At 40.8% G+C, this 57,671-nt stretch carries 53 protein-coding genes and 1 pseudogene; 38 read left to right on the top strand and 16 right to left on the bottom strand.

What is annotated here, in order from left to right; translation table 11 throughout:
- Positions 1-132 precede the first annotated feature (132 nt).
- Positions 133-978, bottom strand: a complete 846-nt coding sequence (locus CWC30_RS06030) for an AAA family ATPase (protein WP_036981577.1) — start codon at positions 976-978, stop codon at positions 133-135.
- 54 nt (positions 979-1,032) lie between these two features.
- Positions 1,033-1,257, bottom strand: coding sequence for a DUF1653 domain-containing protein (locus CWC30_RS06035; protein WP_069440035.1), 225 nt, complete (start codon positions 1,255-1,257; stop codon positions 1,033-1,035).
- A gap of 61 nt (positions 1,258-1,318) precedes the next feature.
- Here CWC30_RS06035 and CWC30_RS06040 point away from each other — a divergent pair, with 61 nt between their 5' ends.
- The 11 genes from CWC30_RS06040 (at position 1,319) to rpoS (ending at position 8,960) form a co-directional block, all read left to right on the top strand.
- On the top strand, positions 1,319-1,798 hold the full coding sequence (locus CWC30_RS06040; protein ID WP_138626656.1) for a DUF2947 domain-containing protein: 480 nt from the start codon (positions 1,319-1,321) through the stop codon (positions 1,796-1,798).
- A gap of 75 nt (positions 1,799-1,873) precedes the next feature.
- Positions 1,874-2,506, top strand: coding sequence for a hypothetical protein (locus CWC30_RS06045; protein WP_008464230.1), 633 nt, complete (start codon positions 1,874-1,876; stop codon positions 2,504-2,506).
- A gap of 34 nt (positions 2,507-2,540) precedes the next feature.
- On the top strand, positions 2,541-2,828 hold the full coding sequence (gene ftsB, locus CWC30_RS06050; RefSeq protein WP_008110330.1) for a cell division protein FtsB: 288 nt from the start codon (positions 2,541-2,543) through the stop codon (positions 2,826-2,828).
- A complete protein-coding gene (gene ispD, locus CWC30_RS06055) occupies positions 2,818-3,519 on the top strand; it encodes a 2-C-methyl-D-erythritol 4-phosphate cytidylyltransferase (protein WP_138626657.1) in 702 nt (233 codons plus the stop codon). The genes ftsB and ispD overlap by 11 nt, the downstream gene beginning before the upstream one ends.
- Complete coding sequence (gene ispF, locus CWC30_RS06060) at positions 3,516-3,998, top strand: 2-C-methyl-D-erythritol 2,4-cyclodiphosphate synthase (RefSeq protein WP_138626658.1); 483 nt, start codon at positions 3,516-3,518, stop codon at positions 3,996-3,998. Before ispD ends, ispF begins: the two co-directional genes overlap by 4 nt.
- Positions 3,995-5,044, top strand: coding sequence for a tRNA pseudouridine(13) synthase TruD (gene truD / locus CWC30_RS06065; RefSeq protein WP_138626659.1), 1,050 nt, complete (start codon positions 3,995-3,997; stop codon positions 5,042-5,044). The genes ispF and truD overlap by 4 nt, the downstream gene beginning before the upstream one ends.
- On the top strand, positions 5,025-5,789 hold the full coding sequence (surE, locus tag CWC30_RS06070) for a 5'/3'-nucleotidase SurE (protein ID WP_138626660.1): 765 nt from the start codon (positions 5,025-5,027) through the stop codon (positions 5,787-5,789). Before truD ends, surE begins: the two co-directional genes overlap by 20 nt.
- A complete protein-coding gene (locus tag CWC30_RS06075; protein ID WP_138626661.1) occupies positions 5,779-6,417 on the top strand; it encodes a protein-L-isoaspartate(D-aspartate) O-methyltransferase in 639 nt (212 codons plus the stop codon). Before surE ends, CWC30_RS06075 begins: the two co-directional genes overlap by 11 nt.
- Positions 6,418-6,426: 9 nt before the next feature.
- Positions 6,427-7,005: a YqaA family protein gene (locus CWC30_RS06080; RefSeq protein WP_138626662.1), complete on the top strand. Its 579-nt coding sequence runs from the start codon at positions 6,427-6,429 to the stop codon at positions 7,003-7,005.
- Between the two features lie 41 nt (positions 7,006-7,046).
- Positions 7,047-7,871, top strand: coding sequence for a peptidoglycan DD-metalloendopeptidase family protein (locus tag CWC30_RS06085; RefSeq protein ID WP_138626663.1), 825 nt, complete (start codon positions 7,047-7,049; stop codon positions 7,869-7,871).
- A gap of 117 nt (positions 7,872-7,988) precedes the next feature.
- Positions 7,989-8,960 (top strand): RNA polymerase sigma factor RpoS, encoded by a 972-nt coding sequence (rpoS, locus tag CWC30_RS06090; RefSeq protein ID WP_138626675.1) that lies wholly within the window; start codon positions 7,989-7,991, stop codon positions 8,958-8,960.
- 57 nt (positions 8,961-9,017) lie between these two features.
- Here rpoS and mutS read toward each other — a convergent pair whose 3' ends face one another.
- A complete protein-coding gene (mutS, locus tag CWC30_RS06095; RefSeq protein ID WP_138626664.1) occupies positions 9,018-11,603 on the bottom strand; it encodes a DNA mismatch repair protein MutS in 2,586 nt (861 codons plus the stop codon).
- Between the two features lie 21 nt (positions 11,604-11,624).
- On the opposite strand from mutS, the gene CWC30_RS06100 reads away from it, so the two are divergent.
- Both CWC30_RS06100 and recA read left to right on the top strand, forming a co-directional pair.
- Positions 11,625-12,113, top strand: coding sequence for a CinA family protein (locus CWC30_RS06100; RefSeq protein WP_008110341.1), 489 nt, complete (start codon positions 11,625-11,627; stop codon positions 12,111-12,113).
- A 68-nt stretch (positions 12,114-12,181) separates the two neighbouring features.
- On the top strand, positions 12,182-13,225 hold the full coding sequence (gene recA, locus CWC30_RS06105; protein ID WP_008110343.1) for a recombinase RecA: 1,044 nt from the start codon (positions 12,182-12,184) through the stop codon (positions 13,223-13,225).
- Between the two features lie 108 nt (positions 13,226-13,333).
- Here the strand turns inward: recA and CWC30_RS06110 are convergent, their stop codons facing one another.
- Both CWC30_RS06110 and CWC30_RS06115 read right to left on the bottom strand, forming a co-directional pair.
- The gene (locus tag CWC30_RS06110) at positions 13,334-15,466 is read right to left on the bottom strand and encodes a TonB-dependent siderophore receptor (RefSeq protein ID WP_138626665.1); all 2,133 of its coding nucleotides are present in this window, start codon (positions 15,464-15,466) and stop codon (positions 13,334-13,336) included.
- A gap of 189 nt (positions 15,467-15,655) precedes the next feature.
- A complete protein-coding gene (locus tag CWC30_RS06115) occupies positions 15,656-16,849 on the bottom strand; it encodes a DcaP family trimeric outer membrane transporter (protein ID WP_138626666.1) in 1,194 nt (397 codons plus the stop codon).
- A gap of 417 nt (positions 16,850-17,266) precedes the next feature.
- Between CWC30_RS06115 and acs the strand changes: the two genes are divergently transcribed.
- From acs to CWC30_RS06130, 3 genes are all read left to right on the top strand, one after another.
- Positions 17,267-19,207 carry an acetate--CoA ligase gene (gene acs / locus CWC30_RS06120; protein ID WP_036981610.1) on the top strand — a complete coding sequence of 647 codons (1,941 nt, stop codon included), beginning with the start codon at positions 17,267-17,269 and terminating at the stop codon, positions 19,205-19,207.
- A 92-nt stretch (positions 19,208-19,299) separates the two neighbouring features.
- Positions 19,300-19,950 (top strand): response regulator transcription factor, encoded by a 651-nt coding sequence (locus CWC30_RS06125; RefSeq protein WP_036981612.1) that lies wholly within the window; start codon positions 19,300-19,302, stop codon positions 19,948-19,950.
- Between the two features lie 158 nt (positions 19,951-20,108).
- Positions 20,109-21,716 carry an AbgT family transporter gene (locus tag CWC30_RS06130; RefSeq protein ID WP_138626667.1) on the top strand — a complete coding sequence of 536 codons (1,608 nt, stop codon included), beginning with the start codon at positions 20,109-20,111 and terminating at the stop codon, positions 21,714-21,716.
- A 536-nt stretch (positions 21,717-22,252) separates the two neighbouring features.
- On the opposite strand, the gene CWC30_RS06135 is transcribed toward CWC30_RS06130, so the two are convergent.
- The gene (locus tag CWC30_RS06135) at positions 22,253-24,139 is read right to left on the bottom strand and encodes a hypothetical protein (protein WP_138626668.1); all 1,887 of its coding nucleotides are present in this window, start codon (positions 24,137-24,139) and stop codon (positions 22,253-22,255) included.
- A 467-nt stretch (positions 24,140-24,606) separates the two neighbouring features.
- Positions 24,607-25,437: a formyltetrahydrofolate deformylase gene (gene purU / locus CWC30_RS06140; RefSeq protein ID WP_069440028.1), complete on the bottom strand. Its 831-nt coding sequence runs from the start codon at positions 25,435-25,437 to the stop codon at positions 24,607-24,609.
- 406 nt (positions 25,438-25,843) lie between these two features.
- Here purU and CWC30_RS06145 point away from each other — a divergent pair, with 406 nt between their 5' ends.
- Together CWC30_RS06145 and CWC30_RS06150 are read left to right on the top strand one after the other, a co-directional pair.
- Positions 25,844-27,511: a methyl-accepting chemotaxis protein gene (locus CWC30_RS06145; protein ID WP_138626669.1), complete on the top strand. Its 1,668-nt coding sequence runs from the start codon at positions 25,844-25,846 to the stop codon at positions 27,509-27,511.
- A gap of 299 nt (positions 27,512-27,810) precedes the next feature.
- Positions 27,811-29,163: a magnesium transporter gene (locus CWC30_RS06150; RefSeq protein ID WP_138626670.1), complete on the top strand. Its 1,353-nt coding sequence runs from the start codon at positions 27,811-27,813 to the stop codon at positions 29,161-29,163.
- Between the two features lie 80 nt (positions 29,164-29,243).
- On the opposite strand, the pseudogene CWC30_RS06155 reads toward CWC30_RS06150, so the two are convergent.
- From CWC30_RS06155 to CWC30_RS06175, 5 genes and pseudogenes are all read right to left on the bottom strand, one after another.
- Positions 29,244-29,681, bottom strand: a pseudogene (locus tag CWC30_RS06155) (GGDEF domain-containing protein); the annotation flags it as partial.
- A 106-nt stretch (positions 29,682-29,787) separates the two neighbouring features.
- The gene (locus CWC30_RS06160; RefSeq protein WP_016899673.1) at positions 29,788-30,621 is read right to left on the bottom strand and encodes a mechanosensitive ion channel family protein; all 834 of its coding nucleotides are present in this window, start codon (positions 30,619-30,621) and stop codon (positions 29,788-29,790) included.
- Positions 30,622-30,658: 37 nt separating this feature from the next.
- Positions 30,659-31,390, bottom strand: coding sequence for an LrgB family protein (locus CWC30_RS06165; RefSeq protein WP_033102807.1), 732 nt, complete (start codon positions 31,388-31,390; stop codon positions 30,659-30,661).
- Positions 31,383-31,736 carry a CidA/LrgA family protein gene (locus CWC30_RS06170; RefSeq protein WP_013465649.1) on the bottom strand — a complete coding sequence of 118 codons (354 nt, stop codon included), beginning with the start codon at positions 31,734-31,736 and terminating at the stop codon, positions 31,383-31,385. Before CWC30_RS06170 ends, CWC30_RS06165 begins: the two co-directional genes overlap by 8 nt.
- A gap of 83 nt (positions 31,737-31,819) precedes the next feature.
- Positions 31,820-32,611 carry a crotonase/enoyl-CoA hydratase family protein gene (locus CWC30_RS06175; protein WP_036981617.1) on the bottom strand — a complete coding sequence of 264 codons (792 nt, stop codon included), beginning with the start codon at positions 32,609-32,611 and terminating at the stop codon, positions 31,820-31,822.
- A gap of 289 nt (positions 32,612-32,900) precedes the next feature.
- Between CWC30_RS06175 and CWC30_RS06180 the strand changes: the two genes are divergently transcribed.
- Genes CWC30_RS06180 through CWC30_RS06190 form a run of 3 tightly spaced genes read left to right on the top strand, consistent with a single transcriptional unit; the run spans position 32,901 to position 34,593 of the window.
- Positions 32,901-33,221 (top strand): HI1450 family dsDNA-mimic protein, encoded by a 321-nt coding sequence (locus CWC30_RS06180; RefSeq protein WP_013465646.1) that lies wholly within the window; start codon positions 32,901-32,903, stop codon positions 33,219-33,221.
- Positions 33,222-33,267: 46 nt separating this feature from the next.
- The gene (locus CWC30_RS06185; RefSeq protein WP_013465645.1) at positions 33,268-34,080 is read left to right on the top strand and encodes a DUF481 domain-containing protein; all 813 of its coding nucleotides are present in this window, start codon (positions 33,268-33,270) and stop codon (positions 34,078-34,080) included.
- Positions 34,081-34,107: 27 nt separating this feature from the next.
- Positions 34,108-34,593 (top strand): hypothetical protein, encoded by a 486-nt coding sequence (locus CWC30_RS06190; RefSeq protein ID WP_013465644.1) that lies wholly within the window; start codon positions 34,108-34,110, stop codon positions 34,591-34,593.
- A gap of 40 nt (positions 34,594-34,633) precedes the next feature.
- Here CWC30_RS06190 and CWC30_RS06195 read toward each other — a convergent pair whose 3' ends face one another.
- Together CWC30_RS06195 and ygfZ are read right to left on the bottom strand one after the other, a co-directional pair.
- Positions 34,634-35,119 (bottom strand): FKBP-type peptidyl-prolyl cis-trans isomerase, encoded by a 486-nt coding sequence (locus CWC30_RS06195; RefSeq protein WP_013465643.1) that lies wholly within the window; start codon positions 35,117-35,119, stop codon positions 34,634-34,636.
- A gap of 11 nt (positions 35,120-35,130) precedes the next feature.
- Positions 35,131-36,042, bottom strand: a complete 912-nt coding sequence (gene ygfZ / locus CWC30_RS06200; RefSeq protein ID WP_036981620.1) for a CAF17-like 4Fe-4S cluster assembly/insertion protein YgfZ — start codon at positions 36,040-36,042, stop codon at positions 35,131-35,133.
- A gap of 152 nt (positions 36,043-36,194) precedes the next feature.
- On the opposite strand from ygfZ, the gene CWC30_RS06205 reads away from it, so the two are divergent.
- Positions 36,195-36,446 (top strand): FAD assembly factor SdhE, encoded by a 252-nt coding sequence (locus tag CWC30_RS06205; RefSeq protein WP_013465640.1) that lies wholly within the window; start codon positions 36,195-36,197, stop codon positions 36,444-36,446.
- Positions 36,447-36,501: 55 nt separating this feature from the next.
- Positions 36,502-36,858 (top strand): hypothetical protein, encoded by a 357-nt coding sequence (locus tag CWC30_RS06210; protein ID WP_036981623.1) that lies wholly within the window; start codon positions 36,502-36,504, stop codon positions 36,856-36,858.
- Here CWC30_RS06210 and nadB read toward each other — a convergent pair.
- A complete protein-coding gene (gene nadB, locus CWC30_RS06215) occupies positions 36,833-38,443 on the bottom strand; it encodes an L-aspartate oxidase (protein WP_069440023.1) in 1,611 nt (536 codons plus the stop codon). The genes CWC30_RS06210 and nadB overlap by 26 nt on opposite strands.
- Positions 38,444-38,687: 244 nt before the next feature.
- On the opposite strand from nadB, the gene rpoE reads away from it, so the two are divergent.
- From rpoE to pdxJ, 10 genes are all read left to right on the top strand, one after another.
- Entirely contained in the window at positions 38,688-39,269 is a 582-nt protein-coding gene (gene rpoE / locus CWC30_RS06220; RefSeq protein WP_010387792.1) for an RNA polymerase sigma factor RpoE, read from the top strand.
- 1 nt (position 39,270) lies between these two features.
- The gene (locus CWC30_RS06225; RefSeq protein ID WP_138626671.1) at positions 39,271-39,885 is read left to right on the top strand and encodes a sigma-E factor negative regulatory protein; all 615 of its coding nucleotides are present in this window, start codon (positions 39,271-39,273) and stop codon (positions 39,883-39,885) included.
- A gap of 4 nt (positions 39,886-39,889) precedes the next feature.
- Positions 39,890-40,843 carry a MucB/RseB C-terminal domain-containing protein gene (locus CWC30_RS06230; protein ID WP_138626672.1) on the top strand — a complete coding sequence of 318 codons (954 nt, stop codon included), beginning with the start codon at positions 39,890-39,892 and terminating at the stop codon, positions 40,841-40,843.
- Between the two features lie 12 nt (positions 40,844-40,855).
- Complete coding sequence (locus CWC30_RS06235) at positions 40,856-41,305, top strand: SoxR reducing system RseC family protein (protein ID WP_013465635.1); 450 nt, start codon at positions 40,856-40,858, stop codon at positions 41,303-41,305.
- A 122-nt stretch (positions 41,306-41,427) separates the two neighbouring features.
- The gene (lepA, locus tag CWC30_RS06240) at positions 41,428-43,215 is read left to right on the top strand and encodes a translation elongation factor 4 (protein WP_036981632.1); all 1,788 of its coding nucleotides are present in this window, start codon (positions 41,428-41,430) and stop codon (positions 43,213-43,215) included.
- A 16-nt stretch (positions 43,216-43,231) separates the two neighbouring features.
- Positions 43,232-44,167, top strand: a complete 936-nt coding sequence (gene lepB, locus CWC30_RS06245; protein ID WP_013465633.1) for a signal peptidase I — start codon at positions 43,232-43,234, stop codon at positions 44,165-44,167.
- A gap of 2 nt (positions 44,168-44,169) precedes the next feature.
- Complete coding sequence (gene rnc / locus CWC30_RS06250; protein ID WP_008466504.1) at positions 44,170-44,847, top strand: ribonuclease III; 678 nt, start codon at positions 44,170-44,172, stop codon at positions 44,845-44,847.
- On the top strand, positions 44,837-45,769 hold the full coding sequence (gene era, locus CWC30_RS06255) for a GTPase Era (RefSeq protein WP_013465632.1): 933 nt from the start codon (positions 44,837-44,839) through the stop codon (positions 45,767-45,769). The genes rnc and era overlap by 11 nt, the downstream gene beginning before the upstream one ends.
- Positions 45,770-45,791: 22 nt before the next feature.
- Positions 45,792-46,484 (top strand): DNA repair protein RecO, encoded by a 693-nt coding sequence (recO, locus tag CWC30_RS06260; RefSeq protein WP_013465631.1) that lies wholly within the window; start codon positions 45,792-45,794, stop codon positions 46,482-46,484.
- 21 nt (positions 46,485-46,505) lie between these two features.
- Complete coding sequence (pdxJ, locus tag CWC30_RS06265) at positions 46,506-47,237, top strand: pyridoxine 5'-phosphate synthase (RefSeq protein ID WP_010387803.1); 732 nt, start codon at positions 46,506-46,508, stop codon at positions 47,235-47,237.
- A 29-nt stretch (positions 47,238-47,266) separates the two neighbouring features.
- Here the strand turns inward: pdxJ and barA are convergent, their stop codons facing one another.
- Positions 47,267-50,041, bottom strand: a complete 2,775-nt coding sequence (barA, locus tag CWC30_RS06270; protein ID WP_138626673.1) for a two-component sensor histidine kinase BarA — start codon at positions 50,039-50,041, stop codon at positions 47,267-47,269.
- A gap of 112 nt (positions 50,042-50,153) precedes the next feature.
- On the opposite strand from barA, the gene rlmD reads away from it, so the two are divergent.
- From rlmD to eno, 5 genes are all read left to right on the top strand, one after another.
- On the top strand, positions 50,154-51,479 hold the full coding sequence (rlmD, locus tag CWC30_RS06275) for a 23S rRNA (uracil(1939)-C(5))-methyltransferase RlmD (RefSeq protein WP_138626674.1): 1,326 nt from the start codon (positions 50,154-50,156) through the stop codon (positions 51,477-51,479).
- A gap of 8 nt (positions 51,480-51,487) precedes the next feature.
- Positions 51,488-53,644, top strand: coding sequence for a GTP diphosphokinase (gene relA, locus CWC30_RS06280; protein ID WP_036981639.1), 2,157 nt, complete (start codon positions 51,488-51,490; stop codon positions 53,642-53,644).
- On the top strand, positions 53,625-54,446 hold the full coding sequence (mazG, locus tag CWC30_RS06285) for a nucleoside triphosphate pyrophosphohydrolase (protein ID WP_036981641.1): 822 nt from the start codon (positions 53,625-53,627) through the stop codon (positions 54,444-54,446). Before relA ends, mazG begins: the two co-directional genes overlap by 20 nt.
- Positions 54,447-54,607: 161 nt before the next feature.
- Positions 54,608-56,242, top strand: a complete 1,635-nt coding sequence (pyrG, locus tag CWC30_RS06290) for a CTP synthase (RefSeq protein WP_036981643.1) — start codon at positions 54,608-54,610, stop codon at positions 56,240-56,242.
- Positions 56,243-56,338: 96 nt separating this feature from the next.
- Positions 56,339-57,637 carry a phosphopyruvate hydratase gene (eno, locus tag CWC30_RS06295; RefSeq protein ID WP_069440017.1) on the top strand — a complete coding sequence of 433 codons (1,299 nt, stop codon included), beginning with the start codon at positions 56,339-56,341 and terminating at the stop codon, positions 57,635-57,637.
- Positions 57,638-57,671: the final 34 nt, after the last annotated feature.

Consider the following 57,671-nt stretch of genomic DNA (forward strand, 5'->3'; position numbering starts at 1 on the left):
GGAAGGTTCGTCCTAGGGACGATTAACTCTTTGTTGCTCGGCTTTTACTTAGCCCACTAGGTTACAAACCTCGCGCCACGATTAAATCGTCCCTAGTTAGAACAAATTTTAATCCTGAAAGGTCAACAGGCCCTAGCGGCTCATAAACGCGAGTTTTTCGATTAGGCTTATGTCTTGCTCGTTTTTAAGCAGCGCGCCAAACATCGGCATTAAACCGCCTTTTTGCGCTTTGTCGTGCAGGGTTTTGGCGTCTATATCTTCAGCCATTAATAGTTTTAACCAATCCAGTAACTCGCTGGTGGAGGGCTTCTTTTTAAGGCCGTTGGCTTCGCGTAAGTTAAAAAATACTTCTAGTGCTTGGCGAACTAAATCTTGTTTAACATGCGGGTAGTGCACATCAATAATTTGCTGCATTTCGTCGCTATTTGGAAAATCAATATAATGGAAAAAACAGCGACGTAAAAACGCATCAGGCAGCTCTTTTTCATTGTTTGATGTGATGATCACAATAGGGCGCTCTTTAGCCACAATGCGCTCACCGGTTTCGTATACATGAAATTCCATTTTATCGAGTTCAAGTAGTAAATCGTTTGGAAACTCAATATCGGCTTTGTCTATTTCGTCAATAAGCAGTACTGGGCGTTTGCCGTTTAATTCAGCGTACATGAAGGCTTGCCACAGCTTACCTTTAACTATGTAGTTGCTAATATTGTGAACGCGCTCATCACCTAGCTGGCTGTCGCGCAAACGCGATACCGCATCGTACTCGTACAAACCTTGCTGCGCTTTAGTGGTTGATTTTATATGCCACTGAATAAGCTCAGTATCTAAACTTTTCGCTAACTCTTCGGCCAGCATGGTTTTACCTGTGCCTGGCTCGCCTTTAATTAAAAGCGGTTTTTGTAGCATAATAGCGGCGTTTACTGCCTGTTTTAATGCTGAGCTTGCGATGTAATTATCAGTAGAATTAAATTGCACGGGTTATCCTTTATCTGGTCTGAGCAGTAATTGTTATGCGTTATAATGCCATAGTTAATCGGCTTCACCAAGGTAGGCAAAACGGGCGATATTTTTACCGTCTTTTTCTATGGTTTCAGTAAACATACTTAGTGGGCGTGCCCATATACCGTATTCACCGTATAAGGCTTGGTAAATAACCAACTGCTCGTTGGTTTCGCTGTGGGTCGCCACATGCATAACTTTATATTGTGGGCCTTTGTAGTGTTGATATAAACCCAGTTTTAGTGCTGTAGTCATAGTCTGTTATCTTGTATAATTTGCCTTCGCTTTTTATTATGCCAAAGAATACAGCAATACTATGAATTATATTTCTCTTGATGATTACAAAAAAGCCTGGGTATTTCGCCACAAAGATATTCCGGTTTCAGATATTGATGCAGCCAATATTAAACCGATGACCAGCGAGCGTGCAGCCGTACTGTGGACAACCATGGTGAGTCGTGAACATGACCATCCAGACTTTTTTGATAAAACCGATTGGTGCGCGCAAGAGCAAAACTTTAGCCAAGAAATTAATTGGGAAGATGCGTGGGAAAGCGAAGAAGCCCAATTTCCAGATGCTATTTTGAACCACTTAGATTGGCAGGCTAATACCACAGTGTATTTTTGCATGGCACGCGACAATATTATCGAAACGACATTTGATGTGTTTAAACGTAACTGGCAAAACTTTATGTTTTTATCTGATGGCAGCTTATTAATAGGTAAAAAGCGCAGTACTATGGTGCAATTTTTAGAATCAGGTATTGCAAAATTAGGTGAAAAGCCAAGCGCTTAAATTACTACAAGTGCTTAAAAACTGTGCATTACTGTGTTATAAAACAGTATTAAAATGTTTTTTTGAGTACAGCGATTGGTTGCTAAAAATAAGCAGTTTAACACAAGCCAGCAAGTTGAAATGTGGCAAACTGATGCACAAAAAGTGCTTTACGCACAATTATGCAATGCTTTTTATCAGCGTGAAGTTCAGCGCTTAGTGGCTGAACCTAATGGTGACCGTTTACGCAGGCAATTAAAAAGCCTGCCTTATTATATTGAACGTGCCGCAACACGTGTAGCTAATGCACCATTGCCTTTTACGCTTGATGCGCAAAATGGAGGCTGGCTTGAAAAACAAAAACCTACACCGCCAGAGGCTAATCCTGCAGCGAATGAACTTTTTTATCAAGCGCATGCCAAAGTAGGGCTAATAATTCCGGTATTATTACAAAGTCACGGTCAAATTCGGGTTAGAATAGATAGCATTGATCAAGTAGCTGATACGCAACTGCATTGTAATGAACTTGGCTGGTTTGATTTTTTAGGCCAAGGACTTGAGCAACAAAGTGCGCAATTGCTTAAACCTAGTAAAACGAGCCTTGCAGCGGCGTGTTGTGGCCACCAGTGGCAGTTTTCAAAGCGTAGCACGCCACGGGTTTTGTCATTACGGGAAATGTTACTAGCTGCCAATATTAATTGGCGCAATGTTAAGCGGCCGCTAGCATAAGTAGATAATTAAAAATTAAAATAAGGAGTGTTTAATGCGATTTTTTCAATTTGGCTTGTTGTGCTTAGCACTTTTTATTCAGTATAGACTTTGGTTTGGCCATAATGGTGTGCAAGACTACACCCGTTTAAAAAATGCGGTGGCATCGCACCAACAAACAAACGAAAAGCTGATCAAGCGTAATAAAGTATTAAAAGCGGATATAGAAGATTTAAAGCTCGGCCACGAAGGCATTGAAGAGCGTGCCCGCAACGAATTAGGAATGATTAAACCGGACGAAACCTTTATTCGTGTTTTACCGGCTCAACACCATGACAAATAAACAAACTATTGCTGCTATTGTTCCTGCCGCAGGTGTTGGCAGTCGAATGCAACACACAACACCAAAGCAATATATTTCCTTAGCAGGAAAAACCATTTTAGAGCATACGCTCGCTAAGTTATCGCAGTTACCGCAGTTAAACTCTATAGTGGTGGCTCTGAGCGAAACCGACCCCTACTTTGACGACCTTACGCTAGCTGATCCTCGCATTGTGCGTGCTATTGGCGGTAAAGAGCGCGCAGATTCAGTGTTAAACAGTTTATTGTTTTTAGCTGCCAACCCACCTGTTTGGGTTTTGGTGCATGACGCTGCAAGACCTTTAGTAGATATTGCTGATATAGAGCGCTTAATCGCACAGTGCATGCAGGCTGATGAAGGCGGCATTTTAGCCAGCAAAGTAAAAGACACTATAAAACGGGGGCAAAGCCATGCGCAGCAAACAGTGCCTCGTGATGATTTATGGCAAGCGCTTACCCCGCAACTGTTTAAATACGACGAGCTTAAAACGGCATTGCAAAGTGCGCTTAACAGCGGCGTTACCATTACTGATGAAGCCAGTGCAATGGAGTGGGCAAATAAGCCGGTAAAGCTGGTAGCAGGGCGTAGTGATAATATTAAAATCACCACCCCAGAAGATTTAGATTTAGCAGGCTTTTTACTGCAAAAACAAAATAATGAGAGTGCAAAATGATACGAATAGGCCATGGTTTTGACGTGCATAAATTTGGAGGCCAAGGGCCTTTAACTATCTGCGGCGAAAAAATTGATTATCCACAAGGCTTTTTAGCACACTCAGATGGTGATGTAGCTATTCATGCCTTATGTGACGCTATTTTAGGATCATTAGCGCTGGGCGATATTGGTAAGCATTTTCCGGATACGGCCAGTGAATATGAAAATATCGATAGCCGTATTTTACTTCGCCATGTAGTGAACCTAGCCAAGCAACAAGGTTACGTATTGGGCAATGCGGATGTCACTATTGTGGCACAAGCACCAAAAATGCTGCCGCACATTCAAGCGATGCGTGGCAACCTTGCCAGTGATTTAAATGCCGAGCTTTCACAGGTAAATGTAAAAGCTACCACTACCGAAAAACTCGGTTTTGAGGGGCGTAAAGAAGGCATTTCAAGCCATGCCGTGGTCATTATGAGTAAACAAAGCGCATGAGCGAATTAAATTATTTATATGGTGCGCCGCTTTCAAAAGCCGACTTTAAAACCACCGCAGAAGACTTTATGGTTGATGAAGATCTCGGTATAGAGTTTACCGGCAGTGGCGAACATGTGTGTTTGCAAGTGGTTAAAAAAGGTGAAAACACCCAATATGTTGCCAAGCTGATTGCACAAAAAGCGGGTGTATCGCCACTTGATGTAAGCTATGCCGGTATGAAAGACCGCCATGGAGTATGTTCGCAGTGGTTTAGCGTAAAAGTACCGATTAAAAAGCATATTGATTTTACTGAGCTGAACAGTGAAAGCGTGTTTGTGGTATCGCAGCAGCGCCATGAGCGAAAATTGCGCACCGGTTGCCATAAAGGAAATAGATTTACTATTACCTTGCGCAATGTAACCGAGCCGCTTGATATTTTATGCCGTATAAACGCAGTACGCGCAGGTGTGCCTAACTACTTTGGTGAGCAGCGTTTTGGCCGTGATGGGCATAACTTAGTCATGGCTGAAAAAATGTTTGCCGGTGAGCGCATACGCGATAAAAAGCTGCGAGGCATTATTATTTCTGCTGCGCGTTCACATGTGTTTAATCAAATTGTTAGTTTACGCGTGGCAGAGCATGGCCTTGCTAAAACCATGCACCGCGAAGTATTTATGCTCAGTGGCAGTAATGCGTTTTTTGAAGATGCGATCAGTGATGAAAATATTGCACGGCTTGCCTCTGGCGACATTATGATGTCGGCGCCCATGGTGGGCAAAAGTGAAAAAGGCTTAACCGAACAAGAAAAAACATGGTTGGCACCGTATCAAGCATGGTGTGATGGCTTAGGGGATTTAGGGCTTAAAAACGAGCGCAGAATGCTGCGTTTAATCCCTCAAGATCTAAGTGTAGAAACACTTGATGAACGCACATTAAAACTCAGCTTTGGTTTACCCAAAGGCTGCTTTGCAACGGCTTTACTGCGCGAACTGGTTGATTATACTGACGCCAGTCCTCGCGAGCGAAAAGAAAAGGATAACGCAGATGAAGATTCTATTAAGTAATGATGATGGTGTTAATGCCAAAGGTATTGCTGTTTTATACCAAGCATTAACACAAATTGCTGAGGTAACGCTGGTTGCGCCAGATAGAAATTGCAGTGGCGCAAGTAATTCACTGACGTTAATGAATCCTTTGCGTGCAACGATACTCGACAATGGCTTTATGTCGGTTAATGGCACGCCAACGGATTGTGTGCATTTAGGTGTGAATCAATTAATGGATGAAAAGCCCGATTTAGTGGTAGCCGGTATTAACCACGGCGGCAATTTAGGTGACGATACACTTTACTCTGGTACGGTTGCTGCGGCGACTGAAGGTCGTCATCTGGGCTTACCAGCAATTGCGGTGTCTTTGTGCTCTCACCATGGTGAACACTTTGAAACGGCAGCAGCCGTTACGGTCAATATTATTAAAGGGCTTGCTTCGCATCCGCTGCCTAAAGATCAGATCATCAATATTAATGTGCCAGATATTCCTTTAAGTGAGCTAAAAGGGGTTCAGGTAACTCGCTTAGGCGCGCGACACAAAGCAGAAACCATGACCAAGCAAAGCGATCCTTGGGGACGCGATATTTTTTGGTATGGTTCTTTGGGTACAGAAAGCGATGCCGGTGAAGGCACCGATTTTTATGCTGTAAATAATGGCTATGCATCAGTCACCCCATTGAGCGTTGATATGACTGCTAAAGACAGTATCAAAGCTGTGGGAGAGTGGTTAGCCGAGTTGGAGATTAATCGTGCTGGCTAATTATACCCGCAGTGCACAAGCGCTTTCAGACCTATTACAACGAGAGGGCGTAGAAGATAAGGAGGTTTTAAAGGCGATTGCGCAAATTCCTCGGCATATTTTTATTGATGATGTACTAAAGCACAAAGCGTATCAAAATACGGCGCTACCGATAGGGCAAGGACAAACTATTTCTCAGCCTTACATTGTTGCCCGTATGACCGAATTGATGCGTTTAGCCGGCGTGAAAAGTAAAGTGTTAGAAATTGGTACCGGATCCGGCTATCAAACCGCGGTACTGGCTAAAACCTTTGATAAGGTGTATTCGGTTGAGCGTATAAAAGCTTTGCAATGGCAAGCAAAGCGTCGATTACATCAGCTCGATTTATATAATGTCACTATGAAACACGGTGACGGTTGGCAAGGATGGCAATCGCAAGCGCCATTTAATGGCATTATTGTGACCGCTGCGGCAACGATTATCCCTCCAGAACTACTCGCACAACTTGCAGATGGAGGCGTATTACTCGCCCCCATTGGTGAGGTAGAACAAAAATTAACCATGGTTATTCGCCAAGGCGATAGCTTTACAGAGCATGTAATTGCGCCAGTAAGATTTGTACCTTTGGTCCCTGGCGATATTGAATAGGAATTCATTTTGAAGTTGTTTACCAAGTTATATGATATGGCCTTAGTGTGGGCTAAGCATCGCCATGCAGAACGTTATTTAGCAGGGATGAGCTTTGCCGAATCGGTTTTTTTTCCGGTGCCACCCGATGTAATGTTAGCGCCTATGTCGCTGGCACAACCGAGTAAAGCATGGCGATTTGCAAGCTTTGCTACCGTAGCTTCTGTGCTTGGCGGCGTGCTAGGTTATCTACTAGGGTTTTGGTTATTTGAACCTGTTGTAGAGCCTTTTATTGCACAAATGCAATGGCAAGATAAATTTAATACGGCACTTGCATGGTTTAAAGATTATGGCTTATGGGTGGTATTTTTAGCCGGGTTTTCGCCTATTCCTTATAAGGTATTTACTATTGGTGCAGGGGTATTACAGATGGCGTTTTTACCCTTTATTGTTGCATCGGCGGTTGGACGAGGGGCGCGTTTCTTTTTAGTATCTGCTTTAATGAAATGGGGCGGAGTTAAAATGGAGCAAAAATTACGTCAATATATTGAAGTGCTTGGCTGGGCTGTGGTTGCTTTAATTGTTGTTGCGTACATTTTATTACGTTAAGTACTATATATTAATGTTATTAACGCAGAGGGCAAAACGCATTGAATAAACAAATACGCTGTTATGTTGCTTTATTTATTAGTGTTTTTCTCTGTGCATGCTCGTCTCGCCATGTTCCCGCACCGGTAAGCAGTTTAAATAATAATATTAATGACTATCCCTCACGGATTAATATTAACGGCGGAAAATACACAGTACAAAAAGGCGATACACTTTACTCGATTGCTTTTAGTGCCGGAAAAGATTTCAGGGAGCTTGCAAAAAACAATTCAATTGCATCACCTTACATTATTGTTCCTGGTCAGGTTGTTTCTCTTTTAGGGCCAAGCAAGCCAAGGGGTACAGCAAAAACGAATCAAAAACACCCAGCTAAAAAGCCATCTAATTTACAAAAAAGTAACAAAAAATCAAAGAAAGAGCTTGATAAGCCGAAAAAACGAAGGTATGTTCAAAAACAAGCTAACCAAAAAATTAGCAAGTCTCAAGGTTCTGCAAACAGAAAGTTGAGTTGGTTTTGGCCTGCTAAAGGTAAAATAATCCAACGCTTTTCTAACAAGGAAAATGGTTATAAAGGCCTACAGATTGCTAATAAAAAGGGGTCGGCAGTATTCGCCGCTGCTCAAGGAACGGTAGTCTATGCGGGTAGTGCACTAAGAGGTTACGGTAATTTAATTATATTGAAACATAATGATGATTACCTAAGTGCTTATGCACATAACTCAAAGTTACTTGTTAAAGAAAAGCAAATAGTGAAGGCGGGACAAAAAATAGCAGAAATTGGTAATTCAGAGTCTTCAGTAACGGCACTTCGTTTTGAAATTCGTTATCGAGGAAAAGCTGTTAACCCTGCTAAATACCTACCCTGAACTAAAGGTGTTGATTGATTGTTCTGGAGAAGGCTCATGGCTAATATAGCAAAAGCTAATAAAACGACTACAGACCTTAATCATAAAGTTATTGATAGCTTGCTCAGGAGAAGTCTTATGGCTGATGTAGCAAAAGCTGAGAAAACCCCCACTGATGATAAGTTTGACGATTCAAAAGTTGAAGATCCAACGCAACTACTTGATGACGTGGAAGATGAAGACGTATTTGTTAAAGAAGAAGTCACTAAAAACCTCGACGCCACTCAGTTATACCTAGGCGAAATTGGTTTTTCCCCTCTATTAAGTGCCGAAGAAGAAGTCTTTTTTGCACGAAAATCGCTTAAAGGTTGTGAAGCTTCCCGTAAACGCATGATTGAAAGTAACTTACGCTTGGTTGTGAAAATTGCGCGCAGGTATAACAATCGTGGGCTTGCTCTACTCGATTTAATTGAAGAAGGTAACTTAGGACTCATTAGAGCGGTTGAAAAGTTTGATCCTGAACGTGGTTTTCGATTTTCTACTTATGCTACATGGTGGATACGTCAAACCATTGAGCGGGCGATAATGAATCAAACGCGTACTATTCGTTTGCCTATTCATGTTGTTAAAGAGCTTAACGTTTATTTACGTACAGCACGTGAGCTAACGCAAAAGCTTGATCATGAGCCAACCGCAGAAGAAATAGCAGAAAGCTTAGACAGACCAGTCGAAGATGTAACAAAAATGCTTCGCCTAAATGAAAAAATAGCGTCTGTAGATATGCCTATTGGTGGTGAAAACGACAGTGCATTGTTAGATGTGATTGCCGACGAAAAAAATGTCGGTCCTGAAGGTGAAGTAAAAAACAATGATATGAATACGCATATTATTGACTGGTTAGGTGAACTGAATCCTAAGCAGCGCGAAGTACTGGCACGTCGCTTTGGTTTACTCGGTTATGAGCCTTCAACGCTTGAAGATGTGGGCCGTGAAATTGGGTTAACCCGTGAAAGAGTTCGCCAAATACAGGTTGAGGCGCTACGTCGGTTAAAAGATATTTTGCAACAAGAAGGGTTAAGTACTGAGAGCTTATTTGAACAGTTCGCTTAATCTAAACACACAGTAAAATTAAATACAGCCCGACTTTTTAAGTCGGGCTGTTTGCGTTTAAAGCAGTGCTTTTAATTTATAAAGCAGTTCATGCGCCTGACGCGGTGATAGGTTATCAGGGTCTATTTCGCTCATTTGTTGCTCAAGCTCACTAGGCTGAATTATTTGCGGTTCACTATCAAACGGTAAAACCTGTTGCTCTGTAGTGACTGTGGTGACACTTTGATGGTTTTCAAGCAAGCTTAGCTTTTGTTTAGCTTGGGCAATAACTGCTTTAGGCACCCCGGCCAGTGCCGCTACTTGCAAACCAAAACTTTTACTTGCGGCACCATCTAATACCGTGTGCATAAAGGCAATGGTATCGTTGTGTTCAATGGCATCTAGGTGCACATTAACCAGCCCAGGCGTTTGTTCTGCAAGCTCAGTGAGTTCAAAGTAATGGGTTGCGAACAAAGTTTTAGCCGCGACTTTTGAAGCGAGGTGATCAGCCGTGGCGTACGCCAGTGATAAACCATCGTAAGTACTGGTTCCTCGGCCTATTTCATCCATTAATACCAATGATTGTGCAGTGGCATTATTTAAAATTGCCGCGGTTTCGGTCATTTCAACCATGAAGGTTGAACGCCCAGATGCTAAGTCGTCACTGGCGCCAATACGGGTAAATATTCTATCTATATTACCAATTTTAGCGCTATCGGCAGGAACGTAACAGCCAATATGTGCCATAAGCACAATAAGGGCAGTTTGGCGCATGTAGGTTGATTTACCGCCCATGTTAGGGCCGGTAATAATCAACATTTTACGCTGGTTATTGAGTTCCACAGGGTTGGCAATAAACGGGTCTTTCATTACCTGCTCTACCACAGGGTGGCGACCTTGTTTAATGCTGATATTATCGTTATCGCAAAGCTCAGGTTTGGCATAATTAAGTGTTTGGGCACGCTCTGCTAAATTGTTCAGTACATCTAAATCGGCAATGACCGAGGCCATTATTTGTAGTTGCTCAATATGCGGAGCAATAAACTCAAATAACTGTTCGTATAATTGTTTTTCAAGGGCCAGCGCTTTTGATTGACTGCCGAGAACTTTGTCTTCGTGTTCTTTTAGTTCTGGGATTATATAGCGCTCGTTATTTTTTAATGTTTGACGACGAATGTAATCTGCAGGCACTAAGTGCGAGTTGGCGCGGCTCACTTCAATAAAAAAGCCATGCACTCGGTTATAACCAATCTTAAGTGTACTAATACCTGTACGTTCACGTTCGCGCTGCTCTAGCTGTTCAAGCACATCGGTGGCACCTTGGCTTAAATTACGCCACTCATCAAGTTCGCTGTTATACCCTGGCGCAATAACACCGCCATCACGAATTAACACCGGTGGGTTATCAATCACTGCACGTTCAAGTAATGCTTGAAGCTCAGGAAGCTCTTTAGAGTGGGCTATAATATGAGAAATACGCGCATCTGTGGCATCGTTTAATAAGCTATGCAGCGGTGCTAATGCTTGAAGCGCACTACGAAGCCTTGTTAAATCGCGTGGGCGAGCCGTGTGTAATGCCAAGCGAGCAATTACACGTTCTATATCACCAATCTCTTTGAGCGCGTCATGCAGCTCACTGCATAATTGCACATCTAAAATAGCACTAATGGCATTTAGACGAGAGTTTAACTCGTCTTTATTACGAATAGGGGTATGAATACGACGCTTAAGTAATCGCGAGCCCATCGCTGTGGCTGTTTTATCAAGCACTTGGGCAAGGGTATTTTCAAAGCCACCTGATAGATTAACGGTAAGTTCAAGGTTTTTGCGAGTTGGCGCATCCAAAATTACTGCGTGTTCATTATGTTCAAGGGTAATTGCACGAATGTGCGGTAATGCAATGCGTTGGGTATCTTTTACGTACTGCATTAAACAGCCTGCTGCCACCAAGGCGCTATGTGCTTTGTCGACCCCAAAACCGACTAAATCTTTGGTGCCAAACTGCTCGCACAGTAAGTGTTGCGCGGTGTCTAGGTCAAACTCCCAATCAGGGCGACGACGCGCTCCCTTAATATGTTCAATTAAATGAGTGTTTTCAAAGTGTTCACTATATAGTAACTCAGCAGGCGCTAAGCGTTGTAGCGTTGAGCTAAATGCTTCATCGGTACTAACTTCAACAATGTTGAAGCGCCCAGAGTTGATATCAAGATACGCAACACCGTATTGGCCTTTTTTATTTTGCCAAACACTGGTTAGTAAGTTGTCTTGGCGCTCTTGTAGTAAGGCTTCGTCAGAAATAGTTCCTGGGGTTACAATACGGACTACTTTACGCTCAACAGGGCCTTTGCTGGTGGCAGGGTCACCCACTTGTTCACAAATAGCCACCGACTCGCCCATTTGTACTAAGCGGGCTAAGTAGTTTTCTACCGCATGATAAGGCACGCCCGCCATAGGAATAGGATCGCCCCCTGCTTTGCCACGGTGTGTTTGTGAAATATCAAGCAACTGCGCGGCGCGTTTTGCGTCATCAAAAAAGAGTTCGTAAAAATCCCCCATCCGATAAAACAATAAAATATCGCGATGCTCTGATTTTATTTTTAGATACTGCTGCATCATAGGGGTTTGTTGTTTTATAGTGTGCGGTGCATAAAGATCAAACGACATGTATTTACCCAAAGGCTGAATATGGAATTACATCAAGAGATTAAGACACTTGCTGCGCAATTAGGCGCTATTTTAACGGATAAACGCTTATGGATCACTACCGCTGAATCATGTACTGGTGGTGGAGTGAGTTATTCGCTTACCGATACCCCAGGCAGCTCAGCATATATTGACCGTGCATTTGTCACTTATAGCAATAACGCAAAGCATGAATTACTCAATGTGAAGCATGATACCCTAGAGGAATTTGGCGCGGTGAGCGAACAAACAGTCATTGAGATGGCAGCAGGCGCTTGTAAGGCTGCAAATGCTGATATTGGCATTGCTATTTCAGGGATTGCAGGACCCGGTGGTGCTACTGAGGGCAAACTGGTAGGGCTCGTGTGGTTTGGACTGCAAATTAACGGTAAACACTGGACGTTTGAACAAGTATTTAATGGTAACAGGGCGCAAGTTAGGCTGCAAGCTATTGTATTTTCTTTAAAAATCATAATAGAGAAGATAAAATAATAAAATTAGCTTGATACTGTGATTTCATACAGTATACTTGTCTGCATTAGCTGGATTTGGAGAAGAAAATGAACGATAACAAACAAAAAGCGTTGGACGCAGCTTTATCACAAATTGAACGTCAATTTGGTAAAGGCTCAATCATGAAATTGGGTGACAATAAAGCGTTAAACATTGACGCTGTATCAACAGGCTCGCTAGGTATTGATATTGCCTTAGGCATAGGCGGCTTGCCGATGGGGCGTATTGTTGAAGTATATGGCCCAGAGTCATCAGGTAAAACAACGCTAACATTGCAAGTTATCGCTGAAGCTCAAAAAGAAGGTAAAACCTGTGCCTTTGTTGATGCTGAGCATGCTCTTGATCCAATTTATGCACAAAAACTAGGTGTTAACATTGATGAGTTACTGGTATCTCAACCAGATACAGGTGAGCAAGCACTGGAAATTTGTGACATGTTAGTGCGTTCAAGCGCGGTTGATGTAGTGATTGTCGATTCGGTTGCAGCATTGACACCAAAAGCTGAGATTGAAGGCGACATGGGTGATTCACACATGGGTCTACAAGCACGTTTAATGTCACAAGCATTACGTAAGCTTACAGGTAACATTAAGCGTTCAAACACACTATGTATTTTCATTAACCAAATCCGTATGAAAATTGGTGTAATGTTTGGTAACCCTGAAACAACAACTGGTGGTAATGCCCTGAAATTTTACGCCTCTGTACGTATTGATATTCGCCGTATTGGTTCGGTAAAAGAAGGCGATGAAGTTGTTGGTAATGAAACGCGCGTTAAAATTGTGAAAAACAAAGTTGCACCGCCGTTCAAACAAGCTGAATTTATCATTATGTATGGCGAAGGTATTTCTAAGCAGGGCGAGCTGATTGATTTAGGTGTTAAGCACAAAATTGTTGAAAAAGCGGGTGCTTGGTACAGTTACAATGGCAACAAAGTTGGCCAAGGTAAGTCTAATTCGATTAAGTTCCTTAAAGAAAACCCTGAAATTGCAGATGAAATTGAAGGTAAATTACGAGAGATGCTATTGCTAAAAGCAACGGTTGAGCCAGAAGATGGCGAAGACGTATTAGGTGATGAAGGCGACCTTTAAGCCCATTTGTTTTAAAGCTTGATTTGACCCGAGCTTAAAAAAAGCGCTAACCATTAGGTTAGCGCTTTTTTATTGTTTGCTATAAAGTGACTTAAAGCCTAGTTAGCTTTATAGCTGCCAGTTAACTGACAATGAGTAGTTACGCGGTGCCCCGTAGTAACCTTGCTCCCAATAAAGGCTGTTTATGTACTTTTCATCAGTACTGTTATTAACATTAAAGGTAACACCGACGTTTTGAGTAATTTCGTAGGTGGCCATTAAATCTAATAAGCCATAAGCATCTTGTTTTGTAGTTGCCAATGCGTTGCCTGCTGGATCTTTTACTTGCACACGGCTAATAGAATCTTGCCAGCGGTAATTAGCACCTAAGGTTAAACCATCAATAAATGGCACTTGATAAGTGGCTGCCATTTTTAATTGGTTTTCTGGGGTGTAATCTTTAACGAGTTCATCACCATCAATACTTAAATTACTAAAGCTGATGCTGGCACTTAAATCATCAGTTAAGCGACCGCTTAATTCAATTTCGAAACCATCACTGTTAATACCATCTGCAGCGTAATAACGCGTATCGCTTGGAAGGGAGCCCGGAAGTGCAACAGCAAGTCCATCTTGCTTAGCATCAAAATAGGCCAGTGTTACAAATACTTGCTCATCTAAAAGTTGTGCTTTTAAACCAACTTCAGCACTTTTACCAATAACAGGAGCCAGTTGTTCAGCGTTAATGTCTAATTCTTTTTGCGGCACAAACGTTTCTGTGTAGCTAGCGTAAGCTGATAATGACTCGGTAAAATCGTACACAGTACCAATGTAAGGAATAACCTCTGAGTCATCGCGGGTTTGCACTACACTATAAGCAGTACCTTTAGTTTCCCAGTCGGTATAGCGTACGCCAGCCAAAATGCTTAATGGCTCTGCTAGTTTTATACGAGTTGAAACATAGGCCGATCTTTGTGTATTTTGTACATCACTGCCGTTAGGTTTATCAACCAGTGTTGCTTCTGGTGCTATCCCATCCCAAGTCGCTAAATCAGGCATCGCAGGGAAACCATTTCCTGTGCTGTAGTCATAAAGCGATTGGTCATTAAAGTCCATGTTTGCTTGGCTAATGCCGAATGATAAGTCGTGCTCTAAAGAAAATAGCTCAAACTTACCGCTGGCATATAAATCAAACAAATCTTGGGTGTCTTTGTAATCATAACGACTCGCATAGCCGGTTAAACCTAAACCAGTATCTTTATCTGGGGTACCATATACATAAAATAACTCAGAATTTTGTTCATTTTTTATATGGGCATAACGGGCTTTAGCAACCCAAGTCGCTGATAAGTTTTGCTCAAGTGTTACATAGATACGTTCAGCGCTATTATCCCAATACGACCAATCTGCAGCTGTGCTAGTTGAGTCATCATAGTTAGTTGCTGAGCCATCAGTGTAATAAAGTGGTAGCGCACCCCATAAAGGACTGTCGGCATCTTTTTGTTGATTCACGTAGTTAATACTTAGTAGTGTATCGTCAGTTAGCTTACCCTCATAGGCAAGGTAGGCAATGGTTTTATCGGTTTCGTAGCGGTCTAGGTATGACTCTTTATCTTGCTTAGTAAATACAGCACGAACAGCGTGTTCATCGTTAATCGGTCTGGAAACATCAATATCTACACGCTTGTTATTCCACGAACCATAAGAAGCGGATGCATGAGCTTGCGTTGTGTAGGTTGGTTTTTTTAGCACCATATTTACAGTAGCCGATGGGTTACCTGCACCGGTCATCATGCCGTTGGCACCACGCACTATTTCAACGCGATCGTAGATTGCGGTATCTAATGTTCCCTGAATTGAACCAGAACTTTGTGGAATACCTAAGCCATCAATCAAAAAGTTGGTTATGTCAAACCCACGGGCTTTAAAGTAAGTACGATCGGTTTCTATTTGCTCTACTGTTACGCCTGGGGTGCTTTCTAATACCGCATTAATATCATCAAGTGAAAAATCATCCATCAACGCGCGTGAAACAACAGAAATTGATTGCGGAGTTTCTTTAATTGTTAAACCTAGCTTAGTCGCAGACTGCGCTTCTTCAGTAATATAGTTTTTATGATGTTGCCCATAAACAGCAATTTTTTCTAAAGGTAGGTCGTCTTGCGTGTCGTTTGCAACAGCATATCCAGATAAAACCAGTGAAGTAAGTAGACTCAGTTTAAATACAAAGCCTTTTTGTTTGTGCAGCATTATGTTTCCCATAAGATTAAATGTGGAAGTAATTTAATCTAAATGAGAGTGATTTGCAATTGCGTTTGCTGGATGTTTTACACGTCTTTGATATTTTTTAAGTAAAGCGCATGGGTTTGGTTAACTTGAGCTCTGGTTAAAAACAAAAAAAGCGGCCGAAGCCGCTCAGGAAGTAAATCAGTATTTTAATTGGTTAGGAAATTAAAACGCATACTTTACAGAAAATTGTAAACGATCTAGATCGCCATCTACGCCACTTTCAAGCTCGCGCTCGGCATGCTTAAACTCAGCACCAAAAGTTAAGCGTTTAACTGGTGAGTATAAAATGTTAGCACTGTAGCTTTGGCTTGATTTAGTTGGATCGCCTGTAAGGGCGAGTAAGTCAGTGTTGTTATCAGCACTGAAAAATGAATATAAGAAAGTTGAACGCCATTGGCTATTCCATTTATGCTGATACGCTACAAAGCCAGAGGTTGAATCAATCGCATCTAGGTCATCACCATTGAGAACCGCACCATGAGCTACGTTTAGACCCACATAACGACCTAGTCCTTTACCTTGGGTAAGCATAAATTTTAGATTATCTTGACCAAACTTCACCATACCCGATGCACTAACACCAAATGATGTTTCATCGGCATCAACACCGGCTACTTTGTAGGTCAGTTGACGAGCAAGGGCTGTTACTACAAAGTTACCCCAATCAGCATTATGGGTGTAGCGTGCTGTAAAATCAGGAAGAGATGCATCGTCTGTTACAGTCATTAATGGGCTTTTAATACCTTGGTCGTTTGTAGTAAGCTTAGTAATAGTGCTTTCTGGGTTCTCTAACGAGAATGACCATGCACCCGTAGTGTATTTAATTTGAGATTGACGAACAAACACCGTGCCCTCAGCTGGGCCAACAAAATCAAGCGCTTCTGGTAATGCACCGACGTTTTGAAAGTTTGACCATGTTTGACCAAATAACCAGCCATCATATGAGATAAATGCATGGCGAATACGCGGAGAATATGAATTGGACACACGCTCGTTACCGCCTGGGGCAGAAGCTAAAAAGTCTAGTTCTATTTTAGTTTTAACCGTTTTGCCATTATCTAAAAGTGTAGACGTACCAAAGTTAAAGCGAGATTCACGCGCGTGCATATCAAATACAGCATCTGAGTTATTATCGCTGCCAACGGTTAATGTACTTGGTACATAAAAGTCACGGCCAACACTGGTGCCTGCAGGCGCACCTGCTGAGTAGTCACTCCACATTGCGTCGAGTTTAATGTATCCACCGTAGGTGAATTCGGTATCACCTATTTTTGCAGCTGTTGCGGCATAAGCCGTGCTTGTTAAAGCACATAATAAAACACTGGCTGCCAGTGTTTTAATTGGAGTAAATTTCATTGTTGCGTCCTTTTATAGGCTACTTGTTGTATGTTGTTTGCTTATGATATGTATTAATGTGTGTTACTTATATAGTACTAACAGATTGAATTTAATTATCTTTAATCTAATTTGTTAGTAAATACGAATTATTAATAAACAATCAAAGTTTTTAAATATTTAAACTACTGTTGTATATGTACACAATTTACTCAATCAACCATTAGTCTATTAGACTAAGGTTTAATAATTATTGAGTGTTCATATACTTTTATTTAATAGTATGTTTTTTATGTAAATAGAGTGTAGCTATAAGGGTTGTAGATAAGATAATCGTTGTTTGAACTCAGATACAACTAATGTCTAATATTTAATAGTGCACTGCTGAGTAATCCTTGATGAAAAGCCTAAGGCAAGTAATATAAATTGGAGACTAATATGTCACAAAGTATCTATCCAGTTCCTGCGCATATTAAAAACGCAGCGTTCGTCGATAATGAAAAATATAATACGATGTATAAACAGTCTATTGAGGACCCTGAAGGTTTTTGGGCTGAGCACGGTAAGCGTCTTGACTGGTTTACTCCATATTCAAAAGTAAAAAACACTTCATTTGACAAAGGCCATATCAATATTAAATGGTATGAAGATGGCTACCTTAATGCCTCTTATAACTGTATTGATCGTCACTTAAAAACAAAAGCGGATAAAGTAGCATTAATTTGGGAAGGTGATGATCCTTCACAAAGCGAAAATATCACCTACCAACAGCTACATGATGAAGTGGCAAAGTTTGCCAATGGTTTAAAAAAATTAGGTGTTAAAAAAGGTGACCGTGTAGCCATTTATATGCCAATGAGCCCGCAAGCTATATACGCAATGCAAGCTTGTGCCCGTATAGGCGCAATTCATTCAGTTATTTTTGGTGGTTTTTCACCGTCAGCTATTGCGGATCGTATTAACGACTCGGGCGCTAAAGTGGTGATCACGTCAGATGAAGGCCGACGTGCAGGTAACTGTGTGCCGCTCAAAGCCAATGTAGATGAAGCCGTATTACAAGATTCAGTCACCACTGTTGAACATGTAGTGGTACATAAACTAACATCAGGCGATGTTGATTGGCACGACCATGATATTTGGTGGCATGACTTAGTTGCAGATCAAGCGCCAGAGTGCGAACCTGAACACATGAATGCTGAAGACCCGCTGTTTATTCTGTATACATCGGGTTCTACAGGTCAGCCTAAAGGTGTGGTACATACCACCGGTGGCTATTTAGTCTATTCATCTATGACCCACGAATACATTTTTGATTTAAAAGACGATGATATTTTTTGGTGTAGTGCTGACGTTGGCTGGATCACAGGTCATAGTTATATTGCTTACGGGCCGCTCGTTAATGGGTGTACGCAAGTCGTATTTGAAGGCGTACCGACTTACCCAACAGCAGGTCGTATGGGTGAAGTGGTTGATAAACATAACGTGACAATTTTATACACAGCACCTACTGCCATTCGTGCATTGATGGCCAAAGGCGAAGAGCCGATTGCCAGCTCACATCGCGATAGCTTGCGCATTTTAGGTTCTGTGGGTGAGCCAATCAATCCAGAAGCGTGGACTTGGTACTTTGAGAAAATTGGTAAATCTAACTGCCCAATTGTAGATACGTGGTGGCAAACCGAAACCGGTGGCATCATGATTGCGCCATTACCAGGTGCAACCGATATGAAACCTGGCTCTGCAACTCGCCCATTCTTTGGTATTGCACCGGCATTATTTGATGCTGGAGGTAATACATTAGAGGGCGCTGTTGAAGGAAACCTAGTTATTTTAGATAGCTGGCCTTCACAAGCACGAACTGTGTATGGCGATCACGAGCGCTTTGAACAAACCTACTTTAGCGCTTATCCTGGTGTGTACTTTACTGGTGACGGTTGTCGTCGTGATGAAGACGGTGATTATTGGATCACAGGACGCGTTGATGACGTACTTAATGTATCTGGGCACCGTTTAGGTACTGCGGAAATTGAAAGCGCGTTAGTTGCTCATGAAGCTGTAGCTGAAGCGGCAGTAGTAGGCTACCCGCATGATATTAAAGGCCAAGGTATTTACGTTTACATAACTCCTAACGAGGGTGTAACGGTGAGTGATGAGCTAACAAAAGAGATCCGTAATTGGGTACGTAAAGAACTAAGCCCAATAGCATCACCAGATATGATTCAGTGGTCGCCAGGTTTACCAAAAACACGTTCTGGCAAAATTATGCGTCGTATTTTACGTAAAATCGCGGCAAATGAGCACCAACAGCTTGGTGATACCTCAACACTTGCGGATCCGTCAGTGGTTGATGAGCTAGTAGAAAATCGATTAAATCGTTAATTTCGCGTTAAAAGCTTGATTATAAGTTGATTCTAAACGTAGTATATCGGCTGTTGTCTGTTGGATAGCAGCCGAATTTTTGGGAGTGAACAATGAGTCAGTTTTTAATAGCGGACGATCATCCGTTATTTCGTGAAGCACTAAAGGGCGCTTTGAGTGTAAAGTTTGCAGGTTTAGAAGTATTTGAATCAGCCGATTTTGATAGTACATTGAAGGTGTTAAGCGAACAAGAAGATCTTGATATATTACTACTAGATTTACACATGCCAGGTAACGGTGACTTATACGGCTTGATCCGTATACGTGAAGATTACCCAAGCTTACCTATTGCGGTGGTTTCGGGTAGTGAAGATGTAAATATTGTTTCGAAAGTTATGGGTTATGGGGCAATGGGGTTTATTCCTAAGTCATCATCATCTGACGATATTGCCAACGCAATTAACCAAATACTCGAGGGCGATACTTGGCTGCCAACCGAACTAAAAAGTAAAGTGGCTGAAATAGAAGGCGCAGATAGAGAAATTGCTGCACAAGTGGCATCACTCACTCCACAGCAATACCGCGTATTACAATATTTGCACGAAGGTTTACTGAATAAACAAATTGCGTACGAACTTCACATTTCAGAAGCCACAGTCAAAGCTCACATCACTGCCATATTTAGAAAACTCGGTGTTTATAATCGAACTCAAGCTGTTTTAATTGCTGCAAAACTACAACTAGAACCCATAGAGCAAGCTTAAGCAGGCTAAATAAGAGGCGAGAGCCTCTTTTTTGTAACCCCATCACAACAAACCCATCAGTTAATTACCATGGGATAACAAGTCATTCATCTTTATTACATGACCTGCTCAGAAAATAATGCTAGGTTACGGGCATTTTGTAATTAAGAGAGCATGGTATGTCAGACTCAATAGACTCACCACACACATCCCAAGATGAAAATCAGGCCGCAAAGGGCGGTTGGTTTAATCGATTTTTAGCCACGGTAGAATTTTTAGGGAATATGCTTCCCCATCCAATTACCTTATTCGCGCTGTTTTGTATTGCCATTATTTTATTTAGTGGCGTTGCTGATTGGTTTGGACTTAGTGCTATCGATCCTCGCCCTGAGGGCTCTGCTGGGCGCGATCCAGATGGTGTAATTGAAGTAGTTAGCTTACTCAGTGCCGAGGGCTTACAGCGTATTGTAACGGGATTGGTAACTAACTTTACCAGTTTTGCGCCACTGGGTACGGTGCTAGTAGCGCTATTAGGTGTAAGTGTTGCTGAGCATTCAGGATTATTGTCTGCGGCAATGCGTGGCATGGTTATGGGTGCATCTAAACGCTTAGTTACCTTTATGGTGGTATTCGCTGCTATTTTATCAAACACAGCATCTGAGCTGGGTTATGTAGTATTGATCCCCCTAGCGGCAATGATATTTCATAGTTTAGGTCGTCATCCGCTTGCAGGCCTTGCTGCAGCGTTTGCTGGTGTATCGGGTGGCTATAGTGCTAACTTATTACTGGGTACTATCGATCCGTTATTAGCGGGTATTACGACGCCTGCAGCACAAATGATTGACCCAACTTACCAAGTAGGCGCTGAAGCGAACTGGTATTTTATGATGATTTCAGTATTGCTAATTGCTGTTTTAGGTACGCTTGTTACTGAGAAAATTGTTGAGCCACGTTTAGGTAAATATAACCCAGATGAAGCCAGTGAAGATTTAGCTCAAAATAATATTGCCGGTTTAACTGCCAAAGAAAAGTCAGGTTTGAAATGGGCTGGAGTTTCATTACTTGTTGTTTCGTTGTTGCTCGCTTGGACGATTGTACCCGCAGACGGTATTTTACGTAACCCTGAAACAGGTCTAGTTGCTCACTCGCCGTTTTTAAAAGGGATTGTTGTTTTTATTTTTGTTACCTTTGGTATTCCGGGCTTTGTGTATGGTCGAGTGGTTGGCACCATGAAAAATGATAAAGACGTGATCAATGCCATGAGCAAAAGTATGAGCTCTATGGGCATGTATATTGTATTAGTGTTTTTTGCTGCGCAGTTTGTGGCATTTTTTAAATGGACTAACTTAGGCACAATTTTAGCGATTAACGGTGCCGCGTTACTACAAGCTCTTAGCTTAACTGGGCCGGAAGTATTTGTACTGTTTATTTTGATGTGTGCTTTAGTGAACTTAACGCTAGGCTCATCGTCAGCGCAGTGGGCAGTAACAGCCCCTATTTTTGTTCCTATGCTGATGTTAATTGGTTATGCACCAGAAACAATTCAAGCGGCTTATCGTATTGGTGATTCAGTAACTAACTTAATTACCCCGATGATGAGTTACTTTGGTTTAATCCTTGCGGTTGCCACTAAATACAAAAAAGACATGGGAATAGGTACTTTGGTAGCCACTATGTTGCCATACAGCTTAATCTTCTTTGTTGGCTGGGTGGTACTGTTTTACTTATGGGTATTTGTTTTAGGTATGCCAGTAGGCCCTGGAGCACCAACGTATTACACACCCTAGTTAAGTAAGGTTTATTATTTACTTATAAAAATGCCAGCTTATTAGCTGGCATTTTTAATAGCTATATAAAGCTAATTATGAAAATACGACGGTTTTATTGCCATTAATAAACAGCTAGAGTATTACCAAATTGGTTTAATAACATGCCGCCTAAACAAAGGCTTCTTTTGGAGCTAATAATACAACTTTGGTTTTTTCTTCGCCGTGCAGTGCCTCTTTGACGTTAGCAGGAAACCCTTCGCAAAGTTATGATAAAAATCGCTGCGAGATTAGCCTGTGAGTTCTGCTCTCATAAAAAGCGTTGTGCATCTTTATCAACAAGGCCTAATAATATCTAAATTATGCTGATTACAGAGTTTGGTAATTTTGGCTAAGCCTATATCGTCTGCGTATTAATTGGTTAGTGTATTACTTATTTTCCTCATCCCCTCCCTGTCTTTAATGCGCTTGCAGGGGGAATTACATTTACATCAATGTAGAGAGGGGGATTTAGTGTGGAAAGATGCCACCTAGTAATAAGGTGGCATATAGATAAGCTAGGTTTTTGGCTCAGACGCTAAATCGTCTTCCTGACGTAAAAAACCAGCGGCTTCCTCATCATCTTTGGTTAAAGCTGGCTGCATAGGCATAGCCCGTGTTTGCTGGTTTAACTGGTGCAGTTGAGATGCATTGCCTAAATCGCGTTCGCTAGTGATAGAGGCAATTGATTCTCGGTCTTTCAAAAATGCAATTACATCTTTTTTGATTGCTTGTAATTGACCTTCATCTTTATGCATTTCCATAATATGTCGAGGATGCTCGAGGTTTTTCATGCCTGTAGCTGCAAAGGTTGTAGAAACAATGCGCGAAACAATCACCCAAGGCGTTATGCTGCTACGTACCAAGGTATTTTCCGAGCGTGTGCTATCATGAATACCGGTGCCCGTTGATATTTTTGACTCAGTAAATGTACCCTCGCACTTGAAGTACACGAGTAAAGATTCAAATTGCATTTCAGCAAAAAATAAATGGGCACTATTGCTCAGCAGCTGAGCAAATGCTTTAACTAATATGCCGATAAGCAATAAATGAACACTTGCCATTAACAGCTCGCTAAACTCAATAATATTTTTATTATTAAAGGCTTGTTCAATACTATTTATATTAGCAGCGTCAATATAGTGGTAAATATTAATAAAAGAGTAAGCAAGCAACACAGTAAAGGTAAGCGCTACAATGTAGAGTAAGTTACCACTAATTAACGCAACTAAACGAGAAAGGTTAAAGTGCTTACCTAAATCCATTGTGTGTAGTTTAGGCTGAATTTCTTGAATCATTTCGCCTTTAAACCCGCCTTTTCCTTCAATTTGCTCTTGTAGTTTAGGATCTAGCTCACGATAAACCCTATTAGGTACTTCTTTATAACGGCGATTAGCCATTACTAAGTTATCAAGATTTATAAAAATTTCATCTGGATGAACAGACTCTTGCCAATTTTCACGTAGTTCTGATACTTCAGCGCTTGGTGTCACTTCGTTTAAACGCGCTTTTATCATCACAAAAACAAGTGCACAACTAAGTGTAGCTAAAATAATAATGGCAGTTAAATAGAGGCCCGCGTTAAGATTGGGTAATTGCTCAAGCCAATTGTCTATTTGTTGTTTGCTTATGCGCTGTTCCTGCATTATCCACGACATAGACAGGCCTATAGCAATGGGCAATATAAAGGATAAAGAAATGATTTTAGCAAGAGCACCAGTACCTAAGGCTTCAATATTTTTCTCTGCATTACGTGAAATAGGTTTGCCAGAAGAGCGCCAAGAAAACAGCACATAAAACATTAATATGGCACTATATATTGGAAAAGCTAGTTCGCCAGCTTCACCGGTAAAACCAGACAGTGACACAAAGGCGACCAATGCGTAAGCGATAAGAGCAACCAGTGTGCTTATCCATGAGCCAAATAAACGTTGGGCAACATTACGTATTGGGTAGGGTAAAAATAATAGTTTTGGTACTAAACTATGTAGCAAACGCGATAAAAAGCCATTCGGTTCTTTAAAAGTACTGTTTTTGCGACCAACAAGCATTTCTTCTAATGTTTGCGCAGTGTAGGCTACCTCGTTTTTTTCTTCTTGTGCAGTTGAGGTTTGTGACTTACTAAAATTAAACGCCAACGATGTCGGATGGTTTCTACCTACGAAGTACTTAAGCGTTGCATAAATACCACCTGATAAAGTCCGAATTCCTAGGGCGAGTATTAACATGCCAAATATCATTAAGATCCAACCTGCTGTTGCATCTTCTTTTACAGAGCTAGACGCGATAACAAGCAAGCTGATGCCAACAACAGATTCAATAAGCCCTCTTATTGCTTTTACTTTACCTTCCAGTTTGAAAGGGTTTTTTAGTCCAAGATCGATTGATCCGTAATCAAAAGCCATCAAATGCTCCTTATAAATAGTAACCCTAAAAAGGGAATATCAGCATAGCTAAAATAATGCATATATTATTGCTTAATTTCTGATTATATATCAATAATATTGTTCAGCTTAAGGTTACTTGAATATGATAAGTTAAATCTCTTAAAAGTTGTTATTGCTTAAAAGGGAGTATAGTAAACAACCTGGTATTTCAGCTAATCCATAAAGTGAATGGTTTTGCCAAGAGGAAAATTGCATATTTTGGCCGTGGAAGTTGATAGTAAAGGTCGAGTAAAATAATGATATAAATCTAACAAAAGGCTCTATTTTCGGTTCTATTAGGTTGAATTTACTTGCAATAGAAAACAGCTGATACGTAAATTTACTTTGTTTTAATAAAGTCTCTTAATCAATGTTCAGGTTTAGTTATATTGGATAAACAAATGCCAGCTTGTTAGCTGGCATTTTTAATAGTTATATAAAGCTAATTATGAAAATACGACGGTTTTATTGCCATTAATAAACAGCTTATGCTCTGATGCTAGTTGCAGTGCTTTACAAAACACCGTTTTCTCTACATCTTTACCCATTTTAGCCATCATCTCAGCTGTATTCGCATGAGTCACACTCGATACGTCTTGTAAAATAATCGGGCCTTCGTCTAGCTCATTATTAACAAAGTGAGCCGTGGCACCAATAATTTTCACACCACGTTCAAATGCTTGGTGATACGGTTTTGCACCAATAAAAGCAGGTAAAAATGAGTGATGAATATTAATGATTTTACCCTCAAAACGACCCACAAATTCAGGGCTTAAAATACGCATGTATTTAGCTAGGCCAATAATGTCAGGGTTATAGCTGGCAATTAAGTCACCGACTTTTTCGTCGTGCTCACTGCGCGTAAGTCCTTCATGAGAAACCACATGAAAAGGAATATTAAACCCTTTCACTAGAGGCTCTAGAGTAGGGTAGTTAGCGATAACGGCGAGTATCTCTATGTTTAGAGCTTGTTCAAATTGCTTTAATAACATGCCGCCCAAGCAATGAGCTTCTTTTGTGGCTAATAGTACCACTTTGGTTTTTTCTTCACCGTGCAGTGCCACTTTTGCGCCAGCTGGTAATACGTCACTAAGTTGTGACAAAAACTCAGCATGTGGTTCGCCTGTAAGCTCTGTGCGCATAAAAAAGCGTTGTGCATCTTTATCAACAAATTCGTTGTTACGAATAATATTTAAATTATGCTGATTACACAGTCCGGTAATTTTGGCGATTAAGCCTATATCGTCTGCGCATTGGGTGGTTAGTATATAACTCATTTTCCTCATTCTTACCCAGTGGTTAGTTGCTTCATTATTTGTGTTTTAACTCAGAAAGCAAGACCTTTGTGTGATGGCCAATGTTTAATTTTAATTTACGCTAAGATAGCGTTAGTAAGGTTAATTTAGCTTTGAGTAAGTTTAACAAATTGTGTTCTAGTAGGGATTTAAAACAAGGAACTAAATCAGTTGTTTATTACTATATTTATATTATTGCCTAGTTAAAAAGTTGTTTCTAGTGTGCTTTACTAGCATACGAGTATATTAAATTGCGAATTAACTCTGTTTGTGCTTCATTTGTATACAAGTGTGGCGCTGTTGTCAGTAATATAAACAATGGAAACTTAGCTGCTAAGCGGCTGCAAAATAAAAAGCTTAATGGCTTATAATGTTAATTGGAGAAATAATGGGTAATTTAAGCTTAAAAAACAAATTGCTATTGTTGGCTGTTTTACCATTGATAGTATTACTAATCAGTTTTATGGCGGGCTCTTATTATTTAGAGAAGCAGAATCAACAGCAAAACTTTAATGAGTTCAAAACTAAATTAATTGCTGATAAACAGACTCTATTAAAAACAGAAATAGAAATTGGTTCTCAAATAGTGCAATACCAATTAGCACAAGGTAATGAACAAGACGCAAAAAATGCGTTGCGAGATTTAACTTTTGGCGAAGATGGTTACTACTTTATTTATGATACCGATGGTATTAGTGTTTTTCATGCATTACTGGGTGATGCAATAGAAGGTCAAAATAAAATAGGGATGACCGACCCAAACGGTAAAAAAATAGTGGTTGGCCTACTTGAACAAGCGCGTAAGGGCGGTGGCTCGTTTACTTATCATTTTCAAAAGCCCAATACCACAGGCTTAGTCGAAAAAATTGGCTATGCTGCCATGATCCCAGGTACTAATTGGATGATTGGAACTGGCACTTATATGGATGATATTGAAGCTGAGCTGGTAAAGTATCAAGCAACTATGGAGCGCCATTTAAGCGAAAAAATGACCACTTTGGTTTTAATATCACTTCTGCTTCTTGGTTTAGCAGCAGCCGGTGCGTTGTATGCTTCTAACAATATGCTAAAACCGATCAAACGTATGGTGCAAAGCTTAGATGATATTGCTAAAGGGGAGGGGGATTTAACCCGACGCTTAGAAATAGATACCCATGATGAAATTGGTCAGTTAGGTGAATCTTTCAATGTATTTGTGAGCAAGCTACACAGCATTATTGCCGGTGTGGTTGATGTAACAAGTGACGTTAAAACAGCCTCCTCAGATATTAATACGCAAACATTACTGATAGAAGACAAGTTATTAAAGCATAACCATGAAACCGATTTAGTGGCAACGGCGATTACCGAAATGTCAGCAACCTCACATGAAGTTGCGCAAAATACCACACAAGTTGCGGTATCAACGCAGGCGGCAACAAAAGAAGTGGCTAATGCGCAAGATTGTGTGGATGTTTCATTGAGTGAAGTTTCAAACTTAATGGGCGAAATTAACCAAGCCGCAGAGCAGGTTAACTCGTTAAGTGAACAATCTAAAAAGATTAATAGCGTATTGAGTGTCATTGGGGGTATTGCTGAGCAAACTAACTTACTGGCATTAAATGCGGCAATTGAAGCGGCACGCGCAGGTGAGCAAGGTCGTGGGTTTGCGGTGGTGGCTGATGAAGTTAGAAGTTTAGCGAGCAGAACCCAAGATAGCACATTAGAAATTAATGAAATGCTTAGCGAATTACATAACTTAGTTACTGCGGCTGTAGGAGCCATGCAAGCGAGTCAACAAAGCTGTAACCGCTCTGTAGAGTCTTCACGCGCTATATCTGAAAGTTTAGGTGCGGTTACTACATCGGTAACAACAATTAACGATATGAGTACACAAATTGCCACCGCAGCTACTGAGCAAAGTAGCGTTACAGAAGAGATAAACCGTAACGTTTATGCAATTCAAGAAATTGTGAATGAATTAACGCAATCGAGTAAAACGACCTCTTCGGTAAGTCAGCACTTAGCGGGACGAGGTCAAAACTTAGGTGATTTAGTCGGTCAGTTTAAAATATAAATAACATTTAGCTATTAATTGCTTTTAGAAGCCGTGACTTATTTAGTTACGGCTTTTTTTTGCTTTATTTTTAGCTAAAGCGCAATAGTTTATAGCCTGCTACATCTATAAATATTTAACAGCACAGCGATTTTTTTAATATTTTTATTAGCGACTAATGTACACTATAAGGGTCTGTTGACCTTTTGGATTGAAACGTGTTCAACCTCGAAAGACAAACAGATCCTAGCTAATCTCATTAATAAGTACTTACTTATTACAGTAAATTTATAGTGAAACGACTATTTTAGGGTTTTTAAATGATAGAGTATCCGGTTGATCAGTTACCACAACTCATAAATGACTTATTGCAGTGTGATACCACTGAGCGCAAAAATAAATTACTAATAGATGCTCAGCAAACTTTATCAACTGAGCACTTATCTTTATTGTTTGAGGCGATCCCTAAAGAGCAGCGTCTCGAAATTTGGCATTTATTAGATGAAGACACGCAGCACGAAATTTTTGTTAATTTAAGTGAAGATAGCTGTTTATGGTTACTACAAACACTAGATGACAGTGCCGGATTTAAATTATTAGACGAAGTAAATGTTGAAGAGCTACTTGAGTTAGAAGAAGTTATTCCACAACGTTTTATTGATTACGCTAAAAAACAACTCGATGAAGCACAAACTAAGCAATACGAACTGGCTCAGCAATATACGCCAGAGCAATTAGGTCACTGGATTGGGTTTGATTTTTTAAAGGTGTCAGACAAACTCACTGCGGGTGGCGCTAAAAAGCTGCTACACAAAGGCTTACCGCAATACAGCGAAGTTATTTATTTGGTGAGCCGTAAAGGTAGCTTAATCGGTGAAGTTGCGGTTAATGATCTGATAAAAGCGCATGATAACGAGAGTTTAATGACGCTAGCTAATCATGACTTTACCTCATTGCACGCAGACCATGATTTATATGAAGCCGCTGAAGTGGTTATTCATAGCGAGAAAATGGCCATGCCCGTGGTTAATGCCGATAACAAATTAATAGGGCGTTTAACCATTGCATCAGCTTATGAGTTACGTCAAGAAATAGCCGACGAAGCGGCAGCAAAGGCCGGTGGTTTACGAGAAGACGAAGACTTATTTGCCAGTGTTCGTAAAAGTGCTAAAAACCGTGGTATTTGGTTAGGTATAAACTTAGCAACAGCATTTTTAGCCTCGTGGTTTATCGGTTTGTTTGGCGCAACTATAGAGCAAGTGGTGGCACTTGCGGTATTAATGCCTGTAGTGGCGTCAATGGGCGGTATTGCCGGTAGTCAAACCTTAACGGTTATTGTACGAGGACTGGCTCTGGGTCAGGTTACTGACTCAAACCGAAACGCATTACTTAAAAAAGAGCTGCGAGTAGGGGCGGTAAATGGCTTGGTGTGGGCTTTAGTAATTGGTTTGCTAACCTTTGTATGGTTTAACGATATTATGCTTAGTATAACCATTACCGTGGCAATATTACTTAACTTAGTGGCAGCATCGTTGGCGGGCGTAGTGATCCCGTCTATTTTAGATAAAATGAAAATTGACCCTGCGTTGTCGGGTTCAGTGATTTTAACCACAGTCACTGATATTATCGGCTTTGTAACCTTTTTAGGGTTAGGTAGTTTGTTATTACTCTAATTTTTAAGCTAAACGCCAGTTCCATGGAGTGGCGTTTAGTAATATATAAAATAATAGCATTACAAGCCCGTTAGAATGTTTTAAACAACAGTACTTGTTTTATTTCTACCTTCGGTTTTTGCGCGGTACAAGGCTGTGTCTGCGGCGCACAACAGCGCCTCGTAGGTGCGATATTGACTATTATGCTCACAGGCAATCCCTTGGCTCACACTAACTTTAACCTCTGGTGGTAGGCCTATATCTGTAAATGTCATCGCATTAATTTGTTGTTGTACATGCTTGGCAACAATCGTTGCACTTTTTATATCGCAACGCGGTAAAATAATAGCAAACTCCTCACCGCCATATCTCGCAGCCAAACACTCTCTTGACGGAATACAATGCAAAAGCATTTTTGCAATTTTTTGTAAGCATTTATCACCTTTAATATGCCCATAGGTGTCGTTGAATTTTTTAAAGTGATCTACATCAATCAATATGCTGGTTAGAGGTTGTTTGCTTTGAATACTTTCTTGCCAGTCGCCTAAATAAAAAGGTGATTGATGCATAAGGACTCGTTATTATTTTATTTGTAAGCACGCTTAATTAATTTAATATGATTTAAAATCATATTAAGGTTTTTATTTATTTTAGGTCGCTTTTATTAAGCGTAACAATGCGTTGTGGAAACGGAATTTCAATATTGGCATCGTTAATCGCTTTATACACACCGCCATTTATAGCGAGTTTAGTTTCAATAATTTTAGTGGTGGGCACCCAATAACGATAACTAATGGTGACGCCGCTATCAGCAAAACGTTCTATACCAATTTGTGCATTAGGGTGTTTAGCTACGAGTTCGTGATTGACTAATACGTTTTCAATAAGGCTTATCGCAGTATCACTACAGGCACTGTAGGCTATGTCTATTTCACCTTTTACCAATGAATAATTAAATGAGTTATGCAGAATTTCGCCAACAATATGCTTGTTAGGAATGGTTATTTCTACTTTTTCTTCATTAATTAATATGGTGTGCCCCAGCTCAATTACTTTTACTTGGCCACTAACGCCTTTTACTTCTATGGTATCGCCAACCACAAATGGCCGCGTAGCAATAATAGCAAGCCCCGCGCCATAATTAGAAAGCATACCTTGTAACGCTAAGCCTGCGCCTAATGAGGCGGCACCTATTGCAGCTACAAATGGGGTTACACTAATGCCAATTTTACCAAGCGCAATAATGATCACCATAATGATCAGCAGTACTTTTACAACATTACTGACAAAATTAGTCAGGGTGATATCAATGTTATGGCGGGTCATTAAGTTTGCGACAACTTCGGCGAGCTTTTTAGCGACCCACAGGCCAACGAGTAGAATAAAAATAGCGCCCACTATTTGCATACTGTAGGTAACTAAATACTCGGTAAGTAGGGCGTAGTACTTTTCAAATTGCTGAATTTCGGAACTGATCATGTTGGGCTCTATTTTTAGCGATACTGTTATCCGCTTACTATAACAAAGTATTAACTAAAATTGGATATAATAGTGGTACTATCACTGCGGTTAATAATGCACTGAGTGCCATAGCCACTGATGAAAATGCGCCTATTTTTGGGTGTTCGGCAATAGCTGCCGCCGTACCAATTGCATGGCACGCGGTACCGATTGCAATTCCTTGTGCCTCAAAGTTATAAATCTTAACTAATTTGAGCAATATAAAGCCAAACAAAGCCCCCAATAAACCAATAAAAATAACCATGGCAGCGGCAAGTGAGCTAATTCCTCCCAATGAGTCAGTAACCAGCAGTGTGATAGGGGTTGTTACACTGAGTGCCGCAACAGAGGCGCTCAATTGTGAGGGCACAGCAAATAAAATACTTAATACAAAAGCCACTAGTGTGGCGTTAACAATACCTATACTGCAAGTAGCGACAATTAATAGTAAGTTTTTACGTACGTGCATAAATTGCTGATAAAGCGGCAAGGCTAAAGCAACAATGGCCGGCTCTAATAGCCAACTTAGTAACTGACTATGTGAGGCAAATTGTGAATAAGGTAATTTAAGGTTAACTAACAGTAGGGCAATAATGCCAATGCTTAAAAAAACAGGGTTGGTTAATGACTTTAAAATACTCTGATTTATCTTAAGATTAACCGCTCTTAGTGCAATAAAGAGAATAATAATAAATGGCACGGTTAACCACCATAGGCTGGGGGTTATGCTGGTGGTTAAGTTAGTCATTATTAGCTCTACCTTTAAAATAGCCCACTAGGCTTGCCACTAAAATTAAACTACTGAGTGGGACTAATAAGATGACCGCAGTTAAGAAAGGCCAATGTGATTTAATTAGCCCTAAATGTTCTATAAAACCGACGCCTGCAGGAATAAAGAAAATAGGCATTACATTCAAAATAGGTGATGCACAGGGGGCGAGTTGATGTTCTTTAACTATGCCTAATAACAGTAACGTTAGCAGCAAAACCATGGCGAGTAGAGGAGCAGGGAAACTCGCATCAAGAAGATGCATAATGAATTTGCTTGTTGCTAAGCACAATAAAATAATTGCGCTACTTAGTAGGTATTTCATTAATTTGGCTCACTAGAATAGAAGAGCCTAACTTTAACAAATAATGCTGTTATATGCATTGTGCCTTAGTATTACCATCAATGTTACCAGCGCTTGGCGTTTGTAAACTCAATATCAGCTTTCCCTTTAGCTTTAGCAATGGCTTTTTTAGTATTAGGGTTGATCAGTAAGCGAATTTGGCTCCATGTTTCTTTAGCGAGTATTTTTCGAACAGGGGCTTTATAGCTTTGTTGAGTTACACGCTTTATTGCAGCTAATGTGTCAGGTGAGCGCGCTAGCAGTGTATCAAGCATCTCTTTAGTTGCTTTATCTGTATCGTCGGTTGTTTTGGTTACTAAACCTAGTTCAAAAGCATGTTGTGCGTTTATTGGATTTGCGTGACTTGCTAACCAAAGCGCTTGGTCGCGTTTTACTAAGCCTGAAAGCATAACATTAGCGCCCATATCTGGGCATAACCCCCAGCGCGCTTCCATAATGGCGAGTTTGGCATCGTGGTGAACAATTCGGTAATCGGCACCCAGTGCTATTTGCAATCCACCCCCAAGGCAATTTCCGTTTATTTTGGCAATAACAGGCACACTCAATGATTGCCAACCAAGTACTACTTTTTGCGCTAAATTTTGATTACCAGGAAGCCATTTAAATAGGAGTTTTATAATATTCATTGGCGAGGCCATAACCGCGTTAATATCAAGCCCTGCACAAAAGTGTTCGCCTTTACCGGTTAATACAACCGCACGAATACTTGCATCTTTTTTAATATTTTTAATCACCTTGTTAAGCTCAATAAACATAGTAAAGCTTAAGGCATTTTGTTTTTCTACTCGATTTAATGTGACGGTGGCAATGCCCTGTTTTTTTTCTAGTTTTATCATCTCGCACTCCTCTGACCTGTTACTTGAGCTTATGTTTTTATTCGTGCTAAGTAAAGTGGGTGAAGATAAATAAAAAACAAAGTGAATTTTTTAATGCAATTGCGGTCTTTTATCTTTCAAGGCAGATTTAATCTTGAAAGGCTAGCAGACCCTAATGCTAACCAATCCATTAATATCTATAAGTATTAGGTAAAAGTAAAAAAGTCAGTATTTAACGTGTTTTTTTATCAAAACACTAACAACTTTTGATATTATGGCGCCAACTTAAAAGCTCAGAGGTTAACCACTTATGTCAGGTCCACGTTTATTTACGGTAGAAGAAGCAACCCATCAAGCTTATGATATTTTTTTAGAGCTGGCTCCCAACAACCTGAGTGATAAAGATGTTGAAGAATTTAACCTGCATCGTGAAGAACTTGGCTTTATTGAAGAAGATGAGCCCGATGAACAGTGGCAAGATTTTGTTGCACTAGAAATAGAGCCTGAGCATTTTATTCAAGTATTAGTGGGCCTCGAGTTTGATAACGAAGACGTCTTATTTGCGAAAATTTTAATTAGCCGTGATAAAGACGCGCCTTTTTGCCATATTTTATGGAAAGAAAGTGAATAACTTTTTCGGCCCCTTTTCATTATTACCATTTGCAAGAGAATGTATTTTGCGAAAGTACGTTGTATTACTGCTTTTATTATTTAGCTCCTACAGCTGGGCAGTGGATCCCTTTGAAGATTTTCATCAATATGGGGAGCTCTCTGATGAAGAAATTCATGAGCTACACAAAGGCGAAGTACTTTATGGTGATACCGAGTTTGGTTTTATTTTAAGTAAAGGTAATACCAACTCAACCAGTTTTAAACTCAAAGGTAATCTTTACCAAGATTTTGAAAACTGGCGTAATCAATTCAAAATAGATTCCTTATACAAACGTGACGAAAATGAAGAAACGGGCCAGTCGGATGTTACGGCTAATCGCGTGTTTGTTTCTGCGCAGGGTAACTACAAGGTAGGCGTTAAAAATTCGTCTTTCTTTATTTATGGCGATTATGAAGAGGATGAATTTAGCGGTCTTGATTTTAAAAGTACGGTGGCGACCGGCTATGGTGCACGTATTTATCAAGGGGTTAAAAACAAAGTAGATATAGATATTGGCCCTGGTTTATATCGCTCCGTTGCTGATGATGAGTCGACAATAAGCGAAGACGATAAAGACAAAATGGGTTACTTGTTACGTATTGCCATGCAATGGGAGAGGTTGGTATCTAAGCGTACCCGATTTAATCAAGATATCAGTATAGAACAATCTTTGTCTGGGCTTAACTCTCGGTTAAAGTCAGAAACGGCATTAATTAGCCAAGTGGTTGGCGCGGTATCGTTAAAGTTTGCTTATATGTATCGTTATAATTCTAAGCCTGAAGAAGATAAACTAAAATACGATTCAGAGCTCAGTGCCACCTTAGTGTACAGTTTTTAATTTTTTAACTTTTTAATAGAGAGTGTTATGTATCAGCATAAGCAGTATGCGGTATTTATATTTGTAGTATTGGCATGGATAGGTGGGTTTGTTGCACTTGCATGGAATTTAATGGGTGCCGATGTGCCGTTAATGGTATTTGCAGGTATTTTATTGCTGGTGGGTTTTTTATTTCATGGTTTAACCATTAAAGTTGATGAAGCCCATATTAGCTGGGCATTTGGTCCAGGCGTTGCGGGTCAAAAATTAGCACTAGAGGACATAGTTGACGTAAAAGCAGTACAAAACTCTTACCGTCACGGTATTGGTATCCGCATTACGCATGATGGTTGGATTTATTCAGTATCAGGCTTTAGTGCCGTGCAATTAACGCTTAAAGATGGCAGCCAATACCGCTTAGGCACTAATGACCAAGCAGGATTAGTTGCTGCGCTTGAAGATAAAATAACCCCTGGCGAAGCACCTGCAGCAGAGCCTCAAGTTAAATTACGTACGCATAATAATATGCTATAAAAAAAGCGCCTGAGGCGCTTTTTTATTACTGGATTAGGGTTTAGTGGTCGTGACCACAACCGCCTTCACCATGTACATGGCCATGTTCAAGCTCTTCAGCCGTTGCATCGCGTACTTCTAAAATCTCTACATCAAAATTGAGCGTAATACCAGCGAGTGGGTTATTACCATCAACAATCACTTCTTCGTCTTGAATATCGATGATCATGACTGACTGGTCGCCGTCATCGGTGGTTGCACGAAATTGCATGCCCACTTCAATGTCCATGCCTTCAAACATTGATTTTGGCACTGCTTGCATTAGGTGATCATGACGCTCACCGTAACCTTCTTCAGGTTCAACTTTTACACTTAGCGTATCGCCAGCTTGTTTGCCTTGCAGCGCGTTTTCAAGTCCTGAGATCAGGTAACCCGTACCAACGATAAAAATTAAAGGCTCACCGCCAAATGAGTTATCAATGGTATTGCCGTCATTATCTAGTACAGAGTAATGCATTTTTACCACTTTATTTGCTGCAACGATCATAGTCATTCCTATTATTCATCTTCAAGAGAGTAAGGTAGAGGCAGAATGTTTAGCTCTACCGAAGGGGTATGTTTTGCACGAAGAACCTGAGCGGTGTCAGTATCGTTTGGCAACACAACTAAGCCAGTTAAAGTGTGTGTTTTTTCATTAAAGCTTTGCGCAATAAGTTTGCCCGCGCGGCGCCAGTTTTCACCTAACTGGGTTTCGATATCGGGTGCATCGAGCAATCCTTCACTTTGCCCTGTAACGATATACATGGCACGTTTATTTTTACCTAAGTATTTCATACGTGCGACGGTTTCTTGGCCGGTGTAGCAACCCTTTTTAAAACTGATGCCATTAATGGCTTGAAGGTTAACCATTTGCGGCACATATTCATCAATTGCATCAACGCTTAACTGAGGCTCACCAGCTAGCAGTGAGGCCTGTTGCCACATAGCGTCGTTGTCGAGGGTAGATACTTCATCAGGTAAGCAAAATTGGCTATCAACCATAAGTAAAACGCGGTTTGGCGCAAGTTTAAGGGCTTTGCCGTTAGCAAAGTCGCATGCTGTGGCATCGTCACTAAAGTGAATATCAAGTTGCGTAAGCAAATCAGTTAGGTCATCACCTAATAAACCAATTAATCGCTCTGGGGCTTTATTAATTTCAACTTTTGCAAATACAGCGTATTTTTTTAACTCAGCCAGTGAGCGTTCTACTTCAGCACTTGATCCGGTTAAATAATAGTTTTGCTGGTAAGAAAATAGCTTAAATACACCCCACAGCTTACCTTTTGCGTTACAGTGACCTGTCCACAAAAAGTTGTTGTTGTTGATTTTATTGAGATCTTGAGTGATTTGTCCGTGTAGGTAAGATAATTTATCTGTGCCTGAGAGGCTAATAACCTGATGTGATAAAGGACATGCATAAACCAGAGACATAAACACCTTCTTTGCAATAACAAATGAAACCACATAATAACGTAGTTAAAGCCGATGGTACAGCCACCAACAAGCGTTGTTTTTTTATAATTTAGTGCTGTTAAATTAACGTGCATTTGTTAAACTCGAATTAATTAAATATGAGGTTTAAGATGGTTGAAATACATAGTAAAGCACGTATCCGTTGGGCTTGCCGCCGTGGCATGTTAGAACTAGATGTTTTGTTTATGCCGTTTGTTGAAGAAGCTTATGATTCGTTAGATGCTAAACAGCAGGCGACTTTTCAGCGCTTATTAACACAAGAAGACCCAGATTTATTTGCTTGGTTTATGGGCCATGAAAAATGTAAAGACGTTGAGCTAAACAGTATGGTTGAGCTAATTTTAGACCGAGTTCGTGTATAGGTTTTTCGTTACAAATAATAAGACAGACCACAAACAGATTGTGGTCTTTTTTTGTGTGCTAACTTTAATATTATGCTTATTTACCACTTCTATTTTGGCAACTCTTTTTTGCATTGCACTTAATATTGTTGCTGGCATTATCGTTTGGCGAAAAATCGTGGCTGCTCAGCCAGAGCAGGGCGTTATATTATTAGAGCCAAATCAATTTCGTTTTGAGAGTGAAAAGCTGCTAATTCAAGGGGTTATTGGTAAGCAAAGCCGATTACTTGGTCGCAGTGTGTGGTTGTATATTAATGGCCTTAGTGAAAACTATTGGCTGATTATCTCAGCCAATAGTGTTGATGAGCAAAGCTACGCGCGTTTAAAACGCGCAACACTTGCGGCAATTAATTGCGCTTTGGAGTCAAAATAGTGGGCGTTGGATTTTCGTTTTGCTCTGGGTAGTCAATGGTAAAGTGCAGTCCGCGACTTTCTTTACGTTCCATAGCACTTCTAATTATAAGCTCGGCTACTTGAACTAAGTTACGTAACTCAAGCAAGTTATTACTCACTCTAAAGTTCGCGTAGTAATCGTGGATTTCTTGCTGTAATAGTTCAACACGATGAAGCGCGCGTTCAAGTCGTTTGGTTGAGCGCACAATCCCAACATAGTCCCACATAAATAATCGCAGCTCATGCCAGTTATGGGTGATCACGATTTCTTCATCTGAGTTAGATACGCGGCTTTCATCCCAACTAGGTAAATCAACCAGTGCAGGAGCGGTCTTTATTTTACTCAAAATGTCTTTTGCTGCAGCATGGGCAAATACAACGCACTCTAATAATGAGTTACTTGCCATACGGTTAGCACCGTGCAGCCCAGTGTAAGCCACTTCACCCACAGCGTATAAATTAGCTAAGTCGGTTTTACCATTAAAGTCGGTCATAACGCCGCCACAGGTATAATGTGCTGCGGGAACGACAGGGATTGCCTCCTTGGTGATATCAAGCCCTACGCTTAAACATTTGGCGTAAATCGTTGGGAAGTGTTCAATAATAAAATCTTTGTCTTTGTGGCTAATATCTAAATATAAGCAATTTGCACCAAGGCGCTTCATTTCAAAATCGATAGCGCGCGCGACTATATCGCGCGGGGCGAGTTCTTCTCGCTCATCAAACTCTTTCATGAATCGCGTGCCATCTGGGCGTTTTAAATAGGCTCCCTCACCACGCATTGCTTCGGTAATTAAAAAGTTTTGCAATTCAGGGTGATAAAGACTGGTTGGATGAAATTGATTAAATTCCATATTAGCAACGCGACACCCTGCACGCCATGCCATGGCAATACCATCACCGCTAGAAACATCAGGGTTAGAGGTATAAAGGTATACTTTACTTGCGCCACCCGTTGCTAGGGCAACAAATTTTGCGCCAATTGTTTCTACTTTTTTGGCTTTTTTATTCCACACATACATGCCATGAACATGTGAACCCATTTTGCCAATACTTTTATCGGTAATTAAATCAATCGCGTTGTAATGCTCTAACAAGGTGATATTGCTGTGTGCTTGAACTTGGCTAATCAAGGTTGTTTGCACAGCTTTGCCTGTGGCATCGGCTGCATGCAAAATGCGTCGGTGGCTATGCCCGCCTTCACGAGTTAAATGAAAGCGCTCTTTACCTTTACTATCAAACTCCATATCAAAAGGCACGCCTTGGTCAATCAACCATTGTAGGCAGTCATGCGCATTACTGGCAGTGTAATGTACAGCTTCTCTGTCACATAAACCGCCACCTGCATCTAAGGTATCTTCAACGTGAGACTCTATGCTGTCATTTTTTTTATCAAAAACAGCGGCAATTCCGCCTTGGGCATAAAGAGTAGAACCTTCGGTTAATTCACCTTTACTGATCACGGTAACGTTACAGTAATTAGCCAAAGATAAAGCAAGTGATAAGCCTGCTGCGCCGCTACCAATAATAGCGACATCGGTAATGTGATGTTTATTTTGGTTCATCTGTGAGGTACTTTGCGGTTACAATGCTCAGATAGAGCAATATTTATTTTTAATACTTACAGTTGTACCATATTTGTTGAACTACTACTAAGTGGTTTTAGCGTATAAACGCGTAATTTGTAGCTATTTTATAAAAAAACAATATGAGTCAGAACTTTTTATTCATCTAAGGGTCAGAGTAGGTGTGAACAATGGCGACACTATGAATAATAAGCAAGAATCAATCAGAGGAGTACCGGCTCGAATGAGCGAGCAGGAATTAGATTTAGCGTTAGTGAAAAGGGTCCAGCAGGGAGATAAAAACGCCTTTAACCTATTAGTTAAGAAGTATCAGAACAAAATAGCCGGTTTGATCTCACGTTATGTATCAAATCAAGGTGACATTGCTGATGTAGCACAAGAAGCGTTTATTAAAGCGTATCGTGCCCTTCCAAACTTTCGTGGTGATAGTGCTTTTTATACTTGGCTTTACCGTATCGCCGTTAATTGTGCTAAAAATTATTTAGTGGCTCAAGGGCGTAAACCGCCAGCAAATGATATAGATGCTGACGATGCCGAGTTTTATGAAGGTGCAGATTCAATGCGTTCTAACGCGTCACCTGAAAATTTACTATTAAGCGAAGAAGTACGCGCTGTTATTTTTAATACGATTGATAGTTTGCCTGAAGATCTTAAAACCGCGATTACTCTTAGAGAAATTGAGGGTATGAGCTATGAAGAAATAGCCGTGGTGATGGATTGCCCAGTCGGGACGGTACGTTCGCGTATTTTTCGTGCCCGTGAAGCAATTGATAATAAATTAAACCCATTAATAGGCGAGTCTTAGTATGACAAAAGCACACGTTAACCGCTTAGATAACGAATCGTTATCAGCATTACTTGACGGTGAGCAAACTTTAAATGATGCAACTATTGCATCGGATGATGTTGCTACGTTTGGCCGTTACGCGTTAATCGGTGATGCAATGCGAGCTAAAGAAAATAACAATAATATGGACTTTGATATTAGCGATCGCATTTCGTTAGCACTTGAGAGTGAGCCCGTTTATGCAGACTTTAGCCAGTCTGACAGTGTGGCAACCCCTTCAAGCACCGAAACAGACAACAAAGTAGTGGCGTTTAATTGGCGTAAACCGGTTGCCCAATTGGCAATTGCAGCAAGTGTAGCAATGTTTACTATTGTTGGCGTGAACACCTTACCGCAAGGTGAAGATGCTGTGCAAAACGAAATTCCTTTATTACAAACCACGCCGTTAACCGGCATGGCATCGCCAGTGAGTTATTCATCAGCACCGGCGCTAGAGAACGCAGAGCAAGGCTTACGAGAGCTTCAACAGCAACGTATTGGCGCTCTTGTACTTGAACATCAGCGTCAAGCGCGTGTAGCTCATTCGTTAAAAACAGCTAAAACAGATGAAACATCCCCAGAGGAAAAAAACTAATTAGATGAAAGTAATTACTTTTATTATGTCATTGGTGCTGAGTTTTAATACTTTTGCCAATGACACAAACCCTGCTAAAGATTTACTGCTTGAAATGGCCAGTGCAGTTCACACTCGTAATTTCGACGCCTCTTTTGTTGTTGTTAAGGGTAAAAGTATGGAGCCCTACCGTTGGGTGCATGCTAAACAAGGTGATATAGAGCTTGAACATTTAAGTTTGCTTAATGGTGCAGGCCTTGAAATGATCCGCATTGACAACCAAGTTACCTATTTTGAGCCACAATCAGAGCCGTATTCGTTAACAACCGACTCAATTGCCGGCCCTATTCCTGAAGTGCTTTTTAAAGATATTAACCGCTTAAGTGCGCATTATGATTTTGTGCTTGGTGGTAAAGGCCGTATTGCTGGGCGTCCCGCGCAATTAGTTCGAATTGAATCTAAAAACGAAGACAAATACAACTATTGGATATGGATTGATACTGAGTCGTCGTTATTATTAAAGGCGGCGTATGTTAATCATCAAGGTGAAGCGCTTGAGCAATTACAGCTCACTCATATTAGTGTGACTGAGCAACCGGCAAACTTATTATTAGAAGTGCTTAATCGTAACTTTCCAACCCCATTACCTGCCAATTCAATTGACGAACAAACTAAAGCGAATGCCATGAACTGGACTATTGGCTGGTTACCTGAGGGGTTTGAATTACTTAAGTCAGACAGGCATAAGCTCGACTTAAATAATGAATTAACAGACTATTATTTATTTTCTGATGGGTTTGTTGAAGTATCGGTGTTTGTACAACGACCACTACCGGGTAAGCGTTTAAGCGGTGCCCTCACCTCAGGGGCAACTACGATTTATGTACACAACGGCGGAAATTTTGATGTCTCTGTGGTGGGAAACATTCCAACCATGAGCGCCAAAGCCATTGCTGAGTCTGTATCGCGGGCATTATAAAGTAACTAAACTATGATTGAACAAACGTTAACCGTCGTGGCCCTTAGTGGCCACGTTGCGCATTTAGAAGCCCAGCAAAAACAGGCCTGTGAAGGCTGTAATGGACGTTGTGGCTCACAAGTGTTTAGTAAGTTATTTGGTACCGCCAAAAAAACATTACCTTATAAATTTGAAACACAGTTAGAAATAGGCCAAAAAGTAACTTTGTCATTGGATGATAGCCATGTTGTAAAGCATGCCTTTGCAGTTTACATGCTGCCTTTGTTTTTGAGTTTAATATTCGCTTTAATAGCCAGTGAATTGATATTGTTAGCCGAAGGCTGGCAAATTTTAGCCGCGATATTGGGTGGCATCACCGGCTTTTTAATTGCTAAAACATGGGTGAAATCATTAAGACATGAGATAAAAGTGATAAAAATTCATCCAATTAGCCTCCCTTTAACTCAAATAGATGGTGATTGACGCCAATTAAATGTAAAATTGCGTTTTTATGCCACAGTAACTTGAAAATACACAGCAAGTATTTTCAAGTTATTTAGGCATATGACCTTAGTCCTTTAAAATAGAAGTTTAGAATCCAGTTTATGAAGCATATCCGTAATTTTTCGATCATCGCCCACATTGACCATGGTAAATCGACCCTTTCTGACCGTTTGATCCAAGTTTGTGGTGGTTTAACCGACCGTGAAATGCAGAAGCAAGTTCTGGATTCAATGGATATTGAACGTGAACGTGGCATTACCATCAAGGCACAAAGTGTAACCTTAAATTATAAAGCGAATGATGGTGAAACTTACCAGCTTAACTTTATCGACACCCCAGGGCACGTTGACTTTACCTATGAAGTATCGCGTTCGTTAGCGGCTTGTGAAGGGGCACTGCTCGTTGTTGATGCTGGTCAAGGCGTAGAAGCGCAAACATTAGCAAACTGCTACACCGCGATTGAAATGGACTTAGAAGTTATACCGGTACTTAATAAAATTGATTTACCGCAAGCTGATCCATTACGTGTAGCCGAAGAAATTGAAGACATTATTGGTATTGATGCCCTTGATGCCGTGCAATGTAGCGCCAAAACAGGTGTAGGTATTGCTGAAGTACTTGAAATGATCGTTAAAGATGTACCGCCACCAGTTGGTGATAAAGATGCGCCATTACAGGCGCTAATTATCGATTCTTGGTTTGACCCGTACCAAGGCGTTGTATCGCTAGTGCGTATCAAACATGGTGAACTTCGCGCGGGCGACAAAATTAAAATCATGTCAAACGAGAACGTACATACCGCAGATCATGTGGGGATTTTTACGCCTAAACAAACTAACACCGGTGTTTTACACACTGGTGAAGTAGGCTTTGTTATTGCTGGTATCAAAGAAATACATGGTGCACCGGTGGGTGATACCATTACTCATCAAAAAAATGCGGCACCACTGCGCTTACCTGGTTTTCAAAAAATTAAGCCGCAGGTGTATGCGGGTATGTTCCCAATAGCCTCTGATGATTACGAGTCATTCCGCGATGCCCTTAACAAACTTAGTTTAAACGATGCCTCGTTATTCTTTGAACCAGAAAATTCAACTGCGTTAGGGTTTGGTTTCCGTTGTGGATTCTTGGGCATGTTACACATGGAAATTATCCAAGAGCGTTTAGAGCGTGAATACGACATTGATTTAATCACCACCGCGCCAACGGTTATTTACGAGGTAGTGACTAAAGAAGGCACGACACAAATAGATAACCCGTCTGATCTTCCGCCAGTAAACGATATTTTAGAGATACGTGAGCCGGTTGTAGAAGCTAATATTTTAGTTCCACAAGAGTACTTAGGCAGCGTAATCACTTTATGTGTTGATAAGCGCGGTATGCAAACTAAAATGAGTTATCACGGTAAGCAAGTTGCAGTAACGTATGAACTGCCAATGGCTGAAGTGGTAATGGACTTCTTTGATAAGCTAAAATCAACAAGCCGTGGTTTTGCTTCGCTTGATTATAACTTTAAGCATTTCCAAACCTCAGACATGGTGCGTGTAGATATACTTATCAATGGCGAGCGTGTAGATGCGTTGGCTATTATTGTTCACCGCGACAGCGCGCAATCACGCGGTCGTCAGCTTGCTGATGCGTTAAAAGACCTTATACCACGTCAAATGTTTGATATTGCGATTCAGGCAGCGATTGGACAACACGTAATCGCTCGAACGACTGTTAAGCAACTACGTAAAAACGTAATCGCTAAATGTTACGGTGGTGACGTGAGCCGTAAGAAAAAACTACTTCAAAAACAAAAAGATGGTAAAAAGCGAATGAAGCAACTTGGTAACGTTGAAGTGCCTCAAGAAGCATTCTTAGCCATTTTGAAAGTTGGTAAATAAAAATAAAGGATAATAAATGGCTGGCTACTTTTCAGTTTTATTGGTGTTATTAACTTTAGGCTCAGGTCTAATATGGTTAATTGATCACTTAATGTTTGCCCCTAAAAGGCAGGAACGTTTAGCAATTGCTCAAACCTCTGCCGGTGGTCAACTTGATGAAGAAACCGCAGCATTGATTGCGCCTGAGCCAATGATTACTGAAACAGCAAAGTCGATTTTTCCGATGATTGCTGCTATCACTATTTTTAGATCGTTTATTTTTGAGCCGTTTCAAATCCCATCGGGTTCAATGATGCCCACCTTATTAGTGGGTGATTTTATTTTAGTGCAAAAGTATTCTTATGGGATTAAAGACCCAGTATGGCGCAGCCAATTAGTGGATGTAAGCGAACCAGAGCGTGGCGATATTGTTGTTTTTAAATACCCGTTAGATGAGAGAGTGGACTATATTAAACGTGCTATAGGTTTACCTGGCGATAAAATTGTTTATCGTGATAAGCGTTTATATATTCAACCAAAATGCGAAGAAGGTGAAGTTCAAAAGGGCGCACTTCTTTGTAATGAATTCAATAAAATTGATTTTAAATTAATTAATGATAATGAATTTAAGCAAGGCCCAATGGATTTAGCGCGTTTAAATGAAGATTTAACCACGACTAACCATGACATTTTAATCAACCCAAAATCGCCTGAACGTAAGGGGCGTTACTACCAGCAATTGGGCACACCTGCGGATGAGTGGGTGGTTCCAGCTGATCATTACTTTATGATGGGTGATAATCGCGATAACAGCCAAGATAGTCGCTTTTGGGGCTTTGTACCAAAAGAAAACTTGGTGGGTAAAGCTGTCTTTATATGGATGAGTTTTGAATTTGATAATGGCCCAGATGACATTTTACCAGGATGGGTTCCAACTGGTGTTCGTTTTGAACGCCTAGGTAATATTCAGTAACAATGAAAAAAAATGTAACAGAGTTATACAAAAGAATTGGCTATACATTTGCTGATCAAGGGTTACTTGAGCAAGCAATGACGCATCGCAGCCACAAAGGTCAACATAACGAGCGACTCGAATTTTTGGGCGACTCTATTTTGAGCTTTGTTATTGCCAATGCACTGTACGCTAAATTTCCTAAAGCACGCGAAGGTGATTTAAGCCGAATGCGTTCGACTTTAGTTCGCGGCCAGACGTTAGCTGAATTTGGCCTTGAATTTGAGCTTGGTGATTACCTACGCTTAGGTCCTGGCGAGCTAAAAAGTGGTGGTTTTAGACGTGAGTCGACCCTAGCGGATGCAGTTGAAGCCATTATTGGCGCTGTATTTTTAGATTCAGATATTGATCGCTGCGGCGAGCTTATTTTAGCGTGGTATGAATCACGTTTAGATGCTATTTCACCAGGGCTTAACCAAAAAGATCCTAAGACCCTGCTGCAAGAGTATTTGCAAGCTCGTAAGCTATCATTACCAGGCTACACCGTAGTTGATACTAAAGGTCAGGCACACAATCAAACATTCACGGTTGAATGTATTGTTGATGGAATGGATAGCATTATTTCTGTTGGCAGCTCACGGCGTAAAGCCGAACAAAAAGCGGCCGAAAAAGCATTGAAGATACTTAAAAATGAATCTTGATACCTTAATACAGCCTCATGAAGGCGAGATAGACACATTTTGTGGCATGGTTGCGATTGTTGGCCGTCCTAACGTGGGTAAATCAACACTGCTTAATGAAATTATTGAGCAAAAAGTCAGTATTACCTCACGTAAGCCACAAACCACGCGCCATCGTATTATGGGTATTCATACTGAGGGTAAGCACCAAGCGGTGTACGTCGATACCCCAGGCCTGCACGTTGAAGAAAAGCGTGCTATTAACCGTTTAATGAACCGTGCAGCGTCTAGCTCAATTGGTGATGTTGAGCTGATCATTTTTGTGGTTGAAGGCACTCATTGGAATGCCGATGACGACATGGTACTTAACAAAGTAAGCCAAAGTGGCAAGCCGGTATTGTTAGTTATTAACAAAATTGACCAAGTGAAAGATCGCGACCTTGTACTTCCACATATGAAGTTTTTAGGCGATAAGTTTGATTTTGTCGGTATTATGCCCGTATCTGCGACTCAGGGTAAAAACATTAACCTGATCAAAGAAGAAGTGACTAAGCGCTTACCACCGTGCGAGTTTTACTTTCCTGATGACTACGTAACTGACCGCTCAATGCGCTTTATGGCGGCTGAAGTTATCCGTGAAAAGCTAATGCGCTTTATGGGTGAAGAGTTACCGTATTCAGTGACTGTGGAAATAGAGCAGTTTAAATGGCAAGAAAACGGTATTTGGCATATTAATGGCCTGATACTAGTTGAGCGTGAAACGCAAAAGCGCATGGTAATTGGTAACAAAGGCGAAAAGCTAAAAGTAATCGGCCGTGAAGCGCGTAAAGACTTAGAGGAAATGCTTGAAAATAAAGTGTTTTTAGAACTGTGGGTTAAAGTTAAATCGGGCTGGGCTGACGATGAGCGTGCCTTAAGAAGCTTAGGTTACGGTGAAGATTAACATTTTATACGCAGCATAGTTTATGGACAGCGATTTCTATAAAGCTTATTTATTACATCGGCGTCCATATAGTGACTCGCAAGTAATGCTCGATATGCTAGTAGAAGGCGTTGGCCAGCTTAGAATGCTCGCACGAGTTAGTGGCCGCCAGGCCACTAAATACAAAGCCCAACTCCAACCATTTCAAGCCTTACTCGTCCATTACAATGGCAAATACGATTTAAAGTACATCAATAAATTTGAGCTTCATGGTAATCCGTTATTTTTAACCGGTGATAAGCTTTACTGTGGCTTTTATTTAAATGAATTAACCAACCGAATTGTGCCGATTAATGAACCCATTGATCAGGTTTTTCAACTTTATAAAACTCACTTAGAAAACCTTAATAGCGGGACTGACATGCAAGCAGTGCTGCGCTCTTATGAGTTTCAATTGCTAGAGCTACTAGGTTATGGGGTTGATTTTAGTTTTGATGCGGATGGTGAGCCAATTGATGACACGCAAACGTATAGCTACTTCGCAGAAGTGGGCTTTGCGGTGCAACACGACTCGCGTTCTGGGTTTACTGGTTCACAACTCAATGCCATAGCAAATCATGACTTTAGCCAAGCGGATGTGTTATATATGGCAAAGCAATTAAGTCGTTATTTATTAAAACCATTGTTGGGCAACAAGCCATTAAAAAGTCGTGAATTATTTACGGCCTCTCAATAAACAAATTTCACAGGTACAAAAATGAAAGATATTCTTCTAGGCGTGAACGTAGATCATATTGCAACGCTTCGCCAAGCACGAGGCACTTCTTATCCTGATCCTGCTCATGCAGCCAGTGTTGCAGAGCATGCCGGTGCTGATGGCATTACTATTCATTTACGCGAAGACCGCAGACACATTCAAGACCGCGATGTGTATGTAATGGCTAAAACCATTCAAACACGTATGAACCTTGAAACCGCAGTAACCGATGAAATGATTGCTATTGCACTTGAGGTTAAGCCTGAATATGTATGTTTAGTACCTGAAAAACGTGAAGAGCTTACTACCGAAGGCGGCTTAGATGTAGCGGGTAATATTGATAAAATAGCCGCAGCGACTAAAACTTTAACGCAAGCCGGTATTAAAGTGTCACTGTTTATAGATGCCGATAAAGCGCAGTTGGACGCTGCAAAAGCCTGTGGTGCGCCTTATGTTGAAATTCATACTGGGGCGTATGCTGATGCCACCAACGATGAAGACACGGCCAAAGAGCTTGAGCACATTCGCCAAGGCGTGAAATACGCAGCCAGTATTGGTTTGATTGTTAATGCTGGCCATGGTCTGCATTATCACAATGTAAAACCAATTGCAGCGATGCCAGAGATTTATGAGCTAAACATTGGCCACGCTATTATTGCCCGCGCAGCCATTGACGGTTTAGATAAAGCGGTTCGTGACATGAAACGCTTAATGCTTGAAGCTCGCGCGTAGAGTTATAATTAACAATATTAAAGACGAGCTTATTTATTAGTGATATCAATGTTGGCATCAACAAGTAAGTTTTCAAGCTCGTCTTGCAACTCAAATAACTCGGGCTCAATATTCTCAAGCGTACATTCATTTTTAAGTGATGTTTCGATCGTTTCAGCCAATGCTTTTAATTTTGGTACACCTGTATAGCAGCATGCGCCATGAAATTTATGGATAACGCTAAGTACTTGAGGGCAATCTTCGCTGCTTATTGCTTGATTTAGTAAGTTCAGGGTTTCGGGCACGCTTAGCAGTAACATATTAAGCATTTCGTTGGCTAATTCTGCTTTACCGCCTGCACGTTGCAATGCCAGCGTCCAATCAAGGCGAGTGCTATCAAAAGGGGCAGGGCTATGTTCAAATGTGCTTTTTGACTTATCACGACTCACTGGTAATTGTGGGCTATGATCGCAAATAATCTGGTTTAGCATATCTTCATCGATGGGCTTAGTTAAATAACCTTCAAAACCATCTTTTAATAACTGTTCTTTTTCACTATTAAGTGCATGCGCCGTCACGGCAATAATAGGCGTATCTTCATTCAAAGATGACTCTTTAATGAGTTTACAGGCTGTAATACCATCCATTATAGGCATTTGAATATCCATAAAAATCACATCATATTTATGGCTTTTGCTTAAACTATACGCTTGTGACCCATTATGTGCGGTATCAATTAATTCAACTTGCTCGTTGAGTAGGGTGTAAATTAATTTTAAATTAGCGTCATTATCATCCACCACTAACACTTTTAGCGGCAGCAGGGTTTGTTCATGCTGTTCTATATTATGTGCCGGATGGTCGAGTCGATAAGGCGCAGCTAATAACTCACATAGCTTTCGGTGATTAAGAGGTTTACTCAAACAGGCGTCAGCGCCGCTGCCGATGAAGGCTTCGCGCATGTTGTGTGATACAGTATTAAGCATTAAATATAAATAATCGGTTGATTCCCTAACCGCTTTTACATAGCTTTTTAAACGCTGCATATCGTCAACTGATGCCATGTGACCAATAAGACAAATATCAAAATTGATCTCTGAATTTTTTATGCACTCTAAAAATTCGGTTTCGTTATAGCAAGGAGTGACACTGACTTTCCACTCTTGTAATAATGAGGCAACGGCGTGATGAGTATGCTTATGCGACTCTAAATAAAGAACACGTTTACCAATTAATGACTGGGTAGGCAAATCGTTGATAAATACATGATTTGGTAATCTAAATACACCATTAAAGGTAAAACAAGTTCCGCTACCAGGGGCTGAATTTAAAGTAATACGGCCGCTCATTGCTTCAACGATATGTTTAGTAATAATAAGCCCTAAGCCGGTACCGCCAAATTTGCGGGTAATACTGGAGTCGGCTTGACCAAAGGCGGTGAATAGCGCGTCTTGTTTATCTGCTGGAATACCTACCCCAGTATCTGCGACTGACACTAAGATAGAGGTGCGCTCTTCATCAAGCAAACGATGGCTAATATCAACTTTTATCGCGCCTTTTTCAGTAAATTTAATCGCGTTACTTAATAAGTTAATCAGCACTTGTTTAAACCGTGTGGGGTCGCCGGTTAAGTGGTCAGGCACCTGAGGGTTAATATAAATAGAAAGCTCAAGTTGTTTGTCGTGTGCGCTAGGTGCTAGTAATGTCATTACTTCGTTTACGCTATCGCGCAGTTGAAACTGAATAGACTCAAGCTCCATGGCTCCTGCTTCTAACTTGGAGAAATCTAATATGTCACTAATAATAGTCATTAAGCTGTTAGCCGAAAGCTCTATGGTATCAAGGTAATCTTTTTGGTTTTTATTCAGAGGCGTTTTATAAAGCTGACGGGTAAATCCAATAACCCCGTTAAGTGGGGTGCGTAACTCATGACTCATTTTAGCTAAAAAGTCAGATTTAACACGGTTAGCATCCTGTGCTTCTTTTTTAGCCATGGTGAGCTGGATATTTTGTGTTTCGTATTGTTCAAGCGTTTCGCGGTAATCGCTGGTTGCCTGATCAATATTTTTTTGCATTTCATCTTTTTGCATCACCATAGAATGCGAGATGGTATTGAGCCCCTCACGTAATAACTCAAACTCGCCATTCATGGGTTCAGTTAATCCGGTTTGTCTTTTACCTTCAATTAATCTGTCGGTAGCAAGTACTAACTTATTAAGTGGGGTCATAAACATCCGACTAAGTCTTAGCGCTAAAATAGCGGCTAATACTAAGGCGAGAATAATAATAATACCGCTGACCAATAATGCACGTTGTTGGCCAATAACAGCTTTGTCGCGGTTAAGCTGAATCACAACGGTGCCCAACGAGGTTTGGAACTCAGAAGTATTCCAGTCGCTATTGGGGGTTGTATGGTTAATGATAGGGGTGAAAAAGGTTACTAAGTCTTCACTTTGCTGAACATAGGTGGCTTTAAAGCCATTTAATTGCGTTTGCTCAATTAAAGTGTCGAATGAGCGATGATAATTACTGGTTATAATAAGTTGGTTGTTATCATTAAAGATGGCAATCGATTTAATCGAAGGGGAGTGTTTGTTGTGTGTATAGCGAATTATGCGATTAAGCAGTTTTTTATTTTTTTCCAGTAAAGGCTGTTCAAGTGCAATAGCCAGAGGTTCAGCAATCGTTGTGCCTTGTTGATATAAAATTTCATCAAGCTCAATGTAACGATTTATTGTAAAATAACCACCTAGTAATAGCCCGATGATCACTGTGGGGATCAGGGTGAGTGTTAAAACAGAATCGCGCAAGCCTAGTTTGGTCATAATCTGAGCATTATTATCATTTTTTATTGAATGTGAGTATATACATACTCATAGTTATTCTCAAAGTATCTAGGTAGAGACGTGATTCATCAACCTTTTAAGGTAATGCCTAATGGCACAAATATTTAAAGCAAAGAAAAAACCACTTCAACAGCAATCACTTGAACTTGATATAACGGCAATGGATCACCACGGACGTGGTATTGCTAAGTACAACAATAAAGTGTGTTTTGTCAGTGGGGCATTACCTGATGAGCGAGTAAAAGCCAAGTTAGTTGATGATAAAGCACGTTACAGCCAAGCTGACACGCTTAAAATACTCAAAGCCAGTGAATATCGCACCACACCCATTTGTGAACATTACAGCCAATGCGGTGGTTGTCAGTTACAGCATTTAGATGCCACACAACAAGTCGTTGAAAAGCAAGCGGCGGTAAATCAATTATTTGCCAAGTTTGCAAAATTAACTGATTTGAACTGGCAGGCTCCGCTGCTAAGCCAAGCAACGCATTACCGACGTAGTGCCCGCATTGCCGTAATGTTCGACAAAGCAGCAAAAAAAATGCGGGTAGGCTATAGAGCACGTGGCTCTAAAAGTATTGTTAGCATTAATCATTGCCCAGTATTAAGTGACGTATTTGCAGAGGTATTTAGCGTATTTGATAACATAATTAATCATAATAAGGCGCTGCACAGTATAAGTCATTTGCAGTTATGCGCTGCAGATGAGCAACACTTTATTGTTATTCGTCATACAAAAGCTATTTCGCCCACAGATAAAGCGTTTGTTGAGCAAAGTGTCTCGGCGCATCATTGGCAATTAGTGTGGCAAAGTGATAGCGATACCATTGATCATGCCCACTTAGCGATGCCATTTTATAAGCTTGATCAGTTAGATATAAAATTTGAATTTGGACTAAATAACTTTATTCAGGTCAATGCGAGTGTAAATCAGGCAATGTTAATTCAAGCGGCGAGCTGGTTAGCATTACAAGGTGATGAAAATGTACTGGATTTATTTTGTGGTATTGGTAACTTCTCTTTAGTGTTAGCAAAGCAGGCTAAAACAGTAACAGGAATTGAAGGCGTTACTTCGGCGGTTGCATTAGCGACGCAAAATGCGCACACTAACTCTATTACAAATACCCAATTTCATTGTTTTGATTTAACCACGAGTATTAAAAAAGCGCCGTGGTTTAATAAAGAGTTAGATATTTTAGTACTCGACCCCTCTCGCACTGGTGCTATGGCAGTTTTAGAGCAGCTTCCATTAATGCAGTTTAGAGCGATTTTATATGTCTCTTGCGACCCTGTTACTTTAGCCCGTGACAGCGCTATTATTTCGCAAGCCGGCTTTGAACTTAATAAAATAGGGCTAATGAATATGTTCCCTCATACAGGGCATATCGAAACTATGGCGTTATTTCAACGGAGGTAAAGCGCATTATGGTAGCGACACGTCAATCTCATCAACATGACAAAGCGGGTGATTTTTTTTCACGCGTAGAATCTCTTGATTTGTCTCAGGAAAAAATTAGCTTACTCAATAAAGCACAGCAACTTTGCCAAACTTGCGATAATAGCGAGCGCCAAAATACCGCCATAGAGATGGTGGAGATTTTGGTTGAGCTAAATTTAGATGCTGACTCGTTAGCCACCGCCTATTTAACCCCTTATTATTTAAATGATGTAGTGAGCATTGACGCTGTCGAAGAGCATTTAGGAAATCATGTTGCGGTGTTATTAACGGGTGTGTCGCAAATGGCCACCATAAGTACGTTAGCTCATCAAGGCAATGGTACCGTGCAGGTCGATAATATTCGCCGTATGTTGCTTGCTATGGTGGAAGATGTGCGTGCCGTGGTGATTAAATTAGCCGAACAGGTGTGCCATTTACGCAACGTAAAAGATGCCGCTGAAGAAGAGCGAGTGATTGCAGCCAAAGAGACTGCGGATATATTTGCACCGCTTGCTAATCGCCTTGGTATTGGCCAATTAAAGTGGGAGCTAGAGGATTTAGCCTTTCGCTATTTACACCCAGATATTTATAAAAATATAGCTAAACAACTTGATGATAAGCGCCTTGCCCGTGAAGCGTATATGGCTGATATGGTTGAGCAAGTAAAACAGCGCCTACATGAAGCGGGTATTAAAGCCGAGGTATACGGCAGGCCAAAACATATCTACAGCATTTATAAAAAAATGGTGAAAAAGAACTACGAGTTTGATCAGCTGTTTGACATACGCGCGATGCGAATTGTGGTTGAGCGCCTGCAAGATTGCTACGGTGCCCTAGGCATAGTGCACACTAATTGGCGCCATTTAAATAAAGAATTTGACGATTACGTTGCGACCCCAAAACAAAATGGCTATCAATCTATTCATACCGTAGTATTTGGCCCCGAAGGTAAAACTGTTGAGATTCAGATCCGAACGCACGACATGCATCAAGATGCAGAGCTGGGCGTTGCCGCACATTGGATGTACAAAGAAGGTGCGTTACCAGGGCGTGGTTCAGGTTATGAGCAAAAAATTAGCTGGTTGCGTAAGTTACTGCAATGGCAAGAAGAAGTGGTTGATGGCAGCGATTTAGCGCAAGAGCTTAAAAATCAAGTGGTTGAAGACCGCGTCTATGTGTTTACTCCACGTGGAGACATTTTTGACTTACCACTAGGAGCAACACCTCTTGATTTTGCTTACTACATTCACTCCAATGTAGGGCATCGGTGTATTGGTGCAAAAGTATTTGGCAAAATAGTGCCGTTTACTCATCAATTAAGTACCGGCGATCAAGTTGAAATACTGACCCAAAAGCAGCCGAACCCAAGTCGTGATTGGCTAAATCCGTCGTTAGGTTACATTAAGTCTTCTCGCGCTAGAGCCAAAATACATCATTGGTTTAAACAGCTCGACCGCGATAAAAACTTAAGTGCGGGTAAAGAAATCCTTGATAACGAATTACAAAAATTAGAGCTAACTTATAAAGATTTAGATCCTGCTATAAAGCGTTTTAATTTTAGAGAGCTTGATGACTTAATGGTCGCCATTGGCGCAGGCGATATTCGTCTTAACCAAATGCTTAACTTTATTACCGACAGAACAGAGCATGAGCCGGTAATTCGTTTCAAATCGCCTAGTAAAGTGACTGGTGACAAAAACGGTATTGTGGTGGATGGGGTCGGTAGTTTAATGAGCCATGTTGCTCGTTGTTGTCGCCCAGTACCTGGTGATGAAATCATTGGGTATATTACCCAAGGCCGTGGCATTGCCGTGCATCGTGAGGATTGTGACTCGTTTAGTAATTTAAAAAACAAGCACCCAGAGCGCGTTATTTCAGTAAGTTGGTCAGATGATATTAGCAGCTCCTACGCGTTAACTATTCGTATTGAAGCCAGCGATCGGTCTGGGTTAATTCGTGATATTAGTTCTGCTTTGGCGAATGAAAAAGTCAATGTGCTCAATATGAATGTCAACACGGTTGATAGCACTCAAACGGCTATTTTTGTGATGCAAATAGAAGTGCATGACTTACAGGGCACCAATAAAGTGCTTTCTAAGTTACACCAGATAGAAGGGGTGCACAGTGCAAAACGAGGGCAGTAATCAGGCTAATAATGAGGCTTTAAGCCAACTGCTGGAAATAATGCAAACACTGAGAAACCCTGAGAGCGGATGCCCTTGGGATCTCAAGCAAACGTTTGCGTCAATCGTGCCTCATACTCTTGAAGAGGCCTATGAAGTGGCTGATTGTATTGAAACGAATAATTTAAGCGATTTAAAAAATGAGTTAGGCGACTTACTATTTCAAATTGTGTTTTATGCGCAATTAGCACAAGAGCAGCAATTATTTAATTTTAACGATGTAGTGGCACAGTTAAATGAAAAGCTGGTGCGTCGTCATCCGCATGTATTTTCAGCGCAAGACACACCTAAAACCGATGCCGAATTAGCTGCGCAGTGGCAAGCAATAAAAGCACAAGAGCGTGCAGCTAAACCCCAAGGTCAAAGCTCGTCACTTTGGCAAGATATACCAAACAGTTTACCTAGCTTAACAAAAGCTAAAAAAATTCAGCAACGGGTCGCTGCGTTAGGGTTTGATTGGCCGACTTATCACGGCGCGATTGACAAAGTGAGTGAAGAGGTTGAGGAAGTAAAAGAAGCCTTAGCTCATAACCCTTACTCAGATCATACAGCAGAAGAGCTAGGTGATTTGTTATTTGCTACCGTGAATGTAGCGCGCCATGTTAAACGCGACCCCGAACAACTGCTTCGCAGTGCGAACGATAAGTTTTCTGCACGATTTGAAAAGGTGCAAAACTACTTAATTGCACAGGGTAAATGTATTGAGTCTGCGTCTTTAGAGGAAATGGATGCAGCATGGGATGCGATAAAAAAAATTAAATAAATAGGGACATAAAAAATGTCTGTTTTTTGTGCACAGATTTGCTATTTTTAGCTGGATTGCTTAGCGATGTTTTGGTACAATTTCGCCCCGTCTTGTTTATATTCCAAAATCACTTGTTTGGGTATTATATTCCTTTTAATTCCTGATATTCTAGGGTTCGCATGAGTACAAAATTTATCTTCGTTACTGGCGGAGTTGTTTCTTCGTTGGGTAAAGGTATTGCAGCAGCATCGTTGGCCGCTATTTTAGAGGCCCGTGGCTTAGATGTTACCATTTTAAAGCTGGATCCTTACATCAACGTTGACCCAGGCACAATGAGCCCAATTCAACACGGTGAAGTATACGTTACCGAAGACGGCGCAGAAACGGACCTTGATTTAGGTCACTACGAACGTTTTATTCGCACCAAAATGACCAGCCGTAATAACTTTACGCAAGGGCGCGTATATGAAGATGTACTACGTCGTGAAAGACGTGGCGAATATCTTGGCGCAACAATTCAGGTTATTCCTCATATCACTAATGATATTAAGCAACGTGTTTATGATGGCGCAGAAGGCTATGACATAGCAATCGTTGAAATTGGTGGTACGGTAGGTGATATTGAGTCACAACCATTTATCGAAGCTATTCGTCAAATGGGCACAGAGATTGGTCGTGAACGTGCGCTATTTATTCACTTAACGCTAGTGCCATTCTTAGGCCCTGCCGGTGAAGTGAAAACAAAACCAACTCAGCACTCAGTTAAAGAGTTACGCTCAGTCGGTATTCAACCAGATATTCTTATTTGTCGCTCAGACCGTAAGCTGCCAAATAACGAGCGTGCAAAAATTGCATTATTCACAAACGTTGAAGAAAAAGCCGTTATTTCACTGCCTGATGTAGACAGTATTTATAAAATCCCTGCGTTATTAAAGTCGCAAGAGTTAGACAACTTTGTATGTCGTCGTTTCCATTTAGACGCGCCTGAGGCTGATTTAGCTGAGTGGGAACAAGTATTATACCAAGAGTCTAACCCAACGGGTGAAGTGACAATTGGTATGGTTGGTAAATACATTGAATTACCGGATGCATACAAATCAGTAAACGAAGCATTAAAACATGCGGGACTAAAAAATCGTTTAACTATTAATATTCAATACGTTGATTCACAAGACTTAGAAACTAAAGGAACCGATATTCTTTCTCGTTTAGATGCTATTTTAGTGCCAGGTGGTTTTGGTGGTCGTGGTGTTGAAGGTAAGATTTTAGCGGCTAAATATGCTCGTGAAAACAAAGTGCCTTACTTAGGTATTTGTTTAGGTATGCAGGTTGCGTTAATTGAATACGCACGAAATGTTGCCGGTTTAACTGATGCAAACTCAACGGAATTTAATGCAAATTCAGAGGCTCCAGTGGTTGGTTTAATCACTGAGTGGCTAGACGCTGAGGGTAACGTAGAAGTACGTGATGAAAAGTCTGATTTAGGTGGCACAATGCGTTTAGGCGCACAAAAATGCCATTTAACGCCTGGCTCTAAAGTACACGAAGTGTATGGCAGCGACGAAATTGTTGAGCGTCACCGTCACCGTTACGAAGTTAATAACAACTTCGTTGCACAGCTTGAACAAGCAGGTTTAAGCTTTACTGGTTTATCTGAAGATAAAAAGCTAGTAGAGATTATTGAAAATAAAGATCACCCTTGGTTTATTGCAGCGCAATTCCACCCGGAATTCACTTCAACGCCACGCGATGGTCATCCGCTATTTGAAGGGTTTGTAGCTGCGGCTCATACCTACCAAAAAGCGTCTTCGTAATTTAAAAAAGGCTGTGCATATTGCGCGGCCTTTTTTGTTTCTAAGGCTAGCCAAGGTTAGCCGTACTCACCATTTTGGGAATATAGAGGAATCAAGATGTCAGAAATCGTAAAAGTAATCGGTCGTGAAATTATGGACTCGCGTGGTAACCCAACTGTAGAAGCTGAGGTATATTTAGCTGATGGTTCATGGGGCCGTGCTGCTGCACCATCAGGTGCATCTACAGGAACTCGCGAAGCATTAGAATTACGTGATGGTGATAAAACTCGTTATTTAGGTAAAGGCGTATTAAAAGCGGTAGGTTTCATTAATAATGAAATTGCAGCGGCTTTGAAAGGTCAAAATGCACTTGCTCAAAGTGATGTAGACCAAGTAATGCTTGATTTAGATGGTACTGAAAATAAAGAAAAACTAGGTGCTAATGCTATTTTAGCGGTTTCACTTGCTAACGCAAAAGCGGCTGCACAATCTAAAAAAGTAGAGCTATACGAGCACATTGCTGACTTAAATGGCACGCCAGGTGTTTACTCTATGCCACTACCAATGATGAACATCATCAACGGCGGTGAGCACGCTGATAACTCAGTAGATATTCAAGAATTTATGGTTCAGCCAGTTGGTGCTGCTAATTTCCGTGAAGCACTGCGTATGGGTGCTGAAGTATTTCACAGCCTTGCAAAAGTGCTTAAAGCGGATGGTCATTCAACAGCTGTTGGTGACGAAGGCGGTTTTGCACCAAACCTTGCATCAAACGAAGCAGCACTTGCAGCAATTAAAGTGGCTATTGCAAATGCCGGTTATGAGCTTGGTAAAGATATTACGCTTGCACTTGATTGTGCTGCCTCTGAGTTTTATGACAAAGAAGCAAATATCTACGACCTTAAAGGTGAAGGTAAAAAGTTTACCTCTGAAGAGTTTAACTACTTCTTAAAAGACTTAACTGAGCAATACCCAATTGTATCAATTGAAGATGGCTTAGATGAGTCTGATTGGGATGGCTTTGCACATCAAACTAAACTAATGGGCGATAAAGTTCAATTAGTGGGTGATGACTTATTCGTAACCAATACTAAGATTTTAAAACGTGGTATCGACAATGGTATTGCTAACTCAATCTTAATTAAGTTTAACCAAATCGGTTCACTAACTGAAACGTTAGCGGCTATTAAAATGGCTAAAGACGCTGGTTTTACTGTTGTTATCTCTCACCGTTCAGGTGAAACAGAAGATGCAACAATTGCTGATTTAGCAGTAGGTACTGCTGCAGGCCAAATCAAAACAGGTTCATTAAGTCGTTCTGACCGTGTAGCTAAGTACAACCAATTGCTTCGTATTGAAGAGCAATTAGGCGCTAAAGCACCGTACAATGGTTTAAAAGAAGTTAAAGGTCAGTAATTCTTTAATTTGTTTAAAATTATAAAAATCCTCG

Origin of the sequence: Pseudoalteromonas sp. S4741 (genome assembly GCF_005886135.1) — a bacterium.
In the GTDB taxonomy this organism is placed as follows: Bacteria; Pseudomonadota; Gammaproteobacteria; order Enterobacterales; family Alteromonadaceae; genus Pseudoalteromonas; species Pseudoalteromonas tetraodonis.

Bases quoted from the DNA above. Each gene is read 5' to 3' on its own strand.
- surE (WP_138626660.1), top strand. From the start codon at position 5,025: ATGAAGATTCTATTAAGTAATGATGATGGTGTTAATGCCAAAGGTATT.
- CWC30_RS06130 (WP_138626667.1), top strand. From the start codon at position 20,109: ATGTCAGACTCAATAGACTCACCACACACATCCCAAGATGAAAATCAG.
- pyrG (WP_036981643.1), top strand. From the start codon at position 54,608: ATGAGTACAAAATTTATCTTCGTTACTGGCGGAGTTGTTTCTTCGTTG.
- CWC30_RS06100 (WP_008110341.1), top strand. From the start codon at position 11,625: ATGGAATTACATCAAGAGATTAAGACACTTGCTGCGCAATTAGGCGCT.
- CWC30_RS06190 (WP_013465644.1), top strand. From the start codon at position 34,108: ATGTATCAGCATAAGCAGTATGCGGTATTTATATTTGTAGTATTGGCA.
- CWC30_RS06205 (WP_013465640.1), top strand. From the start codon at position 36,195: ATGGTTGAAATACATAGTAAAGCACGTATCCGTTGGGCTTGCCGCCGT.
- CWC30_RS06195 (WP_013465643.1), bottom strand. From the start codon at position 35,119: ATGATCGTTGCAGCAAATAAAGTGGTAAAAATGCATTACTCTGTACTA.
- CWC30_RS06035 (WP_069440035.1), bottom strand. From the start codon at position 1,257: ATGACTACAGCACTAAAACTGGGTTTATATCAACACTACAAAGGCCCA.
- recO (WP_013465631.1), top strand. From the start codon at position 45,792: ATGGACAGCGATTTCTATAAAGCTTATTTATTACATCGGCGTCCATAT.
- ftsB (WP_008110330.1), top strand. From the start codon at position 2,541: ATGCGATTTTTTCAATTTGGCTTGTTGTGCTTAGCACTTTTTATTCAG.
- CWC30_RS06125 (WP_036981612.1), top strand. From the start codon at position 19,300: ATGAGTCAGTTTTTAATAGCGGACGATCATCCGTTATTTCGTGAAGCA.
- eno (WP_069440017.1), top strand. From the start codon at position 56,339: ATGTCAGAAATCGTAAAAGTAATCGGTCGTGAAATTATGGACTCGCGT.
- lepA (WP_036981632.1), top strand. From the start codon at position 41,428: ATGAAGCATATCCGTAATTTTTCGATCATCGCCCACATTGACCATGGT.
- CWC30_RS06145 (WP_138626669.1), top strand. From the start codon at position 25,844: ATGGGTAATTTAAGCTTAAAAAACAAATTGCTATTGTTGGCTGTTTTA.
- mutS (WP_138626664.1), bottom strand. From the start codon at position 11,603: ATGTCGTTTGATCTTTATGCACCGCACACTATAAAACAACAAACCCCT.
- barA (WP_138626673.1), bottom strand. From the start codon at position 50,041: ATGACCAAACTAGGCTTGCGCGATTCTGTTTTAACACTCACCCTGATC.
- nadB (WP_069440023.1), bottom strand. From the start codon at position 38,443: ATGAACCAAAATAAACATCACATTACCGATGTCGCTATTATTGGTAGC.
- rnc (WP_008466504.1), top strand. From the start codon at position 44,170: ATGAAAAAAAATGTAACAGAGTTATACAAAAGAATTGGCTATACATTT.
- CWC30_RS06115 (WP_138626666.1), bottom strand. From the start codon at position 16,849: ATGAAATTTACTCCAATTAAAACACTGGCAGCCAGTGTTTTATTATGT.
- CWC30_RS06160 (WP_016899673.1), bottom strand. From the start codon at position 30,621: ATGATCAGTTCCGAAATTCAGCAATTTGAAAAGTACTACGCCCTACTT.
- CWC30_RS06135 (WP_138626668.1), bottom strand. From the start codon at position 24,139: ATGGCTTTTGATTACGGATCAATCGATCTTGGACTAAAAAACCCTTTC.
- CWC30_RS06235 (WP_013465635.1), top strand. From the start codon at position 40,856: ATGATTGAACAAACGTTAACCGTCGTGGCCCTTAGTGGCCACGTTGCG.
- CWC30_RS06225 (WP_138626671.1), top strand. From the start codon at position 39,271: ATGACAAAAGCACACGTTAACCGCTTAGATAACGAATCGTTATCAGCA.
- CWC30_RS06110 (WP_138626665.1), bottom strand. From the start codon at position 15,466: ATGGGAAACATAATGCTGCACAAACAAAAAGGCTTTGTATTTAAACTG.
- ygfZ (WP_036981620.1), bottom strand. From the start codon at position 36,042: ATGTCTCTGGTTTATGCATGTCCTTTATCACATCAGGTTATTAGCCTC.
- rlmD (WP_138626674.1), top strand. From the start codon at position 50,154: ATGGCACAAATATTTAAAGCAAAGAAAAAACCACTTCAACAGCAATCA.
- CWC30_RS06180 (WP_013465646.1), top strand. From the start codon at position 32,901: ATGTCAGGTCCACGTTTATTTACGGTAGAAGAAGCAACCCATCAAGCT.
- CWC30_RS06150 (WP_138626670.1), top strand. From the start codon at position 27,811: ATGATAGAGTATCCGGTTGATCAGTTACCACAACTCATAAATGACTTA.
- truD (WP_138626659.1), top strand. From the start codon at position 3,995: ATGAGCGAATTAAATTATTTATATGGTGCGCCGCTTTCAAAAGCCGAC.
- recA (WP_008110343.1), top strand. From the start codon at position 12,182: ATGAACGATAACAAACAAAAAGCGTTGGACGCAGCTTTATCACAAATT.
- CWC30_RS06165 (WP_033102807.1), bottom strand. From the start codon at position 31,390: ATGACTAACTTAACCACCAGCATAACCCCCAGCCTATGGTGGTTAACC.
- lepB (WP_013465633.1), top strand. From the start codon at position 43,232: ATGGCTGGCTACTTTTCAGTTTTATTGGTGTTATTAACTTTAGGCTCA.
- CWC30_RS06170 (WP_013465649.1), bottom strand. From the start codon at position 31,736: ATGAAATACCTACTAAGTAGCGCAATTATTTTATTGTGCTTAGCAACA.
- rpoS (WP_138626675.1), top strand. From the start codon at position 7,989: ATGGCTGATGTAGCAAAAGCTGAGAAAACCCCCACTGATGATAAGTTT.
- CWC30_RS06230 (WP_138626672.1), top strand. From the start codon at position 39,890: ATGAAAGTAATTACTTTTATTATGTCATTGGTGCTGAGTTTTAATACT.
- rpoE (WP_010387792.1), top strand. From the start codon at position 38,688: ATGAGCGAGCAGGAATTAGATTTAGCGTTAGTGAAAAGGGTCCAGCAG.
- CWC30_RS06175 (WP_036981617.1), bottom strand. From the start codon at position 32,611: ATGATAAAACTAGAAAAAAAACAGGGCATTGCCACCGTCACATTAAAT.
- ispD (WP_138626657.1), top strand. From the start codon at position 2,818: ATGACAAATAAACAAACTATTGCTGCTATTGTTCCTGCCGCAGGTGTT.
- ispF (WP_138626658.1), top strand. From the start codon at position 3,516: ATGATACGAATAGGCCATGGTTTTGACGTGCATAAATTTGGAGGCCAA.
- pdxJ (WP_010387803.1), top strand. From the start codon at position 46,506: ATGAAAGATATTCTTCTAGGCGTGAACGTAGATCATATTGCAACGCTT.
- relA (WP_036981639.1), top strand. From the start codon at position 51,488: ATGGTAGCGACACGTCAATCTCATCAACATGACAAAGCGGGTGATTTT.
- era (WP_013465632.1), top strand. From the start codon at position 44,837: ATGAATCTTGATACCTTAATACAGCCTCATGAAGGCGAGATAGACACA.
- acs (WP_036981610.1), top strand. From the start codon at position 17,267: ATGTCACAAAGTATCTATCCAGTTCCTGCGCATATTAAAAACGCAGCG.
- CWC30_RS06040 (WP_138626656.1), top strand. From the start codon at position 1,319: ATGAATTATATTTCTCTTGATGATTACAAAAAAGCCTGGGTATTTCGC.
- purU (WP_069440028.1), bottom strand. From the start codon at position 25,437: ATGAGTTATATACTAACCACCCAATGCGCAGACGATATAGGCTTAATC.